This window comes from Sulfitobacter sp. EhC04 (genome assembly GCF_001650875.1).
GTDB lineage: Bacteria > Pseudomonadota > Alphaproteobacteria > Rhodobacterales > Rhodobacteraceae > Sulfitobacter.
The window spans coordinates 1-54869 of the sequence record NZ_LXYI01000008.1 but is presented as its reverse complement, the minus strand read 5'-3'; the positions used below and the strand labels follow the sequence as shown (position 1 = coordinate 54869).

General features: G+C 60.4%; 61 protein-coding genes and 1 pseudogene. 35 read left to right on the top strand and 27 right to left on the bottom strand.

The genetic code is table 11. The annotated features are described in order from the left end of the window. Positions 1-254: 254 nt before the first annotated feature. Genes A8B82_RS03175 through A8B82_RS03160 form a run of 4 tightly spaced genes read right to left on the bottom strand, consistent with a single transcriptional unit; the run spans position 255 to position 3721 of the window. The gene (locus A8B82_RS03175) at positions 255-650 is read right to left on the bottom strand and encodes a rhodanese-like domain-containing protein (protein ID WP_067288077.1); all 396 of its coding nucleotides are present in this window, start codon (positions 648-650) and stop codon (positions 255-257) included. A gap of 18 nt (positions 651-668) precedes the next feature. Further along, the gene (locus A8B82_RS03170) at positions 669-1841 is read right to left on the bottom strand and encodes a lytic murein transglycosylase (RefSeq protein WP_067288076.1); all 1173 of its coding nucleotides are present in this window, start codon (positions 1839-1841) and stop codon (positions 669-671) included. Between the two features lie 9 nt (positions 1842-1850). Continuing rightward, on the bottom strand, positions 1851-2762 hold the full coding sequence (cbiB, locus tag A8B82_RS03165) for an adenosylcobinamide-phosphate synthase CbiB (protein WP_082899110.1): 912 nt from the start codon (positions 2760-2762) through the stop codon (positions 1851-1853). Then, positions 2759-3721 carry a threonine-phosphate decarboxylase gene (locus tag A8B82_RS03160; RefSeq protein ID WP_067288074.1) on the bottom strand — a complete coding sequence of 321 codons (963 nt, stop codon included), beginning with the start codon at positions 3719-3721 and terminating at the stop codon, positions 2759-2761. Before A8B82_RS03160 ends, cbiB begins: the two co-directional genes overlap by 4 nt. Before the next feature lie 171 nt (positions 3722-3892). Between A8B82_RS03160 and A8B82_RS03155 the strand changes: the two genes are divergently transcribed. Next, on the top strand, positions 3893-4264 hold the full coding sequence (locus A8B82_RS03155) for a response regulator (protein WP_067288073.1): 372 nt from the start codon (positions 3893-3895) through the stop codon (positions 4262-4264). A gap of 11 nt (positions 4265-4275) precedes the next feature. Here A8B82_RS03155 and A8B82_RS03150 read toward each other — a convergent pair whose 3' ends face one another. Beyond that, positions 4276-5250, bottom strand: a complete 975-nt coding sequence (locus A8B82_RS03150; RefSeq protein WP_067288071.1) for a glutathione S-transferase family protein — start codon at positions 5248-5250, stop codon at positions 4276-4278. A gap of 174 nt (positions 5251-5424) precedes the next feature. Between A8B82_RS03150 and A8B82_RS03145 the strand changes: the two genes are divergently transcribed. Then, entirely contained in the window at positions 5425-5787 is a 363-nt protein-coding gene (locus tag A8B82_RS03145; RefSeq protein WP_067288069.1) for a hypothetical protein, read from the top strand. Between the two features lie 6 nt (positions 5788-5793). Here the strand turns inward: A8B82_RS03145 and A8B82_RS03140 are convergent, their stop codons facing one another. After that, complete coding sequence (locus A8B82_RS03140) at positions 5794-6963, bottom strand: MalY/PatB family protein (RefSeq protein ID WP_067288068.1); 1170 nt, start codon at positions 6961-6963, stop codon at positions 5794-5796. 97 nt (positions 6964-7060) lie between these two features. On the opposite strand from A8B82_RS03140, the gene def (A8B82_RS03135) reads away from it, so the two are divergent. The 5 genes from def (A8B82_RS03135) to A8B82_RS03115 are packed head-to-tail and all read left to right on the top strand — an operon-like array spanning position 7061 to position 9758. Continuing rightward, entirely contained in the window at positions 7061-7579 is a 519-nt protein-coding gene (gene def, locus A8B82_RS03135; protein WP_067288066.1) for a peptide deformylase, read from the top strand. Further along, complete coding sequence (gene def, locus A8B82_RS03130; protein ID WP_067288065.1) at positions 7576-8073, top strand: peptide deformylase; 498 nt, start codon at positions 7576-7578, stop codon at positions 8071-8073. Before def (A8B82_RS03135) ends, def (A8B82_RS03130) begins: the two co-directional genes overlap by 4 nt. Then, complete coding sequence (def, locus tag A8B82_RS03125; protein ID WP_067288063.1) at positions 8070-8567, top strand: peptide deformylase; 498 nt, start codon at positions 8070-8072, stop codon at positions 8565-8567. The genes def (A8B82_RS03130) and def (A8B82_RS03125) overlap by 4 nt, the downstream gene beginning before the upstream one ends. Positions 8568-8603: 36 nt before the next feature. Further along, on the top strand, positions 8604-9518 hold the full coding sequence (gene fmt / locus A8B82_RS03120) for a methionyl-tRNA formyltransferase (protein ID WP_067288062.1): 915 nt from the start codon (positions 8604-8606) through the stop codon (positions 9516-9518). A gap of 3 nt (positions 9519-9521) precedes the next feature. After that, on the top strand, positions 9522-9758 hold the full coding sequence (locus tag A8B82_RS03115) for a hypothetical protein (RefSeq protein ID WP_067288060.1): 237 nt from the start codon (positions 9522-9524) through the stop codon (positions 9756-9758). A 163-nt stretch (positions 9759-9921) separates the two neighbouring features. On the opposite strand, the gene A8B82_RS03110 is transcribed toward A8B82_RS03115, so the two are convergent. The 7 genes from A8B82_RS03110 to A8B82_RS03080 all read right to left on the bottom strand — a co-directional run bounded on the left by A8B82_RS03110 (position 9922) and on the right by A8B82_RS03080 (position 14736). Next, on the bottom strand, positions 9922-10545 hold the full coding sequence (locus A8B82_RS03110) for a trimeric intracellular cation channel family protein (protein WP_067288058.1): 624 nt from the start codon (positions 10543-10545) through the stop codon (positions 9922-9924). Next, positions 10542-10994: a ribonuclease HI gene (gene rnhA / locus A8B82_RS03105; RefSeq protein ID WP_067288057.1), complete on the bottom strand. Its 453-nt coding sequence runs from the start codon at positions 10992-10994 to the stop codon at positions 10542-10544. The genes A8B82_RS03110 and rnhA overlap by 4 nt, the downstream gene beginning before the upstream one ends. Beyond that, positions 10987-11580: a class I SAM-dependent methyltransferase gene (locus A8B82_RS03100; RefSeq protein WP_067288053.1), complete on the bottom strand. Its 594-nt coding sequence runs from the start codon at positions 11578-11580 to the stop codon at positions 10987-10989. The genes rnhA and A8B82_RS03100 overlap by 8 nt, the downstream gene beginning before the upstream one ends. Next, complete coding sequence (locus A8B82_RS03095; RefSeq protein WP_067288052.1) at positions 11577-12029, bottom strand: DUF3429 domain-containing protein; 453 nt, start codon at positions 12027-12029, stop codon at positions 11577-11579. Before A8B82_RS03095 ends, A8B82_RS03100 begins: the two co-directional genes overlap by 4 nt. A gap of 102 nt (positions 12030-12131) precedes the next feature. Beyond that, complete coding sequence (gene ispH, locus A8B82_RS03090) at positions 12132-13082, bottom strand: 4-hydroxy-3-methylbut-2-enyl diphosphate reductase (RefSeq protein ID WP_067288653.1); 951 nt, start codon at positions 13080-13082, stop codon at positions 12132-12134. Positions 13083-13148: 66 nt separating this feature from the next. Next, the gene (locus A8B82_RS03085; RefSeq protein WP_067288050.1) at positions 13149-13916 is read right to left on the bottom strand and encodes a helix-turn-helix transcriptional regulator; all 768 of its coding nucleotides are present in this window, start codon (positions 13914-13916) and stop codon (positions 13149-13151) included. 274 nt (positions 13917-14190) lie between these two features. Further along, positions 14191-14736: a LabA-like NYN domain-containing protein gene (locus A8B82_RS03080; RefSeq protein ID WP_067288048.1), complete on the bottom strand. Its 546-nt coding sequence runs from the start codon at positions 14734-14736 to the stop codon at positions 14191-14193. Positions 14737-14865: 129 nt separating this feature from the next. Here A8B82_RS03080 and folK point away from each other — a divergent pair, with 129 nt between their 5' ends. From folK to recO, 11 genes are all read left to right on the top strand, one after another. Then, positions 14866-15477 (top strand): 2-amino-4-hydroxy-6-hydroxymethyldihydropteridine diphosphokinase, encoded by a 612-nt coding sequence (gene folK, locus A8B82_RS03075; protein WP_082899109.1) that lies wholly within the window; start codon positions 14866-14868, stop codon positions 15475-15477. A 72-nt stretch (positions 15478-15549) separates the two neighbouring features. After that, positions 15550-15903 carry a DNA-directed RNA polymerase subunit omega gene (gene rpoZ / locus A8B82_RS03070; RefSeq protein WP_067288047.1) on the top strand — a complete coding sequence of 118 codons (354 nt, stop codon included), beginning with the start codon at positions 15550-15552 and terminating at the stop codon, positions 15901-15903. A 30-nt stretch (positions 15904-15933) separates the two neighbouring features. Further along, the gene (locus A8B82_RS03065; protein ID WP_067288045.1) at positions 15934-18105 is read left to right on the top strand and encodes a RelA/SpoT family protein; all 2172 of its coding nucleotides are present in this window, start codon (positions 15934-15936) and stop codon (positions 18103-18105) included. Positions 18106-18133: 28 nt separating this feature from the next. Next, positions 18134-18790, top strand: a complete 657-nt coding sequence (locus A8B82_RS03060) for a DUF2062 domain-containing protein (RefSeq protein WP_067288044.1) — start codon at positions 18134-18136, stop codon at positions 18788-18790. A 226-nt stretch (positions 18791-19016) separates the two neighbouring features. Continuing rightward, positions 19017-19766 (top strand): pyridoxine 5'-phosphate synthase, encoded by a 750-nt coding sequence (locus tag A8B82_RS03055; protein ID WP_067288042.1) that lies wholly within the window; start codon positions 19017-19019, stop codon positions 19764-19766. 36 nt (positions 19767-19802) lie between these two features. Further along, positions 19803-20216, top strand: coding sequence for a holo-ACP synthase (gene acpS, locus A8B82_RS03050; protein ID WP_067288041.1), 414 nt, complete (start codon positions 19803-19805; stop codon positions 20214-20216). A gap of 116 nt (positions 20217-20332) precedes the next feature. Then, positions 20333-21169: a signal peptidase I gene (lepB, locus tag A8B82_RS03045; protein ID WP_067288039.1), complete on the top strand. Its 837-nt coding sequence runs from the start codon at positions 20333-20335 to the stop codon at positions 21167-21169. Beyond that, positions 21166-21852, top strand: coding sequence for a ribonuclease III (gene rnc, locus A8B82_RS03040; RefSeq protein ID WP_067288038.1), 687 nt, complete (start codon positions 21166-21168; stop codon positions 21850-21852). The genes lepB and rnc overlap by 4 nt, the downstream gene beginning before the upstream one ends. Continuing rightward, the gene (era, locus tag A8B82_RS03035) at positions 21849-22757 is read left to right on the top strand and encodes a GTPase Era (protein WP_067288036.1); all 909 of its coding nucleotides are present in this window, start codon (positions 21849-21851) and stop codon (positions 22755-22757) included. The genes rnc and era overlap by 4 nt, the downstream gene beginning before the upstream one ends. A gap of 60 nt (positions 22758-22817) precedes the next feature. After that, positions 22818-23147 carry a DUF1491 family protein gene (locus tag A8B82_RS03030; RefSeq protein ID WP_067288644.1) on the top strand — a complete coding sequence of 110 codons (330 nt, stop codon included), beginning with the start codon at positions 22818-22820 and terminating at the stop codon, positions 23145-23147. Continuing rightward, on the top strand, positions 23147-23872 hold the full coding sequence (gene recO / locus A8B82_RS03025; protein WP_067288034.1) for a DNA repair protein RecO: 726 nt from the start codon (positions 23147-23149) through the stop codon (positions 23870-23872). The genes A8B82_RS03030 and recO overlap by 1 nt, the downstream gene beginning before the upstream one ends. Here the strand turns inward: recO and A8B82_RS03020 are convergent. Both A8B82_RS03020 and A8B82_RS03015 read right to left on the bottom strand, forming a co-directional pair. Next, positions 23856-24251 carry an META domain-containing protein gene (locus A8B82_RS03020; protein ID WP_235604608.1) on the bottom strand — a complete coding sequence of 132 codons (396 nt, stop codon included), beginning with the start codon at positions 24249-24251 and terminating at the stop codon, positions 23856-23858. The genes recO and A8B82_RS03020 overlap by 17 nt on opposite strands. Further along, entirely contained in the window at positions 24248-24775 is a 528-nt protein-coding gene (locus A8B82_RS03015) for a TetR/AcrR family transcriptional regulator (protein WP_067288032.1), read from the bottom strand. Before A8B82_RS03015 ends, A8B82_RS03020 begins: the two co-directional genes overlap by 4 nt. A gap of 121 nt (positions 24776-24896) precedes the next feature. On the opposite strand from A8B82_RS03015, the gene A8B82_RS03010 reads away from it, so the two are divergent. Next, positions 24897-26111, top strand: coding sequence for an MFS transporter (locus A8B82_RS03010; RefSeq protein ID WP_067288031.1), 1215 nt, complete (start codon positions 24897-24899; stop codon positions 26109-26111). 98 nt (positions 26112-26209) lie between these two features. On the opposite strand, the gene A8B82_RS03005 is transcribed toward A8B82_RS03010, so the two are convergent. Beyond that, entirely contained in the window at positions 26210-27898 is a 1689-nt protein-coding gene (locus A8B82_RS03005) for an acyl-CoA dehydrogenase family protein (RefSeq protein WP_067288029.1), read from the bottom strand. A 340-nt stretch (positions 27899-28238) separates the two neighbouring features. Then, entirely contained in the window at positions 28239-28598 is a 360-nt protein-coding gene (locus tag A8B82_RS03000) for a helix-turn-helix domain-containing protein (protein ID WP_067288641.1), read from the bottom strand. A gap of 126 nt (positions 28599-28724) precedes the next feature. Here A8B82_RS03000 and A8B82_RS02995 point away from each other — a divergent pair, with 126 nt between their 5' ends. Together A8B82_RS02995 and A8B82_RS02990 are read left to right on the top strand one after the other, a co-directional pair. Beyond that, positions 28725-29687, top strand: coding sequence for a helix-turn-helix domain-containing protein (locus A8B82_RS02995; RefSeq protein WP_201120732.1), 963 nt, complete (start codon positions 28725-28727; stop codon positions 29685-29687). Positions 29688-29788: 101 nt separating this feature from the next. Next, entirely contained in the window at positions 29789-30496 is a 708-nt protein-coding gene (locus A8B82_RS02990; protein WP_067288027.1) for a hypothetical protein, read from the top strand. Positions 30497-30670: 174 nt separating this feature from the next. Here the strand turns inward: A8B82_RS02990 and A8B82_RS02985 are convergent, their stop codons facing one another. Beyond that, the gene (locus A8B82_RS02985) at positions 30671-32269 is read right to left on the bottom strand and encodes a phosphoenolpyruvate carboxykinase (RefSeq protein WP_067288026.1); all 1599 of its coding nucleotides are present in this window, start codon (positions 32267-32269) and stop codon (positions 30671-30673) included. Positions 32270-32654: 385 nt separating this feature from the next. Here A8B82_RS02985 and A8B82_RS02980 point away from each other — a divergent pair, with 385 nt between their 5' ends. The 7 genes from A8B82_RS02980 to A8B82_RS02950 are packed head-to-tail and all read left to right on the top strand — an operon-like array spanning position 32655 to position 38022. Beyond that, a complete protein-coding gene (locus tag A8B82_RS02980) occupies positions 32655-33356 on the top strand; it encodes a response regulator transcription factor (protein WP_067288024.1) in 702 nt (233 codons plus the stop codon). Between the two features lie 42 nt (positions 33357-33398). After that, a complete protein-coding gene (locus tag A8B82_RS02975) occupies positions 33399-35072 on the top strand; it encodes a sensor histidine kinase (protein ID WP_201120731.1) in 1674 nt (557 codons plus the stop codon). Then, positions 35048-35500 (top strand): HPr kinase/phosphorylase, encoded by a 453-nt coding sequence (locus A8B82_RS02970; protein ID WP_328586491.1) that lies wholly within the window; start codon positions 35048-35050, stop codon positions 35498-35500. The genes A8B82_RS02975 and A8B82_RS02970 overlap by 25 nt, the downstream gene beginning before the upstream one ends. Further along, positions 35497-36414: an RNase adapter RapZ gene (gene rapZ / locus A8B82_RS02965; RefSeq protein WP_067288021.1), complete on the top strand. Its 918-nt coding sequence runs from the start codon at positions 35497-35499 to the stop codon at positions 36412-36414. Before A8B82_RS02970 ends, rapZ begins: the two co-directional genes overlap by 4 nt. Further along, positions 36411-36803 (top strand): PTS sugar transporter subunit IIA, encoded by a 393-nt coding sequence (locus A8B82_RS02960; protein ID WP_067288019.1) that lies wholly within the window; start codon positions 36411-36413, stop codon positions 36801-36803. Before rapZ ends, A8B82_RS02960 begins: the two co-directional genes overlap by 4 nt. A 17-nt stretch (positions 36804-36820) precedes the next feature. Further along, positions 36821-37090: an HPr family phosphocarrier protein gene (locus A8B82_RS02955; RefSeq protein WP_067288018.1), complete on the top strand. Its 270-nt coding sequence runs from the start codon at positions 36821-36823 to the stop codon at positions 37088-37090. A gap of 56 nt (positions 37091-37146) precedes the next feature. Further along, positions 37147-38022 (top strand): lysophospholipid acyltransferase family protein, encoded by an 876-nt coding sequence (locus tag A8B82_RS02950; protein WP_067288017.1) that lies wholly within the window; start codon positions 37147-37149, stop codon positions 38020-38022. Between the two features lie 509 nt (positions 38023-38531). On the opposite strand, the gene A8B82_RS02945 is transcribed toward A8B82_RS02950, so the two are convergent. Next, entirely contained in the window at positions 38532-39407 is an 876-nt protein-coding gene (locus tag A8B82_RS02945) for a 3-hydroxybutyryl-CoA dehydrogenase (protein ID WP_067288015.1), read from the bottom strand. Between the two features lie 158 nt (positions 39408-39565). Here A8B82_RS02945 and A8B82_RS02940 point away from each other — a divergent pair, with 158 nt between their 5' ends. Continuing rightward, positions 39566-40414: a DUF6473 family protein gene (locus A8B82_RS02940; RefSeq protein ID WP_067288013.1), complete on the top strand. Its 849-nt coding sequence runs from the start codon at positions 39566-39568 to the stop codon at positions 40412-40414. Positions 40415-40463: 49 nt separating this feature from the next. Here the strand turns inward: A8B82_RS02940 and A8B82_RS02935 are convergent, their stop codons facing one another. The 6 genes from A8B82_RS02935 to A8B82_RS02910 form a co-directional block, all read right to left on the bottom strand. Continuing rightward, positions 40464-41390, bottom strand: coding sequence for an electron transfer flavoprotein subunit alpha/FixB family protein (locus tag A8B82_RS02935; protein ID WP_067288012.1), 927 nt, complete (start codon positions 41388-41390; stop codon positions 40464-40466). Then, complete coding sequence (locus tag A8B82_RS02930; protein WP_067288010.1) at positions 41390-42148, bottom strand: electron transfer flavoprotein subunit beta/FixA family protein; 759 nt, start codon at positions 42146-42148, stop codon at positions 41390-41392. The genes A8B82_RS02935 and A8B82_RS02930 overlap by 1 nt, the downstream gene beginning before the upstream one ends. 167 nt (positions 42149-42315) lie before the next feature. After that, positions 42316-42891, bottom strand: coding sequence for a cob(I)yrinic acid a,c-diamide adenosyltransferase (locus A8B82_RS02925; RefSeq protein ID WP_067288008.1), 576 nt, complete (start codon positions 42889-42891; stop codon positions 42316-42318). Further along, positions 42891-43097: a twin transmembrane helix small protein gene (locus tag A8B82_RS02920; RefSeq protein WP_067288006.1), complete on the bottom strand. Its 207-nt coding sequence runs from the start codon at positions 43095-43097 to the stop codon at positions 42891-42893. Before A8B82_RS02920 ends, A8B82_RS02925 begins: the two co-directional genes overlap by 1 nt. A 55-nt stretch (positions 43098-43152) precedes the next feature. Continuing rightward, positions 43153-43983 (bottom strand): SDR family oxidoreductase, encoded by an 831-nt coding sequence (locus A8B82_RS02915; RefSeq protein ID WP_067288005.1) that lies wholly within the window; start codon positions 43981-43983, stop codon positions 43153-43155. Between the two features lie 62 nt (positions 43984-44045). After that, positions 44046-44681, bottom strand: coding sequence for an SH3 domain-containing protein (locus tag A8B82_RS02910; RefSeq protein WP_067288003.1), 636 nt, complete (start codon positions 44679-44681; stop codon positions 44046-44048). A gap of 193 nt (positions 44682-44874) precedes the next feature. On the opposite strand from A8B82_RS02910, the gene parC reads away from it, so the two are divergent. From parC to A8B82_RS02895, 3 genes are all read left to right on the top strand, one after another. Continuing rightward, positions 44875-47193 carry a DNA topoisomerase IV subunit A gene (parC, locus tag A8B82_RS02905; RefSeq protein ID WP_067288001.1) on the top strand — a complete coding sequence of 773 codons (2319 nt, stop codon included), beginning with the start codon at positions 44875-44877 and terminating at the stop codon, positions 47191-47193. Positions 47194-47286: 93 nt separating this feature from the next. Beyond that, on the top strand, positions 47287-48555 hold the full coding sequence (locus tag A8B82_RS02900) for a DUF898 family protein (RefSeq protein WP_067288633.1): 1269 nt from the start codon (positions 47287-47289) through the stop codon (positions 48553-48555). Then, positions 48552-49646 carry a M48 family metallopeptidase gene (locus A8B82_RS02895; RefSeq protein WP_067288000.1) on the top strand — a complete coding sequence of 365 codons (1095 nt, stop codon included), beginning with the start codon at positions 48552-48554 and terminating at the stop codon, positions 49644-49646. The genes A8B82_RS02900 and A8B82_RS02895 overlap by 4 nt, the downstream gene beginning before the upstream one ends. 6 nt (positions 49647-49652) lie before the next feature. Here A8B82_RS02895 and A8B82_RS02890 read toward each other — a convergent pair whose 3' ends face one another. Both A8B82_RS02890 and A8B82_RS02885 read right to left on the bottom strand, forming a co-directional pair. Next, positions 49653-52160 (bottom strand): toll/interleukin-1 receptor domain-containing protein, encoded by a 2508-nt coding sequence (locus tag A8B82_RS02890; RefSeq protein ID WP_067287998.1) that lies wholly within the window; start codon positions 52158-52160, stop codon positions 49653-49655. A gap of 81 nt (positions 52161-52241) precedes the next feature. After that, positions 52242-53609, bottom strand: coding sequence for a cytochrome P450 (locus A8B82_RS02885; RefSeq protein ID WP_067287996.1), 1368 nt, complete (start codon positions 53607-53609; stop codon positions 52242-52244). Between the two features lie 131 nt (positions 53610-53740). Here A8B82_RS02885 and A8B82_RS02880 point away from each other — a divergent pair, with 131 nt between their 5' ends. The 3 genes and pseudogenes from A8B82_RS02880 to A8B82_RS24455 form a co-directional block, all read left to right on the top strand. Beyond that, complete coding sequence (locus A8B82_RS02880; RefSeq protein WP_235604606.1) at positions 53741-54322, top strand: hypothetical protein; 582 nt, start codon at positions 53741-53743, stop codon at positions 54320-54322. 118 nt (positions 54323-54440) lie between these two features. Continuing rightward, positions 54441-54604, top strand: a pseudogene (locus A8B82_RS24460) (GTP-binding protein); the annotation flags it as partial. 2 nt (positions 54605-54606) lie between these two features. After that, positions 54607-54869, top strand: a 263-nt coding sequence (locus tag A8B82_RS24455; protein WP_235604605.1) for a GTP-binding protein, incomplete at both ends; no start/stop codon positions are given.

Sequence of the window (54869 nt, the reverse complement as noted above, 5' to 3'; positions counted from 1 at the left end):
GAAGAGCATTCGTTTCGAAAATGGATGGTCCTGATTGGTGTGGCAACGCTGATCGTCGCGATCATCCGACTCTGGCTCGGGGTTTGATACCCTGAAAAAGAGTGACCCCGCAGAGTTGACGCTCTGCGAGGTCTGTAGTTCAGGTGAAGAAGCTGGACTACAACTTCGTTTCGATCATCAGAATATAAGTCAAACCTAAACAAAAAACAAACAGGCGTCTTGTCTGGCGGTATCCGCTCAGGCTCTGATCACGATCAACGGTCGCCCTTCTTTTCAACAGGGCCACCGGCCTTTTCCCAACCGCCGAAACCGTCCCGCAGGTGGGCTGCATCAAAACCCATCTCTTGCAAGGTGGCGACGGATATGGCGGATCGCCAGCCCGAGGCGCAATGGAAGACGAACTTCTTGTCCTGCGCAAAGACCTCCTTGAAATAGGGGCTGTCGGGATCGACCCAGAATTCCAGCATACCGCGCGGGCAATGAAATGCGCCGGGGATGAAACCGCTGCGGTCGCGTTCGCGCGGGTCGCGCAGATCGACGAATTGGACATCAGGGTCTTTCAGCATGGCGATTGCCGCCTCGCTGTCGATTTCCTCGATCTTCGCGCGGGCATCGGCAACCATCTGGGCGGAGGTTTTCTTGAGAGGCATGTGGATTCTCCTTTGGGGTCAAAGCTGCGACAGCAATTCGGGGGTCGGCCAACCGTCGACTGTCAGACCCAACCGCGTCTGTTCGGCGCGCACGGCGGCGCGCGTGGCGGCGCCAAGGATGCCGTCAATGCCGCCGACATCATGACCGCGAGCTTCCAGTTTGGTTTGCAGGGCCTTCATCTGGGTGCCGTCCAGCCCGGTCCGGGGGGCTCCTGCGTCAAAGACCTGTGCGCCTTGCAGTCTTGTGGCGAAATAGGCAGCGGTCATCACGTAGGTAAAGCTTTGGTTCCAGTCGAAATAGACCCGGAAATTCGGATAGGCCAGGAAGGCCGGCCCGTCCTTGCCCTGTGGCAGCAGGACCGATCCCGTCAGCCCATCGGCCAGCGGGCCGTTGCGAGGTTTTACGCCCAGCGACAGCCACTCGGACACGGGTTTTGTCGTCTCCAGACCGGTCTGGGACCAGTCGAAATCAGATGGCATGGTGACTTCGGCAAGCCAGGGTTCGCCCGCGCGCCAGCCGAGATCTTGGAGCATCTTGGCCCCGGACAGCAGCGCATCGGGGGCGGATGTCTTGAGCGAGACGACACCGTCGCCGTCACCGTCCACGCCGTTTTCCAGGATATCGCGGGGCAACATCTGGACCATGCCGATCTCTCCGGCCCATGCGCCTGTGGTCCGGCGTGGATCGAACCCGCCCTGGGCAAAAAGCGTCACGGCGGCAAGCGCCTGGGGGCGGAACAATTCAGGGCGGCGGCAATCATGTGCCAGGGTGACCAGCGCATCGGCGGTGTTGAAATCCCCCTGGAATGCGCCGTAATCAGTTTCGAACGCCCAGAAAGCCAGCAACACACCGCGATCAACGCCATAATCGGTCTCCACCCTGTCAAAGACCGCATCGTATTTCTGGGCGTTGGCACGGCCCCGGCGAAGGCGATCTTCGGAAATCAGGCGGCGGGCGAAATCCACGAAAGGGATCTGAAAGACGCCCTGCTTGCGGTCCGCGGCCAGAACCGCCGGATCCTGCCGGATGCCGTCAAAGAAGGCGTCAGCCGTCGCGGGTTCTATGCCATTTGAAATGGCCTCGGTCTTCAGGTCTGAAACGAAACTTGAGAAATTTCCGCCGCAGGACGTGTCTGCAAGGCCAGTCTGGGCCAGACATGTCAGGGCAAGTGTACAAAGAAGCTGGCGCATGAATATCCTTCAGGACGAAATCAGTATCACTATCGCACACAGGCCCAGCATTACGCCCCAGGCGTGCCACAACCGGCGGATCGCCGCGTCCACGTCAGCGGCAGCCAGGGTGCGCCGTCCGGCGGGATGGACCCATGCAAAGTTCTGCATCGCGCCATCATATGCCCGTGGCCCGGCCAATGCCACACCAAGCGCGCGGGCCATGGCAGCTTCCGGCCAGCCGGCATTCGGGGACCGGTGCAGGCGGGCATCGCTGGCGATTGCGTGCCAGTCCGTGATCACGCCGGAGGGCAGGGCGATCAGCAATGCGGTCAGGCGCGCCGGGATCAGGTTCAGCAGGTCGTCAAGCCGTGCAGAGGCCCAGCCAAACTGTTCATGGCGTGGGGTGCGATAGCCGATCATGCTGTCAGCGGTGTTGACCACTTTGTAGACCAGGATGCCCGGAAGCCCGCCGATCAGAAACCAGAAGGCCGGGGCAATGACCCCGTCGCTGAGGTTTTCGGAGGCGCTTTCGATGGCGGAGCGGGCCACGGCGGAAGGGGACATATCGGCGGTATCGCGGCTGACGATCATCGCAACCGCGCGTCGGCCTGCGGGCAGGGACAGCCGCAAGCCGTCGGCAACCGCGCCCGTGTGCGCGACAAGCGAGCGTTGCGCCAGCAGGATCGCTGCCACCAGCACCTCGATAACCGGTCCCAACTGGCTGAGGATCAGACCCGCTACTGCCGCTGCGACCACAAGCCCGGCGATGGCTGCCAGGCCTTTTGCCCGGCGCATCTGGCCATGATTCAGCCTGTTGTCGCACCATCCGATTGCGCGACCCATCAAGACAGCGGGATGCGGCAAACGCCGCCAGAGCCATTCAGGCTCCCCCAAGGCTGCGTCCAGAAGCATCGCAAGGCAAAGCAGAAGGGCGGTCATGACAGCGCCTGCTCAAGCCGATGCCAGCCATCCGGCGCGGGCAGACCCAGCCGGAGCCAGCGGGCGTTGTAAGGGAATACCCGGCTCCAAATTTGATGGCCCGCCAGCCGGGTCTGCCAGTCGGCGGCACTGGCCACATCGTAAAGCCGGAACAGCGTGGTGCCGCCGATGGCATCTGCCCCGGCGTCGATCATCAGGTGATCCAGCCGTGCCGCATCTACTTGCAACCGGGTGCGTGTTTCGTCGGCCCAGGCTTGGTCCTCAAGGGCAAGCGCGCCGATCCGCAGCGCCGGACCTGATACCGCCCAGGGCCCAAGCCCGGCAGATAAGTGTCGAATAAGTGCGGGATCGCCAATGACAAAGCCCAGTCGCAGACCTGCCAGCCCCCAAAATTTGCCAAAGCTCTTGAGGATCAGCGTGCCGGGCCGGGTTGCCTGATCCATCAGCGTTGCCTCTGGTGTGACGTCACAAAAGCTTTCGTCGATGATGCGCAATTCGCCGTCCAGGTCGCCAGCCTGCCAGATGCGCCCGTCGGGGTTGTTTGGATTGACCAGCACACAGGCGCTGCCGGCCTGCGCGCCCACTTGCCAGCCTGCGGCGGCGAAACCGGCGGCATGTTCATTGTAGGTGGGTTCGGGGATGCGGACCCGGTTCGCTGCTGCAAGCAGGGGAATGCGTGCGATGGCTGCCGACGCACCTGGAACTGCGCAGACCGCTGCATCCTTCGGCACCTTCCAAAAGCGCCGGGCCGCGGTCTCTAGCCGGAGGCGGGCGTTTTCGTCTGGCAGGTCGGTCCAGGCCGAGGCGGGCAAATCCGGCACATCATAGGGCAGGGGGTTGATCCCGGTTGACAGGTCCAGCCAACTGTCGCGCGCCCCGCCAAAACGCCGGGCGGCCGCGTCCACGCCGCCACCATGATCACGCTTTGCGGATTTTGGCGCTACTTGATCTACTGACATTTTGGCCTAAACTTTCCCCACTCTGCGTTGTCAAAGCCGAAAAAATCGCGATCTTCAAGGACAGTCTGAATCGTTAATCAATTTCTCCGCGTATTAACCATTTATTAACTTATAGGGCAGACCACCGTCACAACGATCAAGGTGCGCCCGGCTGCCGGACAAGGAAACCAGATGAAAGTGCTGATCGTCGAAAGCTGTACGAAGCTGGGTCAGCTTTGGAAGCGGCATCTTGAACGGCATGGTATGGACGTGGTTCTGCACCATACGCAGGACGATGCGGTCAGCTATCTGTCAGAGAATGAGCCCCAGATCATCATCCTGAACCTTGTGCTGACGGACGGAGGTGCGCTGGCGGTCGCTGATTTCGCGAACTACAGGATGCCGAAAGCACAGGTGATTTTTGTCTCCAACACCTCGTTCTTTTCGGATGGGTCGATTTTTGCCCATGTCGCAAATGCGCGCGCCCTTATCCCCATGGGCACGGAGCCGGAAGACCTTGCCGCAATGGTGCAGCATTACGGCAGCGAAGTAGACAGCGCCTGACCCGCCCCTGATCAGCCGCGTCCGTGTGGCGCGTCAAAGTCCGGCTGCGGGTTGATCGGGATGATCCGGTAGGGATTTATCGTTTCATGGCTGTAGTGATAGTGGCGCACGATGTGATCGAAGTTCACCGTATCCGCCACGCCGGGCCATTGATACAACTCGCGGGTGTAGGCCCAGAGGTTCGGATAATCGACGACGCGCCTGCGGTTGCACTTGAAATGTGTGTGGTAAACCTTGTCAAAACGCAGCAGCGTCGGCAGCAGACGCCAGTCTGCCTCTGTCACCTGACCCCCTGTCAGATAGCGGTGCGTCGACAGGATATCCTCTAGCCAGTCCAGGGTGTCGAACAGGGGATACACCGCCTCTTCATAGGCATCCTGAGTGGTGGCGAAACCTGACCTGTAAACGCCATTGTTGAAGGTGTCATAGATACGGGCGTTCAGGTCCCCGATCCTGTCTTGCAGCGGCTTGGGGTAATAATCGTCGGTATTGCCGGTGATCCCGTTGAAGGCGCTGTTGAACATGCGGATGATCTCTGCGCTTTCGTTGGAGACAATTGTGCCTTGGGATTTGTCCCACAGGATCGGCACTGTCACGCGGCCACTGAATTTCGGGTCGGCACGAAGATAGATGTCACGCGCGTAGGGCAGATCGAACAGCGTATCGCCTGTTGCATCGGGAAAACCGGTATCGAAAGTCCAGCCCTCGCCCAGCATATCGGGGTGAACGACGGAAATGCCGATGTGATCTGCCAGGCCCTTGATCTGGCGAAAGATCAAGGTGCGGTGCGCCCAGGGGCAGGCAAAGCTGACATAGAGGTGATAACGCCCCGATTCGGCTGCAAAGCCGCCGTCGCCGGATGGTCCAGGGGTGCCGTCAGGTGTGATCCAATTGCGAAACTGCGCGGCGGAGCGTTCGAATTTTCCGCCTGTCTTGCTGGTGTCATATCCTTTGTCGTGCCAAACGCCGTCAACCAGAAGGCCCATGTTGTTCTCCTCTTATCATTCCAGACCATATTTAGAGCGGTTGGACCTATCCGCACAGGAAACTTCCCGCGCAGCGCCTCTGCGGTTCCGCACAGATGACCCGTGTAATGAAATATTCACTTGATTTTGTTTGGCTTTCGCCCAGTTTGACTGATCAATAGGGTGGGGGATTTAATGGAAACGGTCTTTTCGAAAGAGGTTCAAGCGGGGCTTGATGCGGCCCGAATGGCTGGCCTGAAACGCGCCTCCCGGTTGCGGATCGACGTGGGCGGCGTGACCTATCCGGTTTTGCGGATGTGGAAGTCCGGTTTTGCCGTGGACGCGCAGGATGCGCCAAAGCTGCGCGGGCTGGTCGATATTTTCGACGGGGCCAAGCATTTGTTCCAATGCCTGATTGTCGCCACGGACGAGGTTGTTCCGGGCGAGATGCGGTATGAGTTCAAGCGCGCCACTCCTGTGGCGGATCATGCCGCGCTCGACTTTGAAAGGGCGGAAAACGCGCCCGCCGGGCTGATTGCCGACAGGCGCAGGGGCTGAACGCCGCTATTGCAGGTCGCTGAAGGCCTCCGTCAGGCGGTTGCAGGCTTCCTCTACGCGGGCGCGGGGTGTGGCGATGTTGAACCGCATGAATGTCTCGCCCCCTTTGCCGAATGTCTCGCCGTGGTTCACCGCGATGCCGGCATCTTCCTGAACCCGTTTGATTGCTTCGCCTATCGGCATTCCGGTGTCTTCGAAATTCACCCAGGACAGATAGGTTGCTTCCAGCTTCATCGACGACAGGCCGGGAATGGCGTCAATCGCCGCGTCGAACACCTGGCGGTTGCCCTCCAGATAGGTGACCAGCTCATCCACCCAGGCGGCCCCTTCGGGTGAATATGCGGCTGTGGCCATGAACAGACCGAATGAGTTGGGGGACAGACCCATTGCCATCATCCGCGCGCCGAATTTTGCGCGCAGCTTGTCGTCTTCGATAATCACATTGCCGACATGTGCCCCCGCAATGCTGAATGTCTTGGTGGAGGCGGTCATCATGATCAGCCGGTCGCTGATCCCCTCAATCAGCGCCATCGGCGTGTGGGTGTTGCCGGGCATCACAAGGTCGTGGTGAATTTCGTCCGAGACGATGATCAGGTCGTGCCGTTTCGCGAAATCGGCGACACCTTGAAGTTCCGCACGGGTCCAGACGCGCCCGCCGGGGTTGTGCGGTGAACACAGGACCAGCATCTTTTCGTTGCCGGTCATTTGCGCATCCCAGCGGTCGAAATCCATCTCGTAGCGGCCAGCGTTGTTGGTCATCTCGCATTCGACCACCTCGCGCCCCGCCGCGCTGATCACACGCGCAAAGGCATGATAGACTGGCGTAAACAGGATGACGCCCTCGCCCGGCGCGGTAAAGGCATCGACACACATTGCGGTGCCGTTCACCAGACCATGGGTGGTGAATATCCATGACGGATCGACCGTCCAGCCGTGGCGATTTTCCATCCACCACTGAATCGCCGCGAGGTATTTGCTGTCATCGCCGAAATAACCGAAAAAGCCGTGATCGACCTGCGCCTGCAGGGCATCGCGCACCACCTGGGGCGGCTGGAAATCCATATCGGCAACCCACATGGCGATCCCGGTGTCGCGCGGCACGCCATAAATGGCTTCCATCTTGTCCCATTTGGCGCAATGGGTGCCACGGCGGTCGATGATCTCGTCAAAACTCATGAAGCGCTCCTTTAAACTTGGAGTGCAAGCTATCCTCAAATCCCGCGGCTGCAAGCCCCCGGTTGCAGAGGTGCAGGTGTTGCCCTAAATCGTGGCCATGAAACGCACAATCCTTTTGCACCCCGACCCGCGCCTGAAAAAGGCCGCAGCGCCCGTGGACGACCTGTCCGACGAACTGCGCGCGCTGGCCGATGACATGCTGAAAACCATGTACGACGCACCGGGCATCGGCCTTGCAGCACCGCAGATCGGCGTGTCTAGCCGGTTGATCGTGCTGGATTGCGTCAAGGAGGAAGGTGAACCGCCCCGCCCGCTGGTCATGTTCAACCCTGAAGTCATCGCCTCCTCTGACCGGCTGAACACCTATGAAGAAGGATGTCTGTCGATTCCGGATCAATTTGCCGACGTGACCCGCCCGGCCGAGGTGGAGGTGCGCTGGATCGACCGGGACGGGAACGAGCGGACAGAAACCTTTGACAAGCTGTGGGCGACCTGCGTGCAGCACGAAATCGACCATCTGGATGGCAAGCTGTTCATCGACTACCTCAAGCCGCTGAAACGACAGATGATCACGCGCAAGATGGTCAAGCTGAAGCGCGAACTGGCGCGGACATGAGCATCCTGCCGATCCTGAAGTGGCCCGACGCCCGCCTGACAGAGACCTGCGCGCCGGTTGCCGGGATCACGCCGGAGATCGAGATGCTGGCCGCCGACATGCTGGAAACAATGTATGCCGCACCGGGCCGGGGATTGGCCGGGCCGCAGGTGGGGGCGATGCTGCGCCTCTTCGTGATGGATGTCGGCTGGAAAGAGGGCAAGCCCGACCCGCTGGTCTGCATCAACCCGATGTTGCAGGAAGTCGGAGAGGACCGCGCCGACAATGAGGAGGGCTGTCTGAGCATTCCCGGCGTGACTGCGATTGTGAACCGCCCCAGCCGCGTTCAGATGGTCTGGACCGGGCTGAACGGGGGCCGGTTTGTCCAGAGTTTTGAAGGCTTCGCCGCCGTCTGCGCGCAGCATGAACTGGATCATCTGGACGGCGTGGTGACCTTTGATCATCTGGACCACGATACAAGGGCGGCGCTTTTGGCCGAATATGAGGGCCTATGACGCTGCGCAAATGCATTCCATGGCCGGACAAGCGCCTGCGCATCCCTGCGGAACAGGTTCCCGAAATCACGGATGAGATCCGCGCGATCTGGGACGACATGATCGAGACGATGGATGCCATGCCCGGTGTCGGTCTGGCCGCGCCACAGATTGGCGTGATGTTGCAGCTTGCCGTGGTCGATGCCTCCAGCGACCGCAAGAAACGCATTCGAATGGCCAATCCACAGGTGCTGGAAGCCTCGGTGAAGATGAACGCGCACGAGGAAGCCTCGCCCAACCTGCCTGGGGTCTCTGCCAAGATCAGCCGCCCGCGTGCGGTCAGCGTGCGCTATATGGACGAGACCGGTGTGATCAAGCGTGGCGAGTTCGTTGGGCTTGAGGCGACATCGGTTCAACACCAGATCGACCACCTGGCCGGGCGGATGTATTTCGACAACCTGAGCAAGGTCAAACGCGATATGCTGCTGCGGCGCGCGAAGAAACTGAACAGCTAGGGGGGGGCCATTCGCGCCCCCCGTCGGGAGACATTGATGCGTATCGTTTTCATGGGCACACCCGAATTCTCCGTCCCGGTGCTGGAAAGCCTGGTGGCCGCCGGGCATGATATCGTCGCCGTCTATTGCCAGCCGCCCCGACCTGCCGGGCGCGGCAAGAAGGACAGGCCGACGCCGGTCCATCAGCGGGCGGAGGCCATGGGCCTGCAGGTTCGGCACCCGGTTTCGCTGAAATCCGAGGCGGCGCAGGCCGCGTTCGCTGACCTGAACGCGGATGTGGCGGTGGTGGTGGCTTATGGTCTGATCCTGCCGCAGGCGATCCTGGATGCACCCGCCCAGGGCTGCCTGAACATTCACGCCAGTCTCTTGCCCCGTTGGCGGGGTGCGGCTCCGATTCACCGGGCGATCATTGCGGGAGACGCGCAGACCGGCGTCTGCATCATGCAGATGGAGGCCGGACTGGACACCGGGCCGGTGTTGCTGCGCCGGGCCGTGGATATTGCGGCGGAGGAAACCACTGCGGAACTGCATGATCGGCTGAGCGATCTGGGCGCGCATGCGGTTGTCGAGGCGTTGGCACGTCTGGATACCCTGGTGCCAGAACCACAGCCGGAGGCAGGCGTGACCTATGCCGCCAAGATCGACAAGGCCGAGGCGCGAATCGACTGGACCCGGCCAGCGGTCGAGGTCGACCGCCTGATCCGGGGGCTGTCGCCCTTTCCGGGTGCGTGGTTTGAATACGAAGGCACGCGCATCAAGGTGCTGGGGTCGCGGCTGGCGGATGGAAGCGGGCAACCGGGAACCATCTTGACCAACAGTCTGCATATCGCCTGCGGGTCAGGGGCGGTTGCATTGACGCGTCTGCAAAAGGCGGGCAAGGCTGCACAGAACGCGGATGTGTTTCAAAGCGGCGCACAGATTGCGCCCGGCACCCTGTTGGGGGAAGGTTGAGCGATGTTTCTGGCACTTTTCGGCACCGTGGTGATTGCAGGGATCGTCGGCTATGTCTCTGAAAAATCGGGATGGACCCACAACGGCATATTGCAGAGCATCATCATCTGCATCGGTGGCGCCTTCCTGTTCTATTTTGTGCGGATCATGTTTGGAGTCGGGTTTGCCAGTCCGGGCATGAATGCGATCGTCTCGTCGATCGGGGCGCTGATCATCGTGCCGTTTCACTGGCGCAGGTAGCTGGATGGCCCTGCGGGCCATTGCCTCCGGCGGGGAATATTTACAGCGTCCCGCCTTTAACATGATACACTCCGTATCGCCGATGTCCCGAGAGCGCGAAGCGCGGCAGGGTATCGGCGATTCAAGTTTAAGGCGGGGCGCTTTAAGGCCAAAAAGAGCAGGGTCAGGACTTTGGCGGGGTGCTCTTGTAGACAGGCAGGTGCCAGCCGAAGGCAAGGGAGCCGGCGCGCAGGACCCAGGTGATCACGGCGCAGGCCAGCAGTGTGATCAGCAGGTCGTACCCGTAGTGACGCGACAGTGCTGCGGCTGCGGAGCCGGCAAAGGCGGCGGTCACGTAGAGCTCTCCCTGTTTCAGGACCACAGGCACATCGCCCACAACCACATCGCGCATCAGCCCGCCCATGCAGCCGGTAATCATGCCCATCAGCACCACGATGACGGCGGATTGATCCAGCGCCAGCGCCACCCCCGCGCCAGCAGCGACAGCAATGGCCAGTGCGACACTGTCGAGCCAGATCAGCGCGCGCCTCCGGCTTTCCAGCAGGTGCGCCGTGAAAAAGACCACCAGCGCCGCGCCTGAGGCCACCGCGAGATAGGTGGGATTTCCGATCCAGAAGATCGGGTTGCGGTCCAGCAACAGGTCGCGAATGGTGCCGCCGCCCAGGGCCGTCAGACAGGCGATGAAGGCAAAGCCCACCAGGTCCAGTTGGGCGCGGCTGGCCACCAGCGCACCGGTGATCGCAAAGACCAGGACCGATCCGTAATCCAGAACCGCGAGCAGGGTCATTTCTTGAACGGGGCCATGCCCGCACGCGCCAGCGCATCTGCGCGCTCGTTCTCGGGGTGGCCGGCATGGCCCTTGACCCATTCCCAGGTCACCCGGTGGCGGGCATTGGCGGCGTCCAGACGTTGCCAGAGTTCGGCGTTCTTGACAGGTTTCCTGGCGGCGTTCTTCCAGCCGTTCTTTTTCCAGCCGTGGATCCAGCCGGTGATGCCGTTCTTGACGTAGTTGCTGTCGGTGACGATGGTGATTTCAGTGTCCCGCTCCAGCGCCTCCAGCGCGTGGATCGCGGCCAGCAGTTCCATGCGGTTGTTGGTGGTGGCCGCTTCGCCGCCTTTGAGTTCGCGTTCCTTGATCACCTGATCGCCGTCGCGCGCCTGCATCAGCGCACCCCATCCGCCGGGACCGGGATTTCCCGAACAGGCACCATCGGTATATGCAAAAAGTTTAGCCATTTGTGTGGATCACGATCCAGCCGTCATACTGCCCGGACAGGCCCTTGCCATAGCCGGTCCAGTGCTGTTCCGGTGAGAACCCAGCAGTTTGGAGCAGTTTTTCCAGTTCTTCGCGGCTGTAGTATTCATAATGTCTCCCAAGGTCGTCACGCCCGCCGCCGGTGCCGGTCTTCATGCCGATGAAAAACGTTCCGCCGGGCTTGAGCGCATCGCGCAGGCGGGTCAGGTGGCCCGGCAGCGCATCGCGCGGGGCGTGGAGCAGGGAAAAGCTGGCCCAGATGCCGTCGTAGGCATCCTGTTCGGTCACGTCCTCAAAGAACCCGTGGCGCGCGGTCACCCCCGCGATCAGGCCAGCGCGGCGCGCCATTTCCGGGCTGGCATCGAGCGCTGTCACCCGCAGGCCTTCGCCAGCCAGCAGACGCGCGTAATTGCCAGGGCCGCAGCCCAGATCCAGCACTACGCCGCCTTTCGGGCATGCCGCCACGAAGGAGCGCCAAATCGGATCGGCAGCAGCTTCGTTATGCATCATGCGCTCATAATCGTCTGCCTGAGCGTCGTACACAGCGAGGGTTTGAGGATCGCTCATGCCCAGATTCCGATGGCGATGCAGATCAGGACCACGACAGTCAACTGGATGCGCAGGGCCAGCCACCAGGGTGGCGTCAATTCCCACCGGTCAAAGGCGATTTCGATCAGGAGCAGCGCCGCAAGGCCGATGGCGAGGTTGATCAGCGCGGTTTCGGCCGTGGTGCCAGGCATGAAGAACCACCACAACGCAGGCAAGACGGAGGCAACATAGGCGGCGAAAGCCTGCATGCCTTGCGCCCCCGCGGCAAAGGCCCAGAGCGTGCCTGCCATGAAGGGCAGGATGATCCCGCCGTAGCGGACCATCAGCAGGCGGCCATCCCCGGCCAGTACGGCAGGCAGGTTCCAGTCAGCCGCCGAGGTCAGCCCCAGGGACAGCAGGGCCGCCCAGAGGAATGGGATCAGACCTGCGAGGGCCAGCAACAGGGCAGGGGCGGGTATGCGGTTCATCAGGTTTCAGATCCCGTTTCAGGCGGTTCGAGAGCAAGGCGTCCTTAGCAATCCGATGGCCGGTGCGCCAGTGCTGGCTGACGAAACCGTAAGAGCAACCTGTCAACTTGCTTGGCGCAATATCCGGGGAACCTTGAATTCCACGTTTTCCTGCGCTGTCTCGACCAGCGTTTGAGTGACGTCAAAACGGGCGCTGAAGGCGTCTACCACTTCGTTGATCAGCACTTCGGGCGCGGAAGCCCCGGCAGTTATGCCGATGCTGGTGATCCCCTCAAGCGCGCGCCAGTCGATGTCATCGGCGCGCTGGACCAGTTGGGCATAGGTGCAACCGGCGCGCGCGCCGACCTCCACCAGCCGCTTTGAGTTGGACGAGTTCGGAGCGCCGACAACAAGGATGGCGTCGCATTTCGGGGCCATCGCCTTGACCGCTTCCTGGCGGTTGGTTGTGGCGTAACAGATGTCTTCCTTGTGCGGCCCGACGATGGCAGGAAAGCGGGCCTTCAGCGCGGCGACGATATCTGCGGTGTCATCTACGCTGAGCGTGGTCTGGGTGACATAGGCCAGACGATCTGCATCCCGGACTTCAATCGTCGCGACATCGTCCGGTGTTTCCACCAGCAGGACCTCGCCTTCGGGCAACTGACCCATTGTGCCCACCGTCTCCGGATGGCCCGCGTGGCCGATCATGATCATCTGCAATCCGTTGTCGGCATGGCGCTGCGCCTCGATATGGACCTTGCTGACCAGGGGGCAGGTGGCATCGACATAGATCATGTTGCGGGCCTGGGCAGCACTGGGCACGGATTTCGGCACGCCATGGGCCGAAAAGATCACCGGGCGGTCATCGGGGCATTCGGCCAGTTCCTCGACAAAGACCGCGCCCTTGTCGCGCAGGCCGTCAACGACGAATTTGTTATGCACGATTTCGTGACGCACGAAGACGGGCGCACCCCATTTCTCCAGCGCCATTTCGACGATCTTGATTGCACGGTCCACGCCTGCGCAAAAACCGCGCGGGGCGGCAAGGTAGAGCGTGAGGGCGGGTTTTGTCATCGGGGTCTCCTGCGGCATGGGTCAGACTTAGGCATTCATGCGCCGCAGGTCCAGAGACCTGCCGGGTCAGGGGGCGGTATCGCCCTGGTAAATCAGCGCCGCAACCTGCGCCCGGTTGTTGACGCCCAGCTTGCGATAAGCGGATTTTGCGTAATCCGACACGGTATGCACGGAGATGGTGCAGAGTTCTGCAGCTTCCTGTCTGCTGCGGCCCTGCGCCAGAAGGTAGACAATTTCCCGCTCGCGGGGGCTGAGCATTTCGAAGGTTTCCGGGAGTTCGGGCGCGATCATCCGCTTTGAAAACGCCCCGTTTGGCAGAACCGAAGACACAGGCGTGATGTTCTGGGTCGTCAATTCTTCGAGCCTGCGGTGGACCAGCAGACAGAACAACCTGATTTCCTCGGCACGAGGAAACACTTTTTCCATGAAGCTGGTCTTGTCCCGGCCCGTGCCGACGATGAAACCACCAAAGCGGTCAGACCCCCTGAGCCGCATGGGTATCCCCAGACAGGACCGCATCCCGGCCTCTGCCGCGCTTTTGATAAAGCTGCGCTCGGCCTCCGTTACGTAAGGATGGGCGTCAATGAATTCCGAGCCAAGCGGAAGGATGTGATATGAGTCGCAAGCATAACGCAAGAAGGGGTCTTTTTCCGGCGGGCGCTGGGCGTAGACTTCGGGGGCGGTGCATCGCAGGAAAGGTGCCGTAAAATCGGATGCGACGGTAAGGTAGATCGCGTGATCGAAACCGGCGCTCGCCAATGTTGCGACTGCCGCGTCCCAAAGGGTGTCGGCATCGTCAATCCGTTCAAGCGTCGCCGCTCTGTTCACCAACATGGTTACCTCCCCCCCTTTTCGGGGGATCGCACTTATTTCTCAGTAGTGTAGGAAGACGGAGGGGGGCACGGAAGCCCGTGATGTATAGTATCCCTGCAAAATTTAAGAATTTTTGCACGCCGGAGGCTTTCAAAGTCTTCGGCGTGCTATTGCGGGTTGAATTCTGCAGGGCTTAGAGCGTCCGGCCTTGAACATGAATCACTGGTTCGCTGCCTTCGCCTGCGGCTCAACGCGAAAAGTGATGTGCGATGCCTCAGGTTAGGGGCCGGACGCTTTAGTCTGGAGAGTTGTCGCGGGGCGGGCGACCGATGACATCGCGCAAATCTTCCAATTCGATGAAATTGTCGGCCTGACGGCGCAGGTCGTCAGAGATCATCGGCGGTTGACTGCGGATGGTGGAGACGACCGAGACCCGGACCCCCTGCCGCTGCAGGCTTTCGACCAATGGCCGGAAATCGCCGTCACCGGAAAAGATGACGATGTGGTCCACACGCGGTGCAAGCTCCATCGCATCCACGGCCAGTTCGATGTCCATGTTGCCCTTCACCTTCCGGCGGCCCATGCTGTCGGTGTATTCCTTGGCCGGTTTGGTGACCATCGAAAAGCCGTTGTAGTTCAGCCAGTCGACCAGCGGACGGATCGGCGAGTATTCGTCGTTCTCCAGAAGCGCCGTATAATAGAATGCACGCAGCAGTTTGCCGCGCCTCATGAACTCGGCTCTCAGCAGCTTGTAGTCGATGTCAAAGCCGAGTGTTTTTGCCGCCGCGTAGAGGTTCGAACCATCTATGAACAGCGCAAGACGCTCATCCTTGTAAAACATTCTGGTTTCCTTTCGGCGAGGTAGTCGCCATGCAATCAAATTTGGTCTAACGTGCTTTGTGGCTCAAAATTCAACTATGACCAGAAAATCGCGCGATTAGATAACGCGCATAACTAAGGATTTTTGGCCATGCTTCAAGCCACGAGTAAAGGGGAAAAAGGCGGTCGTCCGCTCATTCCTGGTCAAATCGCATTGCTGGCCCTGGGAGCAAACCTCAAGTCAGCCGTCGGTTCACCCGAACAAACACTCTTGGCGGCGGTTGCCGCACTTGAATCACAGGGCGTAGTGATTCGCCTCGTCTCTGCATTTTACCTTACCCCGGCATTTCCTGCCGGGGCAGGCCCCGATTACGTGAATGCGGCTGCACAGGTCGAATTTGAGGGGAAAGCAGAAGACTTTCTTGACCTGCTGCACAAAATCGAGGCTGCGATGGGCCGAAAGCGTGAGGCGCGATGGGGGCAAAGGACGCTGGATATTGATCTGCTGGCCGTCGGCGACCAGGTGCTGCCGGATCAGGCGACCTACCTCCGCTGGCGCACGTTGCCCCTTGATCAACAGGCACAGCAGGCCCCTGACCAACTGGTCCTGCCGCACCCCCGCCTGCAAGATCGGGCTTTTGTTCTGGTCCCGCTTGCGGAAATTGCGCCGGACTGGATTCATCCGGTGCTTCAGAAATCCGTAAAAGACCTGTTGGCGGACCTGTTCCAGGCAGATGTCGCCGCGGTCAAACGAATCGAATAGCCGCTTGTAAATCAGCGCGAACAGGCCTAGGTAAGCCTCTTCTTACCGCCTCTTTCAGATGGGAGCACCTCAATGGCCCGCGTTACCGTAGAAGATTGTGTCGACAAGGTTCCGAATCGTTTTGAACTTGTCATGCTTGCCGCCCACCGTGCGCGCGAAATCTCTGCTGGTTCCGCCGTTACTGTGGACCGCGACAATGACAAGAACCCGGTCGTATCCCTGCGCGAAATCGCCGAGGAAACCCAGGGTGCTGATGATCTGCGCGAGCGTCTGATCGAAAGCAACCAGAACCAGATCGAAGTCGACGAGCCCGAGGATGACGCAATGGCGCTTCTGATGGGGCAGGAGCAGGACAAGCCCGAAGAAGACAGCATGTCCGAAGAAATGCTGCTGCGTCAGCTGATGGCGGCACAGGGGCAGGGGTAACCCCGGCAACGGGCGCATGGGGCGGATGGCATGGACAGCGCCGAAACAACTGCCGATGATCTGATTCGCCTGGCCAAAGCCTACAACCCAAAATCGAACGAGAATCTGATCCGCGCCGCGTTTGAGTTTGGCGCGGAAATGCACGAGGGGCAGTTCCGCCACTCGGGGCAGCCGTATTTCACGCATCCGGTCGCGGTCGCGGCCATTCTGACCGAACAGCGGCTTGACGATGCAACGCTGATCACGGCACTTCTGCACGACACGATCGAGGACACCAAGGCATCCTATGCCGATGTCGAAAAGCGGTTCGGCCGGGAAGTGGCGGAACTGGTCGATGGCGTGACCAAGCTGACCAACCTGCAGCTGAACTCCTCCGAAACCAAGCAGGCCGAAAACTTTCGCAAGCTCTTCATGGCAATGTCGAAAGACTTGCGTGTCATCCTCGTCAAACTGGCCGACCGCCTGCACAACATGCGCACGATCAAGGCGATGCGTTCTGACAAGCAGGGGCAGAAGGCGCGCGAAACCATGGATATCTACGCACCGCTCGCGGGCCGTATGGGTATGCAGTGGATGCGCGAAGAGCTGGAGGATCTGGCCTTCCGGGTGCTCAACCCCGAAGGGCGCGCAAGCATCATTCGCCGCTTTATCACTCTGCAGCGTGAGACCGGCGATGTAATCCAGCGGATCACCGGCGACATGCGGACCGAACTGGCCAAAGCCAAGATCGAGGCAGAAGTTTTTGGCCGCGCCAAGAAGCCCTATTCCGTCTGGCGCAAGATGGAAGAGAAAGAGCAGAGCTTTGGCCGGCTGTCCGACATCTACGGATTCCGGGTGATCGTGGAAAATGAAGAGGATTGTTATCGTGCGCTGGGCGCGATCCACCAGCGCTGGCGCGCGGTGCCGGGGCGGTTCAAGGACTACATCAGCCAACCGAAGTCCAACGGATACCGCAGCATCCACACCACCGTTTCCGGTCGTGACGGCAAACGGGTTGAGGTCCAGATCAGAACCGACCAGATGCACGACGTGGCTGAAACAGGCGTGGCGGCGCATTGGTCCTACCGCGACGGGGTGCGGTCGAGAAACCCTTTTGCTGTGGACCCGGCCAAGTGGATTTCGCAACTGACAGAGCAGTTCGACGCAGAGGAAAATCACGAGGATTTCCTCGAAGCGGTCAAGCTGGAGATGTATGCGGACAAGGTGTTCTGCTTTACCCCGAAGGGGGACGTGGTGAAGTTGCCGCGTGGGGCCACGCCGATTGATTTCGCCTATGCAATCCACACAAGGATCGGCAATGCCGTCGTCGGGGCCAAGGTGGATCACATGCGCGTGCCGCTCTGGACCCGGATCAAGAACGGGCAATCGGTCGAGATCATCACCGCGCAAGGCCAGACCCCGCAGGTGACATGGCTGGACATCGCTACCACTGGCAAGGCCAAGACGGCCATCCGGCGCTCGCTGAGGGAAGTCGACCGCGAAAGGTTCATCAAACTGGGCCAGGAACTGGCGCGCTCTGCCTTTGCCCATGTGGGCAAGCGGGTGACCGAGAAAGTGCTGCGCACAGCGGCAAAGAACATGCGCCTCGACAGCGCCGAAGAAGTCCTGGCGCGGCTGGGCAGTTCAGAGCTGTCGGGCCGCGAAGTTGTGCGTGCGGTTTACGCCGATCTTGCCCCGCGCGAGGGCGATCACATCGACAAGGCCCGCGCGGTGGTCGGTCTGGAACCGGGACAATCCTTTGACCGTGCCCCGTGCTGCAACCCGCTCCCCGGTGAGCGGATCATCGGCATCATGTTCCGTGGCCGGGGCGTTACGGTCCATGCGATTGATTGCGACCGCCTGCCAGCCTACGAGGACCAGCCGGACAGATGGCTGGATCTGCGCTGGCACGACGGCAACCACCCGGCGGTCTACGAAGCGGTGCTGGATGTCACTCTGGGCAATGGCGCGGGGGCGTTGGGCCGCATATGTACATTGATCGGTGAAGCCGCCGCCAATATTTCCGACCTGACATTTCTTGAGCGCAGACCTGACTTTTATCGTTTGTTGATCTATGTGGAATTAAGAGACATCGCGCATCTGCATTCACTGATGCTGACGCTGGAGGCGGAAAGCGAAGTAGCGCAAATCAGCCGCTACAGGAACAAGAATCTGCCCGAAAAAGCGGATACGCATGCATCGCTCAAACGCCCGGACAATTGAGCGGTCACAAAGAAACTGGAAACTGGATTTGATTTTCAAACGCCGTGATCCGAAGCCCACATTGCGCGCGATGGCCGAATTCCTTTGGCCTCGCGGTGGATGGACGCGCGCGTTTCACTACGTCAAGCACCGCATGAAACGGCTGCCGGACAGTCCGGAACGTATCGCCCGCGGAATTTGGGCGGGCGTCTTTACGGCTTTCACACCGTTCTATGGCCTGCATTTCCTGATCGCCGCGCTGCTGGCAAAACTGATGAAGGGCAATGTGCTGGCCGCCCTGATGGGTACGTTCTTTGGCAATCCGCTGACCTATGTCCCGATCGGTGTGATGGCACTGCAAACCGGGCATTTCGTTCTGGGATCACATTTGCCCGAAGGCGACCATCGGTCCTTTGGCGGCAAGTTCGCGGATGCCGGGGCAGATCTTTGGTGGAACCTGCGGGCAATGTTCACGGATACCAACATGGATTGGTCGGGCATCGTGGTGTTTGTCCAACAGATTTTCTATCCCTACCTGATCGGGGGCATCCTGCCCGGCATTTTCTTTGCGACCCTGTCCTATTACCTCATGGTTCCGCTGCTGCGCGCCTATCAGAAACGGCGCAAGGGGATGATCAAGGCAAAGTTCGAAGCGCTGAAGCAAAAAACGGCACTTAAGGCTGACGCAAAGCGCAAAATGGATTAGGGCCTGTGGACGTTCATCTTCGACCACCCGCGCGAGACGAATTTTGCCGCTGCCATCCCGGAGGGGTTTCGCCAAAATTGCCCATTTCTGCACTAAGAGAGCTTGAAATAGCGGGCTATTCCTGCGCTCTCTTGCCTGGAACTGAGAAATTTTGGACTGAAACGGGTGGTGGAAGATGAACGTCCACGGGCCCTGGCGTGCAGGCGGATAAATGAGGGGGCTGGAAATGGCCGAACAACAAAAGCTCAGACTGGGCGTGAATATCGACCATGTGGCGACCGTCCGGAACGCCAGGGGGGGCCAATACCCCGATCCGCTGCGCGCGGCAAAGATTGCTGAAAAGGCAGGTGCCGACGGCATTACCGCGCATCTTCGCGAAGACCGGCGCCACATCTCTGATGTTGATATCGAAGGGCTGATGGATGTGCTGTCGGTGCCGCTGAACTTTGAGATGGCAGCGACCGACGAGATGCAGAAAATTGCCCTGCGCCACCTGCCACACGCGGTTTGCATCGTGCCCGAAAAACGCGAGGAACGCACCACCGAAGGTGGCCTTGAAGTGGCGCGCGAGGAAAACAAGCTGGCCCATTTCATTGCTCCGCTGCGGGATGCGGGGTGCCGGGTATCCATTTTTATCGCCGCCGACCAACGCCAGATCGAGGCTGCCAGCCGGATCGGTGCGGAAGTGATCGAACTGCATACTGGCGCCTATTGCGATGCCTATGCAGAGGGGCGGTTCAAGGAGGCGCAGGAGGAATTGCGCCGCTTGCAAGAGATGGCGACCATGGCGCATGGCATGGGGCTGGAAGTGCATGCCGGTCACGGGCTGACCTATGACACGGTGTCGCCTGTTGCCGCCTTTCCCGAAGTGCGCGAGCTCAACATCGGCCACTTCCTGATCGGGGAAGCGATTTTCCTGGGGCTGGAGCCTGCGATCACGGAAATGCGCCGCCTGATGGATGAAGCACGGTCATGAACACAGTGGCATGACCCCAGTGCGAAAGGTTAATTGATGATCCTGGGCATCGGCACTGATCTGGCCAATATCGAACGCATTCAGGGCACGCTTGACCGGTTTGGCGACAGGTTCAGGGACCGGGTCTTTACCGAAGTCGAGCAACGCAAGGCCGAGCGCCGCAAGGATGTCGCGGGAACCTACGCCAAGCGCTGGGCCGCGAAGGAGGCTTGCTCCAAGGCGCTTGGCACAGGCCTGCGCATGGGGATCAGCTGGCGCGACATGGCCGTCAGCAACCTTGCAACCGGCCAGCCGGTGATGTCAGTGACCGGCTGGGCCGCGGAACGATTGCGCGATATGACACCGCCGGGGCATGAATCCATCATCCATGTCACCCTGACAGATGATCACCCCTGGGCGCAGGCCTTTGTCGTGATCGAGGCGCGCCCGGTCATCGGATCAGCCGGGTGATCCGGCAGCGAATGCGCGAAACAGGCCTCAGGGGGCAGGGCCCGCGCGCCTTCCCTTGACAGTAGCGTCGTGCCTGCGCATGTAGCCCCAAGTCCGAGCATAAAGGAAAGCGCCGAATGGCCGAGAAGGAAAAGACAGGCAATGCCTTTGTCGAAACCGTCAAAACAATTGTCTATGCACTGCTGATTGCAGGCGTGTTCCGCACATTGTTCTTTCAACCGTTCTGGATTCCGTCCGGGTCGATGAAGGAAACGCTGCTGATCGGCGATTTTCTTTTCGTGAACAAGATGGCCTATGGCTATTCCTATGCCTCCTGTCCCAGCCTGATGTTGCCCCGTTTTGGCATCGAGGTGGATGCCAAGGACATCTGCGGAGTCTTTGACGGCGAAAACACCCGCCTGTTTGGCAGCGAGCCCGAGCGCGGTGATGTGGTCGTCTTTCGCCACCCGGTTTCGGGCCGCGACTACATCAAGCGGTTGATCGGGCTTCCTGGTGACACGGTTCAGGTCAAGGCGGGCGTGTTGCAGATCAACGGCGAAGCCGTGGCGCTGAAAGACGCAGGTGTCTTTGAGGAAGAGATGACGGCCCAGGGCCCTCAGGGATTGCGCCCCAGATGCGAGAATGGACCGGTCGGAGAGGGTGGCACCTGCCAGAAGAGCCGCAAGATCGAGACGCTGCCGAACGGTGTATCCCATGCGATCCTGAATATCGGTGATCAGCAGTCGGACCACACTGGCGTGTATACCGTGCCCGAAGGGAATTATTTCTTCATGGGCGACAACCGCGACAACTCTGCCGACAGCCGCCTGGCACAGCAGGCGGGTGGCGTTGGGTTCGTGCCCTTCGAAAACCTGATCGGCCGGGCTGATCGTATCATGTTCAGTTCCGCCGGCCGGTCGATGCTGTTTTTCTGGACCTGGCGCGGCGACCGGTTCTTCAAAGCGGTGAAATGAAACTGAGCGGGGACCTCAAGGCCTTTGAAGAGCGCATCGGCCACCGGTTCGCCGATCCTGCCCTGCTGGTCCGTGCGGTGACCCATGCCTCGATGTCTTCGGCCAACCGGGACGACAACCAGCGGCTGGAGTTCCTGGGGGACCGGGTGCTGGGGTTGGTTATGGCGGAGGCGCTGTTGGCGCTGGATACCGGCGCGACGGAGGGACAATTGGCCCCCCGTTTCAATGCCTTGGTTCGCAAGGAAACCTGTGCGGATGTGGCGCGCGAGATTGATCTGGGCAAGGTTCTGAAGCTGGGTCGGTCCGAAATGATTTCAGGCGGGCGGCGCAAGCTGGCGCTTTTGGGCGACGGGATCGAGGCGGTGATTGCCGCCGTCTATCTTGATGGTGGATTTGACGTGGCAAAGGAGCTGGTGTTGCGGCTTTGGGGCGCGCGGATCGACACCGTCGAGGACGATGCCCGCGATGCCAAGACAGCCTTGCAGGAATGGGCGCAAGCGCGCAAGCTGGCACCACCTCAATATGTCCAGACCGCCCGCAGCGGTCCGGACCACGCCCCGGTCTTTACCATCGAGGCGCGGTTGGAAAACGGCAAAAAGGCACGGGCGACTGCCCCGTCGAAACGCGCGGCCGAACAGGAAGCTGCAAGCACGCTGCTCAGGCAGCTGGAGAACAACACATGACCACCCGTGCCGGATTTGTTGCCCTGATCGGAGAGCCCAACGCGGGTAAATCCACCCTGCTCAACCGCATGGTTGGGGCGAAAGTCTCGATCGTGACCCATAAGGTGCAGACGACCCGTGCCCGAATCCGGGGCGTGGCGATGGAAGGGGAGGCCCAGATCGTCTTTGTGGATACGCCGGGGCTGTTCCAGCCGCGCCGCCGGCTGGACCGTGCGATGGTGGCCGCCGCATGGGGCGGGGCCGCGGATGCCGATGTGGTTGTCCTGCTTGTCGAGGCCCATCGCGGTGTCACCGAAGGGGTTGAACGCATTCTTGAGGGGCTGGTCGATATCGGACAAGGCCGCAAGGTTGCCTTGGCGATCAACAAGATCGACCGGGTGGAGGCGCCGGTCCTGCTGGGTCTCAGCAAGGACCTGAACGCCCGGTACGAATTCGCGGAGACTTTCATGATTTCCGCCGAGCGCGGACATGGCGTGGACGCCCTGCGGCAGTGGCTTGCGGGGGAGGTTCCGGAGGGTCCGTGGCTTTATCCGGAGGATCAGATCGCGGACCTGCCGTTGCGCATGATCGCCGCAGAGATGACCCGCGAGAAACTGACCCTGCGGCTGCACCAGGAATTGCCTTACCAACTGACGGTCGAGACGGAGAACTGGGAAGAGCGTAAAGATGGCTCCGCCCGGATTGATCAGCTGATTTATGTCATTCGCGATGGCCACAAGGGCATCGTTCTTGGCAACAAGGGCGAGACCATCAAACAGGTCAGCAAGGCCGCGCGGGAAGAGCTGGAGGAGTTTCTGGGCAGGCGCATTCACCTGTTCCTGCAGGTCAAGGTTCGGGCGAACTGGCTGGACGAGGCGGAGCGCTATACCGAAATGGGTCTGGATTTCAAAGATGGCAACGGGTGAACCCGGCCGCGATGTTGCGCCGGAAGAGTGTATTTTTGGAACAATGAAGCGGGGGATGGCGTGCCCCGTCTGACCGCACGATTCTGGGTCGACGCCTATCTGGCGCGGTTGCGGCTGAGCGATATCCCTGCCTTTGTGGTGGCGCATGGGGATGATACTGGCGGCGCGGTATTGGTCAAACTGGCAACGCTGGATGGCAATGCGGTGTTGTTCCAGCGGTCGTTCGACCTGATGACCGGGGACCGTCGCTGGGTCGAATTGAGCAGCGGTGTAGAACGTGAGGTCGATGACATCGTGGCGCGGCAGCGGGGTTTTGACCCCGATCTATGGGTGATAGAGGTCGAGGACCGTCAGGGGCGGCACCTGCTGGATCAGGACGGGCTGACCTGATGGAATGGCGCGGTCAGGGCATATTGCTTGGGGTGCGCCGCCACGGGGAAACATCCGCAATCATCGAAATGTTCACCGCGGCGCAGGGGCGTCATCTGGGGGTAGTGCGTGGCGGGACCAGTCGCAAGATTGCGCCGCACCTGCAGCCGGGTGCGCAGCTTGACGTGGCCTGGCGGGCGCGGCTGGAAGACCACATCGGGGCCTTTACCGTCGAGCCGCTGCGCAGTCGGGCTGCACTGGTGATGTCGGACCGGCTGGCACTGGCCGGGTTGAACGCGGTCACAGCGATCCTGTCCTTTTGCCTGCCGGAGCGTGAGGCGCATCCCGGCCTCTATCGTCGGACGGAAAGGCTGCTTGATCTGCTTGGGCAGAACGAAGTTTGGCCGCTGGCCTATCTTCAGTGGGAATTGGGGCTGCTCGAAGAGATGGGATATGGGCTTGACCTGTCGTCCTGCGCGGTGACGGGGACCACCGAGAAACTGTTGTATGTTTCGCCCAAATCCGGGCGGGCGGTGTCGGCGAAAGGCGCAGGCGATTGGGCCGACCGGCTGTTGCCGTTGCCGGATGTGCTGCGCGGGCAGGGTGAGGCGGAGGACGCCGAGATCGCCAGTGCCTTTCGCACCACGGGGTATTTCCTGGAGGCACATCTGGCACGGGATCTGGGGGACAAGCCCCTGCCCGAAGCGCGCGCGCGTTTCGTCGAAGCCTTCAGTCGTCGGCTTTGAACGTCAGCAGCACACCGCTGTCGTCCGACAGGGTCAGCGTGTTGCCCAGCACCTCTGACAGGGTGGCGGCCTCCAGCAAGGTAAAATAGGCGCTTTCGGCGGCAAGGTCCGGGCAGGCCCGGCGCGTTGCGATGACGGGGCCAGCATCGAACCATGGGTAGGGCACGGTATTGGTTGTCGAAAAGCTGTTGCAGGGCCCCTGACCTGTGACCACGCCCTGTTCAGGGAAAGTGAGGGTGGCTGTCGCCGTAAAGGGTGCGTCCTGCAATTCGACCAGACGCCACTCCTTGTCGGCGGCACCATGGGCGCGCAGGGTTTCGTCGCTGTCGCAGGCCGCGAGGGCAAGCAGCGCCACAAGGGGAAAGTATCGCATCATCATTCGAGCGCCAGTACTGTATCGACAAGGATTTCAAAGGCCGCCGCAGAAGTATCGCCACCGGATGCGGTGACCTGCGGCAGGCCGATCAGGGCCGCCAGCAGCGCGCGGGCAAAGTCTGGGTTGCCCAGGCCGAGCTGGCGCAGCAGATCTTCCAGATGGGACAGCCTTTCCGCATCAATCCGGGCGAGGGCGCGGGCCACGTCGGGCAGGCTTTGTGCCCAGACGCGCAGGGATGGCTCGGTGAGATCGGCCAGCATCCCAAGGCCAAAGTCGCGCAGCCTGCGGTCGGCGGGGCCGTCCTGCTGTCGCATATCGGCCAACTGGGTGAGGGCATCGGTCTGCCAGCGTGCCAGCAATTCCGCGTGATAGGCGGGCACATCCTTGAAATGCCAGTAGAACGACCCCTTGGTGGTTCCCAGCCTGCGTGCCAGGGGTTCGGCGGCAAGCGCCTGCGGGCCTGCCTGCCTCAGGGCGTCAAACCCTGCTGCGATCCACCTGTCCGAATTGAGCCGCGTTGTATTCATGCGCCAGTGGATAGGGCCGGGCCGTAGCCAAGGCAAGCCGTCACCGGAAGCAATGTTTCCGACACGCGAATTGTCGCGTAATGCTGCGACGGGGCGGATGCCATGTGATCAAGAAACAGGCATGATCAGTCCCCGCGCGCCATTGCCGCTTACCCATCTGCACCTTCCACAGGTTCGCGATTTTGCCGTTCTTGCAGGGTTGGAGGCAGGCGTGCGCGGCATGCTGATGTCTGTGATGCCACTGGTGATTTACCGTGCCTACCCTGATGCCAGCCTGGTCAGCTGGATCTATCTTGCCGTTGGGATCGTGTCGTTGCTGTTCGGGCTGATGGTGCCATCGCTGGCGGCGCGCTTGTCGCGACGGTGGATGTATACGGCAGGAACCGTGTTCTATCTGCTGGGTGTTGCCTTGGCCTTGACCCAGATCCCGATATTGAGCGCGCTGGCGCTGGGTGTGCTCAGCCTCGGCACGGTTACCTGCGCGGTTTGTCTGAACGCCTATGTGCTTGATTATGTGGCGCGTACCAACCTGGCGCGGTCTGAATCGATGCGTCTGCTGTTCAGCGGGCCGAGTTGGGTTGTAGGGCCGATCACCGGCGTCTGGTTGCTGAACTGGTGGGCGCCTGCACCCTTCATTGTCGCAGGGCTGTTTGCACTGGTGCAGATGGCGATGTTCTGGCGGCTGCGGATGGGCAACGGCAAACAGATCACCCGCGCGCGATCACAGGCGCCGCAGCCGCTGGCCTACCTCGGGCGTTTCGTACATCAACCCCGGCTTGTGGCAGGCTGGCTGTTTGCGGTGATCCGATCCTGCGGCTGGTGGGTCTATGTCGTTTATCTGCCGATCTTTTGCGTTGAAAACGGGCTGGGCAACGCGGTGGGGGCGGCGGCGCTGTCGGCCTCGAACATGACGTTGTTTGCGGCTCCGCTGCTGATGGTGGTGGTGCGCCGGGTGGGCGTGCGCAACGCCGTCAGCGGGGCCTTTGCCCTGGGCGGTGCATTCTTCATCGGCGGCTGGATGTTGACGGCGTCGCCCTGGATGGTGGTGGCGAGCCTGTATCTTGCATCAGTCCTGCTGATCATGCTGGACGTCTGCGGATCGCTGCCGTTCCTGATGGCGGTGAAACCGTCGGAGCGGACGGAAATGTCGGCAGTCTATTCCAGCTATCGCGATGCCTCGGGCATTGTGACCCCTGCCGTGGCCGGTCTGGTGCTGCTGAGCATGCCGATCGCAGGCCTGTTTGCGGTCTGTGGCGGCGGCATGTTGTGGGCGGCTTGGCTGGCGCGGGGGTTGCACCCGCGCCTGGGAGAGGCAAGGCCGAGGTTTTCTGCCTAGAGCACCGTCCAGTTTACCTGATTCAATCGGGTACTCTATCCCTTTGATATTGCGCGATGTCCGAGTCGGAAATCGTTGCCGATTTCCTCGCCATCGCTCTAGCCCAACAGCCGCCGCGCGATGACCTGCGCCTGAATTTCGGCGGCACCTTCAAAGATGTTCAGGATGCGTGCGTCACACAAGACGCGGCTGATCTTGTATTCCAGCGCAAAGCCGTTGCCGCCGTGGATCTGCAACCCGTTGTCGGCGGCGGCCCAGGCGACCCGTGCGCCCAACAGCTTGGCCATCCCGGCTTCCACGTCGCAGCGGCGCCCCTCGTCCTTTTCAAAGGCCGAGAAATACGTGAGTTGCCGCGCGATCATGATCTCGACCGCCATCATGGCCAGTTTGGATGCCACGCGCGGGAAGTTGATCAACGCCTTGCCGAATTGTTTGCGGTCCTGCGCGTATTGCATCGAGATATCCATCGCCGATTGCGCAACGCCGATGGCGCGGGCCGCTGTCTGGATACGCGCGGATTCAAAGGTCTCCATCAACTGTTTGAAGCCCTTGCCCTCTTCGCCGCCCAGCAGGTTTTCCCCTTTGACGTGGAAGCCGTCAAAGCCCAGCTCGTATTCCTTCATGCCGCGGTAGCCCAAAACCTCAATCTCGCCGCCGGTCATGCCCTCGGTGGGGAAGGGGTTGGCGTCATCGCCGGGGGTCTTTTCGGCCAGGAACATCGACAGGCCGCGATAGTCTGTGGTGTCCGGGTCAGTCCGGGCGAGCAAGGTCATCACATGGGTGCGGGCGGCATGTGTGATCCAGGTCTTGTTGCCGGTGATCTTGTAGTCATCGCCGTCCTTGACAGCGCGCGTGCGCAGGCTGCCGAGGTCGGAACCCGTGTTCGGTTCGGTAAATACCGCTGTGGGCAGCGTTTCGGCAGAGGCGATGCGGGGCAGCCATTTCTCTTTCTGCGCGTCGGTTCCCCCCGCGATGATCAGTTCCGCCGCGATCTCCGACCGGGTGCCAAGGGAGCCGACACCGATATATCCGCGCGAAAGTTCTTCCGAGACCACGCACATCGAGGCCTTGGACAGGCCGAAGCCGCCGTATTCCTCGGGGATGGTCAGGCCAAAGACACCCATTTCGGCCAGTTCGGTGATCACCTCCATCGGGATCAGCTCGTCCTTGAGGTGCCAGTCGTGTGCAAATGGTTCGACCTTTTCCACCGCATAGCGGCGGAATTGCTCGCGAATCATCTCAAGTTCTTCGTCGAGGCCCGTGGCCCCCATGGTGATGTTTGCAGATTGCTCCTGCATGAGGTCGACAAGACGAATCCGTGCGGCCTGCGTGTTGCCGCCCTGGGTCAGCGTCACGATCGCGGGTTCCATCAGGCCCCGCATATCGTTCTGGGACAGGCCGAGGTCCTGCAAGCGCAGAATCTCGCCCTGGTTCATCTGAATGCCGCCGTAGATCTGCCAGAGATATTCGCCAAAGGCGATCTGGTGGATCAGCTGCTCGATCTCGCCGAATTTGCCGTTCGATTCCAGCGCTTGGGCCCATTTCTGCATCTGACGGAGGGATTGGGCATAGGTGGCAAGCCACGCAAGGCCATGGGCAGCGGTCTGATGCTGCTCGATCAGACTGGCCGAGACCCGGCCATCGGTGCTGACCATTGCGCGGACGCTGTCCTTGGCCTTTTCAAGGATGCTGTCGACCGGGCCAACCGATGCTGCGGTAAGTTCCAGCAGGTTATCAAGTATCACAGGTGCGTTCAGTGTCGTCAGGTCCTGACCATCATGTGCCATGTCTATCATCCCTTTTCTGCTGGCTAGCCACTTAGCCTCTTCGCAGTCGCAGCACAACAAAGATACGTTTCGCTGCGGCAATTTGTTCTAAAATTGCGCAGCCAGTGATATTGACCTGCATGGCAACATGCAAAGACTGGGCTGACACGCAGGTGCCCTATCTTTGGCCGTCATGGCAGCCAAATCAATGCTGAGACAGGATTTCGCCGACGGGCCGTCGCCCTGCTGTTTTCAGAGCGACAGGGCGTCGAAACAACGGGCGATTGGTAAAGAGTGATGCCCAAATGGGCTTATCATGTAGTGAAATACCGCGACGGCAGCAGGGAGACCTGCAACCATCTTACCCTTGACGTGCGACAGTGACGCCGGAAATGTCTTCGATAAACGTGACGATCCGCGTTTTTACAGCATCGTCCTTGATAGATGCCAGGGCGGAGACAATTTCCATGCTCGGGTCGGCATTGGGGGCTGTGTTGGCATTGTCGTGCAGCCCGTCAAAGAAGTAGGACGGCGGAACATCAAGGATTTGCGCCAATTCGAAAAGACGGCTGGCGGCAACCCGGTTTGAACCGATCTCATACTTCTGAATTTGCTGAAACGACAGGTGGAGCTTTCGCGCTACATCTGTCTGCGAAAGGCGGCGCAGCGTGCGAATTTGCTTAAGTTTTTTTCCGACGTGGGCGTCTACTGGATGGGGCATGACTTGGAACCTCTGGTTGAACATACACTTTAATCGCGAGTTTCCCCATTCCATTCAATTGCGTAGATTCTGTTATTTTCTGTTCACGAATGTGATGGGGATGGGTGATAATTGTTGCATTAATGGGTGATTGGTTTACGATTTTTGTTGATGAATAAACCTATGATCAAAATTGACGCAACGCTGAGCGATATCGAAAGCGCCCCGCCCGCGCTGCTTTTCGAGATGATACGGTCGTTCGTCACGCTTGCCCGGACCCTGAACCTGAGCCATGCGGTTAAGGAATTGGGCAGTACCAGGCAGACATTGCGCCGACACATTGCATCACTTGAGGCAGAGCTGGGCGCGCCATTGTTTATCGTGGATGACCGGCGTTACCAGCTGAGCGAGAAAGGCGAGGCAAGCCTTGCTGGCGCAAAAGATATCCTCGCGCGGGGTAAGACATGGCTGCGTGGCGCGTCGTCGTCGCACGGGAACCTCCAGTCTCTGCAGGCGCATGTCGGCGACTGGGATTTCTATCAGGAGCAGAAGCCAATCGGTTTGATATGGGAGGACTCGTCCCTCCTGTTGCGTGAGACCTTTCGTGCCTGGTCCATGTCCTGCGGTCAGATCGAGAGCAAGAGCCTGGCCCATGTCCGGCCCTATCTTCTCGTATACCGCGAATCAGGCACAGAGTGGCTTTGTGTCGAATTTGGCGAGCGCTCGGCCTATGTGGGGTGGTTCGGGCTGGATTATGCCCGTTCGAGCATCGGCAGACCCATTGCCCTACTACCTGCGGGCGAAGAATTTGGGCACATGCTCAATCAGGCATTCCACGATGTGCAGGCTACACAGCTTGCCCGACTGGACCACGTCTTTACCCGCATGCCCCGGCCAGACGGTGCAGGCTGGGACCCAATCGCATATCAACGCCTTATGATGGCAGGGTTTTTCCCTGACGGATCGCCAGCGGTCATGACCCTTGTTGTGCCGACTCCGGAGGTCCTGATTCGCAACCTGGAGCCTGAAAAACTGGCCGGATTGGTGGATATTGGGATGCAGGAATTCGACAAAAATGAGGCAAAATTCGAGGAGATTTCCATGACTTGAGCGAGTTTCTGCCTTAATTTTGACAAATTCGATTCAATTTACGGGTGTTTTTCTACTTCTTGGCGTAACCTGAGGTCAGGCGGCTAAGGAGACCAAGAGTCATGACTGTTCAATTTCCAAGCAATGCAGCGCCCTTCATTGCGACAAGCGGAAATATTCTGGGGGCCAACAAGATAGAGATCACGGTCGGCAGCGACTTTGAAATCTATAGAACCGTAGTTGAAGAAGAGCGTCCAGCGCAAAAGCTTGGCGATCCATTCAACCCTGAATACCATGATCTCAGGAAAGAAACCGGTTTCTGGCTGATCGGTCGCAACCAATTTGGCGATCTCATCCATACCCAGGCGTTCAAGACAATCAGTCTTCAGGATGTGGCGCTCAGCACCTACCTGATGCGGAATTATCAGAAATTCCCGCCGCCTATTCCCGGTGTCGATCTGGGGCGGTCGCGGTATCGGGCGTCACCCGGCGCGCACCGTATCAACGGTGATGCTGTTTACCATGGTGAGGTCTGGATGGCCCCGGACGAAGGACAGTACCGTGGCACCGGCCTGTCCAGTGTGCTGACGCGCGCGGGCATCCTCGAAGCGGTCAATCGCTGGGACCCGGACTGGATATTCGGCTTCATGTTGCGTGCCGTGGCATTCAAAGGGTTCTCCGAGCGCGTGGGCTATATGCATACCGAGCCCGGTGCGCTGAAATGGGCTGTCCATGGCCGGGAACAGCTGTTGGAGGCCTTCATGGTTTATCTCAGCCGCGAGGATGCCCGCTTTATGCTGGATATCCCGGTCGAAGAACTGGTGGCCTGAACCAGACAGACGCGCCATCGGCAAGCCATGGTCCTTGCATGAACCGTCGGTGCCGAAACAAAAACGCCCTCGCAGCTGCTGCGAGGGCGATTTTTTTGGTCATTCGCTTTATATTCCCGACGTTGGTTCCGCGTCGCCCAAGGGCCGGGCTGATACGAAACCAGGGCGCGGAACTTAACCGATGGCGGCTGCTTTTACGTCGTCATCAATATGCGCCATATACTGGCCGAAGTTTTCCGAGAACATCGTTACAAGCTTGACCGCCTGACGGTCATAGCTCTCCGGGTTGTCCCAGGTGCGACGCGGGTCCAGCAGGATGTCAGGCACACCGTCAACCGATACCGGGACCTCAAACCCAAAGTTGGGGTCCTTGCGATACTTCACGTCTGCAAGCGCACCTTCCAGTGCGGCCGTCAGGAGGTTCCGGGTGGCCTTGATCGGCATCCGGCTGCCGGTGCCATAGGCTCCGCCGGTCCAGCCGGTGTTCACCAGCCAGCAGGTCGCGCCGTGCTGGGCGATTTTCTCGCGCAGCAGGTTGCCATAGACTTCGGGGCGTCGCGGCATGAAAGGCGCGCCGAAGCAGGTGGAGAACGTGGGCTCCGGCTCGGTCACGCCACGTTCTGTGCCGGCGACCTTGGAGGTGAAGCCGGACAGGAAGTGGTACATCGCCTGTGCGGGGGTCAGCCGTGCGATGGGAGGCAGGACCCCAAAGGCATCGCAGGTCAGCATGATGATGTTTTTCGGATGGCCGCCCAGGGCCTTCTTGCTGGCATTGGATATATAGTGCAGCGGATAGGCGCAGCGCATGTTGGCTGTCAGGCTGTCGTCCTCGAAGTCCAGTTCCTTGGTCTCTTTGTCAAAGACCATGTTTTCGATCACTGTGCCGAACTTGGTTGTGGTGGCGTAAATTTCCGGTTCCGCCTCGGCAGACAGGTTGATTGTCTTGGCATAGCAGCCCCCTTCGAAGTTGAAGGTGCCGTTGTCTGACCAGCCGTGCTCGTCATCGCCGATCAGTGTGCGCTGGGGATCGGCTGACAGTGTCGTCTTGCCGGTGCCGGACAGGCCAAAGAAAACAGCGGTGTCCACCGGGTTGCCTGTCGCGTGATTGGCCGAACAATGCATCGGCATGATGTTCTTTTCCGGCAGCAGATAGTTCAGCAGGGTAAAGACCGATTTCTTGTTCTCGCCGGCGTATTCGGTGCCGCCGATCAGGATGAGCTTGCGGTCAAAGTTCATTGCGATCACGGTTTCGGAGCGGCAATTGTGTTTCTTTGGGTCCGCCTGGAAAGTCGGGCAGTTGATCACCGTGAAATCAGCGGTGAAATGGTCAAGGTCTGCGCGGTCCGGACGCCGCAGCATGGTGCGTATGAACAGGCCATGCCACGCCAGTTCGGTCACCATTCGGACGTTGATCGCATGGCGGGGATCGGCACCGCCGACCAGATCCTGAACAAAGTAGTCCTTGCCCTGCATATGGGCGATCATGTCGTCATAAAGCGCATCGAACCCTTCTGGCGACATCTTTGCATTGTTTTCCCACCAGATCGTGTCAGCGACACTGTCGGTCATGACTACATGCTTGTCCTTGGGGGACCGGCCCGTGAACTTTCCGGTGGTCACCAGGAACGAGCCGCCGTTGCCAAGCGTGCCTTCACCACGTTTCACGGCGGCCTCGACCAGAGCCGGTTCCATCAGGTTGTAATAGACATTGCCCAGCCCCGCGATCTTTTGATCTTCAAGGCGGAACTGCGGGTTTACCCGTCCAAATGTCATGTATTTTCTCCTGCAGGCGCGCGGAAATTGCGCAAATCAAGGTTGCTCAGGCAGTCTGCCTGCGACCATCTAGGGCCATGCAGCGCCTCTTAACACGAGGTTTCAAGATATGAACAGGCAGGTTTGTCGCAGTTAGCGCCATCATGGCAAACTTTGGCGGAAAGGGGGGTGAAAGAGGCTCCGACCAAGCGATGTCCGGGACGCGCAGCACGGCTGATGTCCATGAAAAAGTGCGGCAATTTAGCCATTCCTAACCAAATTGTGGCCGAATTATGGGTGGAAGCACGGTGATTCGTAGTTAGAGATTGATTCGATGGCCACATTCGGGGTTCTATAAATCAAAAATCAAAAACGAATATTGAGCAGCATAAGAAGGAAGCGGGCAATGTCTAAAATTGCATTGGTTGACGACGACAGGAACATCCTGACGTCCGTCTCGATGACTCTGGAAGCCGAAGGTTTCGAGGTGGAAACCTATAATGACGGGCAGGCGGCACTTGACGCCTTTAACAAGAAACTGCCGGATATGGCGGTGCTCGACATCAAGATGCCACGCATGGACGGCATGGACCTGCTGCAGCGGCTGCGGCAGAAAACCGCAATGCCGGTCATTTTCCTCACCTCCAAGGATGATGAGATCGACGAGGTTCTCGGCCTTCGTATGGGCGCGGACGACTACGTCAAGAAACCCTTTTCGCAACGCCTTCTGGTGGAGCGCATTCGCGCCCTCCTGCGCCGTCAGGATGCGGTAGAGACCGGCGAGGTCGGCGATACCGAAGAGACAAAAGTGATGGAGCGCGGCGACCTGCGCATGGACCCCCTGCGGCACGCGGTCAGCTGGAAGGGCAAGGATGTGTCCCTGACCGTGACCGAATTCCTGCTGTTGCAGGCACTGGCCCAACGCCCCGGTTTCGTGAAATCCCGCGATCAGCTGATGGATGTGGCCTATGACGATCAGGTCTATGTCGATGACCGGACCATCGACAGCCATATCAAGCGCCTGCGCAAGAAGATGCGGACCGCCGACGATGAATTCTCGGCGATTGAGACGCTTTATGGGATCGGCTACAGATATAACGAAGAATAGAGCAGGCCCTTGGCAATTGCCGAAAGGAACTTTGTGCGCGACATGAGCACACCTTCAAGGGATGGCGATATTGTTCTGGGCGACGACTGGATCGCACCGGACAACGACGCACCGGACGAAATGCGCGCCCGCCGGGAACGGCGCAGCCTGCTTTCATTGCGCTCGTCGCCGCTGACCCGCAAGATCATCACATTCAACCTGATTGCGTTGAATGTGCTGGTCGCGGGCATCCTCTATCTGAATTCATCCAGGGACAGCCTGGCGGTTCAGCGTGCGTCGGCGCTTGTTTCTGAAAGCGAACTGATCGCGGATGTATTCGAAGCGCAATTGCCCAGCAACGCACCTGTGAACCTCGCAACGGGCGATGGTGTGGATGTCGCTGCCACGCTGTCCGCGCTCGACCTGCGCAGCGGCGTCGAGGTCTATGTATATGACACCGCCGAGACGCTGATTTCCCAGACCGAAGGCGGGAAGGGCGGCCCGGCGGAAGACCCTGAGCGAACGCTGCTGACAGATGGCCTGAACTGGTTGTGGGGCAAGTTGTCGGCCCCTTTCGGTGGCCCGGATGATGCTGAAGTTCCCATTGAGGACAGGTTGAAATCAATGATCCCCGGTGCAGCTGCAGGCGGCACCCAGATCGAGAACAACTTTGACGCTGACGGTGGTACTTTGTTCACGGTGATGACGCCGATCCTGCAAAACGGTCAGGCCGTCGGCTTTGTCGCGATCGCTTCGGCAGCAGGGGAGATTGACCGCCTGGTCCGGGGCGAACGCGAGCGTGTGTTGCAGATGTTCGTCATCGCCACGCTGGTGTCCATCGGGTTGAGCCTTGTTCTGGCATCGACCATTGCCAACCCTCTCGCGGACCTGTCCGCAGCGGCGGAGCTGGGACGTGACAAAAACGCCCGCAAAGTAAACCCCGGACGGATCCGCATTCCGGACCTGACAGCGCGACCTGATGAGATCGGCCGCCTTTCCGGGGCGCTGCGCGGCATGGTTTCGGCGCTTTACAACCGGATCGACAGCAACGAACAATTCGCCGCTGACGTGGCACATGAAATCAAGAACCCGCTGGCCTCTTTGCGGTCTGCCGTTGGGACGCTGCGGATGGTCAAACGTGACGATCAGCGCGAAAAACTGCTGGATGTGATCGACCACGATGTGCGGCGCCTGGACCGCCTGGTCAGCGACATTTCCAATGCCTCCCGGCTGGATTCGGAGCTGGTCAAGGAAGAGGAAGAACAGTTCAACCTGCTCAAGATGATCGGAAACCTCAGCGAATTCCTAGGCGAGGAAGCCAAGGGCAAGGGGATCGACTTTATCACCGATCTGCCCCCTGACCCGATCCTTGTGCACGGGCTGGAGGCGCGGCTGGCGCAGGTGTTTGTCAACCTGATCACCAATGCGATTTCGTTCTGCGAAGACGGCGATGCAATCCGGGTCTGGGCACGGAAACGGGAGAACCGGGTTCTGGTGGTGGTCGAAGATACGGGCCCCGGAATCCCTGAACAGGCGCTTTCCAAGATCTTTACCCGGTTCTATTCGCAACGCCCCGAAGAGCATTTTGGCAATAACTCGGGCCTCGGGCTGGCGATTTCCAAGCAGATCGTCGAAGCGCACGGCGGTGTAATCTGGGCCGAGAATATTCGCCCGACAGAGGCTGATATCACCTCTGATCCGCTGGGTGCGCGATTTGTTGTAGGTTTGCCGACCTGAGCGGAGAAACCGATATCCTGCATGCCAGCACGGTCCGGATCGCAGAGCGGGGCGTGTTGATCATCGGGCCTTCGGGGGCTGGAAAATCCGCCTTGGCACTGCAATTGATTGCGCTTGGCGCGACGCTGGTTGCCGATGACAGGACGCGGGTTTCCCGGCACGGTGACGATGTGATCGCGGATGTGCCCGAGAGCATCGCAGGGCTGATCGAAGCCCGTGGCCTGGGCATCCTGCGGGTGCCGCATGTCGGCCCGACGCCACTGGCGCTGGTGGTCGATTTGTCCCAGGCAGAGCAGGATCGGTTGCCACCGCCCCGCTCGCATCGGGTTCTGGGATTGGATATTCCCTGCCTGCACCGGGTCGATGGCCCGCATTTCGCCTCTGCCATCTTGCTTTATCTGCGGTGCAGCATAAGTTCTGAGCAATGAACGATAGTGATTCAGCCGGGTCTGCCGACCGCCGCGCCACGCGTCCGCATATCGTGCTGGTCACGGGGCAAGCTGGTGCGGGGCGATCGACCGCGCTGAATGTGCTGGAGGACGCGGGCTTCGAGGCGATAGACAACCTGCCTTTGCGCCTGATGCCTGCCTTGCTGGCCGCGCCCGCGCGGGCAAGTCCCATGGCGCTGGGCATTGATCCGCGCAACAGGGATTTTTCACTGGATGCGATGATGGACCTGCTGCGCCAGCTGGCCGCAGCCCCTGATCTGACGTCAGAGCTGCTCTATCTCGATTGTTCGACCGAAGTGCTTTTGCAGCGCTTTTCCGAAACCCGCCGCCGGCATCCGCTGGCCCCGGTGGACCAGCCTGAGGAAGGCATACGCCGCGAGCGCGATCTGCTGGCCCCGATCCGTAACCGCGCGGATGTGCTGATTGATACGACGTCCTACAGTGTGCATCGCCTGCGTGAGGATATCGAAAAGTGGTTTGTCCCTGGCGGCAAGCACCACCTTGCGGTTTCGGTGCAGTCCTTCTCGTACAAGCGCGGCGTGCCACGCGGGGTCGATATTGTCTATGACTGCCGTTTCCTGCGGAATCCTCATTATGAAAAGGCGCTCAAGGCGCTGAACGGGACGAACGCCGCCGTTGCCGATTATGTCAAGCAGGACGCCCGGTTCGATACATTTGCGCAGAAGGTACTTGAACTGAGTGTTTACCTGCTGCCCGCCTACCGCGAAGAGGGAAAATCCCATATCGCCATCGCCTTTGGCTGCACGGGCGGGCAACACCGTTCTGTGACCATGGCCGAAGATCACGCTTTGCGTCTTGCAGAGGCGGGGTGGCCGGTGTCAATAAGGCATCGCGAACTGGATCGCCAACGAATAGCAGAGGCACCATCTTGATCGGCATCGTGATTGTAGCGCATGGAGGATTGGCACAGGAATACCTGTCGGCGATCGAGCATGTCGTTGGGTCACAAAACGGCGTGCGTGCCATTGCCATCCACGTCGATCATGACCGCGATGCCAAACAGGAAGAGATTTGCGATGCGGCCGACGAGGTCGACCAGGGCGCCGGTGTGGTTGTCGTGACCGATCTGTTCGGCGGCTCGCCCTCCAACCTGTCGTTGCTCGCCTGCAAGCAGGCCAATCGGCGGATCATCTATGGCGCGAACTTGCCCATGTTGATCAAGCTGGCCAAATCCCGCCAGATGGATGTACCGGATGCCGTGCGCGCGGCGCTTGAAGCTGGTAAGAAGTACATCGACAGCCAGAATGTGAGCGCGCAGTAGAAAGCCCAATTCCTGAAATGACAGATATTTCCCTCAAGATTGTTAACGTAAAGGGGCTTCATGCACGTGCCTCCGCAAAGCTGGTGGAAGTTGTTGAAGCATTCGACGCCCGCGCCGAAGTCAGCAAGGACGGGATGTCCGCGTCTGGTGACAGCATCATGGGTCTTTTGATGTTGGCTGCATCCCGTGGTACCACTATTGACATCCAGACCTCCGGCCCCGATGCAGATGCATTGGCCGAGGCGCTGACCGCATTGGTTGCGGATAAGTTCGGGGAAGGCTACTGACACCGCTGATGCGCGTATGACAAAGGTGATGTTGCTTGGTGGATGAGTCACAACCATTGATAAATCGGAACACGAGCGCGAAAAGCGCCCGTGCAGAAACCGTTTCGTTCAACAAGTATGACCGGCGCAGCCTTTCCTATGCGTCGACCTTCGACGATCCCTGGAAGTCCCGCTTTATCAGCGTGATGGAGATGTTTACCGGTAAACTCTCTATCCTGCGCATGATCCGCCAGTTCGAAAAACGCGGTGCCCCGTCGGGGCAGGCATTCTGGCGCGCGGCCCTTGATACGATGCGGATCGACTTGACAACGCCTCAGGAACAATTGGACCGCATCCCGGCGAAAGGTCCTGTTGTGGTGGTGGCGAACCATCCCCATGGCATGGTCGACGGCATGATCTTTGCCGATCTGATCGGGCGGGTCCGCTCCGACTACCGCATCCTGACACGGTCGCTGCTGACGTCGATCGACGAGGTGGCAGGCAGCTTCATGATACCGGTGCCATTCCCGCATGACCCTGACGCGCAGCGCAAGGGGGTCGAAATGCGGGCCAAGGCGATGGCCCATCTCAAGGATGGTGGCGTTGTGGCGCTGTTCCCATCCGGCGTCGTTGCCTCGTCCGAGACCTGGTGGGGCCCGGCGGTCGAGGCGGAATGGAACGTATTCACGGCCAAGATGATCCGCCGTTCCGGTGCTGCTGTCGTCCCGATGAAGTTTCCCGGCCAGAACAGCCGCGCCTATCAGATTGCCAACCAGATCAGCCCGATGCTGCGTCAGGGCCTTTTGCTGCACGAGATCGTCCACTCCTGCAACAAGCCACAGGGGCCTATCGTCGGCCATCCGATTGATCAGGCTGAAATCGACAGATATGCCGATGATCCGCGTGGATTCATGGCTTGGCTGCGGGCGCATACGCTGGCCCTGACGGGCTGATCAGGCCATTGTGGCCGCAGATCTACGGTGCCCCGCCTTCACCCTGAGGCAGATTACATTGCCAGTAGCCCGAGCGCGCGCAACGCGTCGGCCTCGCACCGGAGTTTTCAAAAACTCCGGGCCAAACTTTTCGAAAAGTTTGGTCGGGCAAACCGCGACCGCGTGGTTGCGGGGGGTGGACTGCAAGGCTTCCGGGCCAAAAACGCCCCGCCTCCAACCTCACGCACATCACATCGCCAATCTCCCGAGAGCGCAGCGCGGCAGGGTATGAGTGTTTCAATTTTGACGCGAAGTGCCATGGCGGCTCCGGTCTTTTGCCTGCCCCATCCTCGGACACCGTGCAAATGAAGACATGTCATATTTGACATGTCTTCATTCGAGGATCAGAGGAGAGAGCATTCCCCGTCAGAGCAACGCGCCCAGAAGTGGGAATCGGTTGTGAGGCCTTCGGACAAGTAAAATCAACGGGTTGGGGCGCGTCCCGTGACTGTAAAAGAACCCGACGCGCTCTAGCGGGTCGGCACAGGCTCATCGCCGCGATAATCGTAGAAACCCCGCTGGGTCTTGCGGCCCAGCCAGCCCGCTTCGACATATTTCGTCAGCAGCGGGCAGGGCCGGTATTTCGTATCCGCCAGCCCGTCATGCAACACGTTCATGATTGCAAGGCAGGTGTCCAGACCGATGAAATCGGCCAGTTCCAGCGGCCCCATCGGATGGTTGGCCCCCAGTTTCATCGAACTGTCGATGGATTTCACCGACCCAACACCTTCATAAAGCGTATAGACCGCTTCGTTGATCATTGGCATCAGGATCCGGTTGACGATGAAGGCCGGAAAATCCTCTGCCGAAGCCGCGGTCTTGTTCAGCTTTTCCACAACGTCGGCGCAGGCCTTGAATGTTTCTTCGTCCGTCGCGATGCCACGGATCAACTCTACCAGTTGCATCACCGGCACAGGGTTCATGAAGTGAAAGCCCATGAACTTTTCCGGCCTGTCCGTGCGGCTGGCCAACCGGGTGATCGAAATCGAAGAGGTGTTCGAGGTCAGGATCGTCTCGGGCTTCAGATGCGGAATCAGATCCTCGAAAATCGCCTGTTTCACGGTTTCGCGTTCTGTCGCGGCCTCGATGATCAGGTCGCTCTTGCCAAGGTCGGTCAAGGTGGTGGTGGTCTGGATACGTGCCATCGCCGCCGCCTTGTCCCCGGCCGAGATCTTCTCGCGGTTGACCTGCCGTTCGAGGTTTCCGTCGATGATCTCAATCGCCGCGCGCAGGGCGTCTTCGGAGACATCCGTGAGTTTGACGTCATAGCCGGCGAGCGCCATCACATGGGCAATCCCATTGCCCATCTGCCCCGCGCCCACGATACCGATTGTCTGGATGTCCATGGCCCGTCCTTTGTCTGAGTTCAGCACACATTAGTGCGCGTGGGGCCGCAGCCGCAAGTGCTGCAACTGTCTAAAAGGTTCGGCAAATTCTTCCATTTACAGAATCGCAAGCCGGTGTGGCGCATGGTGCGGATGGGTGAGTTAAAAGAGGTGGGTTTATGACCTATGACGTGCTGGGGCCGGGTGCCCTTGATTATCAGCCGTGTCGGTATGCCAATTCGAAACTGATGTTCCGGGGGCCGCAACGCAATCTGCAGGAGCCGTACATTGCCTTTCTCGGTGGGACAAAGACATATGGAAGGTTCATTGAGCGACCCTTTCCTGTCTTGGTAGAGGAATGTCTGGGTACGCCCTGCGTGAACTTCGGTCTGCCCAATGCCGGCATTGATGCGTTCACGCTTGATCGGTTTGTCATGGATGCGGCGGCACGGGCGGACGCCGTCGTGTTGCAGATCACCGGAGCCCAGAACATGTCAAACCGATTCTACACGGTCCATCCGCGCCGGAACGATCGGTTCGTGGCACCGTCGACCCTGTTGCAATCAATCTATCCAGAAGTGGATTTTGCGGACTTCCATTTTACCCGGCATTTGCTGGGGCATCTGCAAAAGGTGTCGCCGGACCGGTTTGCGGCAGTGCGCAGGGAGTTGCAGCGCGCCTGGGTTGCACGGATGAAACTGCTGTTGGGGCAGACTTCAAGGAAGTGCATTCTCCTTTGGTTCTCTGACCGTGCGCCTGAGCAGAACGATGGCGACAGCGCGCAGATGTGCGGTGTCGGCCCCTTGTTCGTCACCCGTGCCATGCTGGATCAGGTCGCGCTGGATGCGGCCAGTCTGGTCGAGGTCGTTGCCTCTGCCGCTGCGATACAGAAGGGGACCAAAGGCATGATTTTCAGCCCGTTTGAAGAGATGGCTGCGGCTCAGATGTTGGGCCCTTTTGCGCACGAGGAATGTGCCGCCAGACTGATCGGGGAAATCGCTTCTCTTGATGCAAAAAGGCCCGCCTGAGGCGGGCCTTTGAGCGTTCTGTAACGGCCAGTCAGGCTGGCCGGTCACATCACAGCTTCCCCAACAGTTCCGGCACGGCCTCGAAGAGGTCGGCAACCAGACCGTAATCGGCCACCTGAAAGATCGGGGCTTCCTCGTCCTTGTTGATGGCGACGATGATTTTCGAATCTTTCATGCCCGCAAGGTGCTGAATCGCACCCGAGATGCCGACGGCCACGTAAAGCTCGGGCGCGACCACCTTGCCGGTCTGGCCCACCTGCCAGTCGTTCGGGGCATAGCCGCTGTCCACAGCCGCACGCGATGCGCCAACGGCGGCACCCAGCTTGTCGGCCAGTTGTTCGATCAGCTTGAAGTCTTCCTCCGAGCCGACACCACGGCCACCCGACACAACGACACCCGCCGATGTCAGTTCAGGACGGTCGCTGGCGGCAACCTTGTCCTCGACCCAGGACGACAGGCCCGGATCCGACGCCGCACCCACAGTCTCGACCGAGGCAGAGCCACCGTCGCCTGCCGCATCGAAGGTCGATGTGCGGAAGGTGATGACTTTCTTGGCATCTTTCGACTTCACGGTCTGGACCGCGTTGCCAGCATAGATAGGGCGTTCGAAGGTGTCGCCATCCACAACGCCGGAAGCGTCCGAGATGATCATCACATCCAACAGCGCCGCAACGCGGGGCATCACGTTTTTCGCGTCGGTGGTGGCCGGGGCAACGATGTGTTCATAGTCACCGGCCAGCGACACGATCAGCGCCGCTGTGGATTCCGCCAGACGGTGGCCCAGCGTTGCGTCCTCGGCAACCAGCACCTTGGCCACGCCGTCGATTTTCGCAGCAGCCTCGCCCGCTGACGCGGCAGAACCGCCCGCGCACAGAACGGTTACGTCACCAAGAGACTTGGCAGCGGTCACGGCCTTGGCGGTGGCGTCCATCGCCAGTTCGCCATTGTTGACTTCAGCAAGAAGCAGAACAGCCATTACACAACTCCCTTTTCTTTGAGTTTCGCCACCAATGTGTCGACATCGGGCACGATTTCCCCCGCTGCGCGGGCCTCGGGCTCTTCCGTCTTCAGAATTTCAAGCCGGTTGGCAACTTCCACCCCGTAGTCGGCAGGCGTCTTTTCATCCAGCGGCTTTTTCTTGGCCTTCATGATGTTGGGCAGCGAGGCATAGCGCGGCTCATTCAGGCGCAGATCAACTGTTACCACGGTGGGCATGGTCACCTTGATGGTCTGCAGCCCGCCGTCCACTTCACGCGTCACAACCGCATGGTCGCCGTCAATCGAGACGTCGGACGCAAAGCTGGCCTGCGACCAGCCCAGAAGCGCCGACAGCATCTGGCCAGTGGCGTTCATGTCGTTGTCGATGGCTTGCTTGCCACACAGCACAAGGCCGGGCTGCTCTTCGTCAACGATCGCCTTGAGGATCTTGGCAACGGTCAGCGGTTCGATGTCCTGATGCACGTCGTCGGTCGCAACCACCAGGATCGCCCGGTCCGCGCCCATTGCCAGCGCCGTGCGCAGGGTTTCCTGCGCCTGTTTCACACCGATGGAAACCACGACGATCTCTTCCGCCTGACCTGCTTCTTTCAGGCGGATCGCCTGTTCGACCGAAATCTCGTCAAACGGGTTCATCGACATTTTCACGTTGGCAAGATCAACACCGCTGCCATCCGATTTTACCCGGACTTTCACATTATAGTCGATCACGCGTTTGACAGGCACCAATACCTTCATGTGCGTTCTTCTCCTTGGTTGATGCACACCCATTTAGGGCGGGCGATGGAATTGTCTTGTGCTGGTTTAGCGAAACCTCAAGGCGCGAAACAGGGAAAAATCGGCATAATCCACCGTGAAGACGCCGCGTTCTGACGTGTTAGCGCTGGCATTTGGTCATCCAGGCCTCAGTCCCGGTTGGCACCCGGCACCCAGAGCACATCATCCTTGCCACCGTTGTTCGCCATGCGCGCGGCGACAAAGAACCAGTCACTGAGTCGGTTGAGGTATTTTACAGCCGCGCCGTTCACCTCCTCCTGCTCTGCCAGCAGAACAGTCAGACGTTCCGCCCGGCGGGCAACGGTACGGCAAACGTGCAATTGCGCGGCCAGCGCGCTGCCGCCCGGCAGGACAAAGCTGCGCAGTGGTTTCAGTTCGGCGTTCATCACGTCGATTTCCTGTTCCAGCCGGTCCACCTGGGCCGGGGTCATCCGCAGGGGCGGGTATTCGGCCTTGTCGTCCGATGCCATGTCCGGTCGGCACAGGTCGGCACCCAGATCGAACAGGTCATTCTGAATACGGCCGAGCGCCTTGTCGGTTTGGCCTTTCGCTTCCAGCCGTGCCACGCCGACAAAGCAGTTCAATTCGTCGCAGGTGCCATAGGATTCCACCCGCGCGCTGTGTTTGGTCACACGGTCGCCATTGCCCAGTGCGGTCGTCCCGGCATCGCCGGTACGGGTATATATCTTGTTGAGTACAACCATCAGCCTGCTCCTCCACGTAGCCAAATGAACCCCAGGATCAGCAGAACCGCGATGAACTGTGCGAGGATTCGCAGGCGCATCAGCTTGTTCGAATTGCGCTTGTTGAATTCGCCGCCACCGGCAAAGCCACCGAGGCCGATCAACAAGATGACCGCAACGGCCACGACGGCCAGAAGCACAACGATGAACAGAGGGTCTTCAAACATGATCTTTCCCTTTCGTTGGGTCGGGATGTAGCGGCAGAGGCCCTGAACGCAACCTTTATCCTGCCCCCATGACCCGGTCCAGCAGGGCTGTGGGCAACAGGCGGCGCAGCATGCCCGCGAAATAGGTTGGTGTCGTGACATAGTATCGCGGCCGCGGGCGGGCGGCCTCACAGGCATGAACAAGGCGCTTCAAAACCGCTTCAGGACCCAGCTCAAACCGATCCGGCCCGGACGATTCGTAGAGCCGTTTCAGCAGGCTTCCACGGTACTGTGCCGCGCGAGGCGAGGCTTCCCAATTGATCCAGCGTTCGAAATGCGGGATCGAATTGACCCTGATCCTTGAGGTCACCGGCCCCGGCTCGATCAGGCAGATGTGCAGTCCGGTGCCGTGCATTTCGAGGCGCAGTGTATCGGTCAGCCCTTCCAGCGCGAATTTCGTCGCACTATAGGCCCCTCGCCAGGGAATCGTGACCACGCCCAGCACGGAAGAGCATTGCACGATCCTGCCATGACCCTGCGCCCGCATCACCGGGATGACCGCACGGGTCAGGCTGTGCCAGCCAAAGAAATTGGTCTCGAAGATGCTGCGCAACCCGTCTGTCGGCAGGTCCTCCACCGCGCCGGGCAGGGCGAATGCCCCGTTGTTGAAAAGCGCATCCAGCGTGCCACCCGTTGCGGCAAGTACTTCGCCCAGTGCTTGCCGGATGCTGTCCTCATCCGCGTAGTCGAGGCGCGGCGCCTCGAACCCCTCGGCGATCAGGCGGTCGCAATCTGCCTGTTTGCGGCAACTGGCGAACACCCGCCAGCCCCGCGCGCGCATGCCATGGGCGCAGGCCGCGCCGATGCCGGTGGAACAGCCGGTGATCAGGATGGAACGTGCCGACATGAAAAAGGCCCCCGTGGTGGAGGCCCTTCTTTGCGCGCGGCGGATGCTTTGGCAAGCCGGGGTCAGCCCCCGGTCAGCAGGAAATCCGCCATCCAGCCTTCGGGGCTGCCATCGAGCGGCTGCATTTTGACCCAGCCGTCGCCGTTGTCCAGAACGACGCGCACAGCGTCACCTTCGGCAAGTTTGGTCACAACGCCAAAATCGGTGCCGGGACCGCCGCGCACGTTCACACGGTTGCCGGAGACAATGCGAATATCCCCTTCTGCGGTCGAATAGGCTGCGGTGCTCAACCCATCGTTGGGGTTGATCAGGCTGGGAATGATCGCAGGTGTATCGGCGCTGGATGTCAGACTGCCGACGTTCTGCGGCACACCGCTATCGTTGACAGAGTCGACCGCAGCGGCGACTTCGGGGGCGACAGTGTCGCTGTCGTCCAGAATATCACTGATGGCGGTCAAATTCAGCGAAACCCGCGTCACGCTGTCATCGGGGTCGTTCAGTGGCGGATCAGTGTCAACGAAAGCGGTCTTGGTGCTTCGCTGTTCTGCGGCATCGGTGATCGCCGTCTGCTCCTGAACCTGCGGTGCCGGGTTCATGCGCGCAATCTGAACGCTGCGCGGTTCAAAGTCCGCACCGCCGCTCATCTCGTAGAAAGCCCAACCCAAAAACCCGAAACTCAGTAAAATAAATCGCTTCATGACACTCCCCAATGTACACGCGTTACAACACTAACACATAAGTCAGGCATTTGGGTTCCCTACTTGAAAATTAATCCGGGCGTACCGGGGAAAAAGCAAATTCCGGTCCCCCGTGACGCATCTGCCGCAATGTGGCGCAATGCAGGCATTCCAGCGCTTGCCGCCCAAGCCACCCTTGGATAGAAAGCCCTCCATGTCAGATGTAACCGACCCCCCTCAGGCGGACCCGAACAATGTGTCCGAACCGCTGCGCCGCGCGCTGGGCGACAGGTATCTGACCTATGCTCTCAGCACGATCATGCACCGTGCGCTGCCCGATGCGCGGGACGGGCTGAAGCCGGTTCACCGCCGCATCCTTTTTGCAATGCGCGAATTGCGGCTGGCATCGACCGGTGGATTCCGTAAATCGGCCAAGATTTCGGGCGATGTGATGGGCAACTATCACCCGCATGGGGACGCCGCGATCTATGACGCGATGGCGCGTCTGGCGCAGGATTTCAACGTGCGTTATCCGCTGGTCGACGGCCAGGGCAACTTTGGCAATATCGACGGCGATAATCCCGCCGCCAGCCGCTATACCGAGGCGCGGATGACCGCCGTTGCCGAGGCGATGCTGGAAGGGTTGAACGAGAACGCTGTCGATTTCCGCGAGAATTATGACGGCACCCTGACCGAACCGGCGGTGCTGCCCGCGCAGTTCCCGAACCTGCTGGCCAACGGGTCGTCGGGCATTGCCGTGGGGATGGCCACCAACATTCCGCCGCATAACATCGCCGAACTTTGCGATGCCTGCATGCACATGATCAAAGTGCCCGATTGCCGGGATGATACCCTGCTCAACTTTGTGCCCGGCCCCGATTTCCCCACCGGGGGCATCATCGTGGAACCGCCCGAGAACATCGCGCAGGCCTACCGCACCGGCAAGGGCGGCTTTCGCCTGCGCTGCCGCTGGGAGGTGGAGGACCTTGGCCGGGGTCAACGGCAGATCGTGGTCACCGAAATCCCCTATCAGGTACAGAAATCCAAGCTGATCGAAAAGATCGCTGAGCTGATCCAGACCAAGAAGATCCCGATTCTGGGCGATGTGCGTGACGAATCCGCAGAAGACGTCCGTATGATCATCGAACCGCGCTCGCGATCCGTGGACCCGGATGTGTTGATGGGAATGCTGTTTCGCAATTCCGATCTGGAAGTGCGGTTTTCGCTGAACATGAACGTGCTGATCGACGGCGTGACGCCAAAGGTCTGCAGCATGAAGGAAGTGCTGCGCGCCTTCCTCGATCATCGCCGGGAGGTGCTTCAGCGTCGGTCCACCCACCGGATGGAAAAGATCGACCATCGGCTTGAGGTGCTGGAAGGTTTCATCGTTGCCTTCCTGAACCTTGACCGCGTGATCGACATCATCCGCTATGACGAGGATCCCAAGGCGGCGCTCATGCGCGAGGACTGGGGCAAGACCCACGTCCGCGCGATGGATGAAAAGGACTATGTCAGCCCCGCGCCCGGCGAGGGCGAATTGTCAGAGGTGCAGGTCGATGCGATCCTGAACATGCGCCTGCGCTCCCTGCGGCGTCTGGAAGAGCTGGAGCTGCTGCGCGAGCAATCCGAATTGATGGAAGAGCGCGCAGGGCTGGAGGATTTGCTGGAAAGCGAAGACCTGCAATGGGACAGCATCACCGAACAGCTGCGGGCCACCAAAAAGCAATTCGGCAAGGACTGGATCATCGACGGCGTCGATTGCGGCAAGCGGCGCACGGACTTTGCCGAGGCCGGTGTGGTGGAGGACGTGCCGATCGAGGCGATGATCGACCGCGAGCCGATCACGGTTGTCTGTTCCGAAATGGGCTGGATCAGGGCCATGACCGGCCATATCGACCTGACCCGCGAGCTGAAATTCAAGGATGGCGATGGTCCGCGTTTCATCTTCCATGCGGAAACCACGGACAGGCTGCTGGTCTTTGGCTCAAACGGGCGGTTCTACACGGTTTCGGCGGCCAGCCTGCCCGGCGGGCGCGGCATGGGCGAACCCCTGCGTTTGATGGTGGACCTGCCAAACGAGGTGCGCATCGTTGATCTGTTCATTCACCAGCCCGACCGCAAGCTGCTGGTCGCCTCAACCGCTGGTGACGGGTTTGTCGTGCCGGAGGTGGATGTGGTGGCCCAGACCCGGAGCGGCAAGCAGGTGCTGAACGTGCGGGGCGATGTGAAGGCATTGGTGTGCAGGCCCGTGACCGGGGACCGCGTGGCAGTGGTGGGCGAGAACCGCAAGGTGCTTGTTTTCGGTCTGGACGAGCTGCCTGTAATGGGCCGGGGCAAGGGCGTGCGCCTGCAAAAGTACAAGGACGGCGGCCTGTCGGACGCCACCACCTTTGACAGTGTCAGCGGCTTGACCTGGCTTGACCCCGCGGGCCGCACCCGGACAGAGATCGCATTGACCGAGTGGACCGGCAAACGCGCCTCCGCCGGTCGGATGGCCCCGCGCGGCTTCCCCCGTGACAACAAGTTCACCTGATCCGGGCCGCCTGGCATGAGCGATACCGCTGTGCCAGACAGCCCTTGGGCCGCCGCTCCGCAGGCGGCACCGGCGAAGCCCCCGGCAGGTGGCATGCAGGTTGAATTCGTTGGCCGCCGCTGGTCGCTGTTCTGGCTTGCGCTCAAGACCGGTTTTTTCACCATCCTGACCCTGGGATTCTATCGCTTCTGGATGAAAACGCGTTTGCGGCGCTGGTACTGGTCCGCAATGCGGCCCGGCGGGCATCCGTTGGAATATGTCGGCGACCCGCTGGAAAAGCTGCTGGGCTTCTTCATCGCGGTCGTGGTGCTGACCTTTTACATCGGCATCGTGAACCTGCTGCTGATGTTCGTCAGCTTTTCGGTCTTCAATTCCTCCTGGGTTGGATACATTGCCAGCTTTGGCGGCGTTATCCCGATCTGGTTTTATGCCCGATACCGCGCCCGGCGCTATGTGCTGGCCCGGACCCGCTGGCGTGGCGTGCGATTTGGCCTCGAAAAAGGCGCATGGGGCTATGCCGTGCGGGCGCTGGTGCACTGGGCGGTGACGATCCTGACGCTGGGCGTCCTCTGGCCCCGAATGACATTCCTGCTGGAAAAGTACCGCACGGACAGGACATTTTTCGGCTCTTCGCGACTGGTGCAGGGCGGGCGATGGCCGATGCTTTATCGTGCGGCGGTGCCGCTTGTCACGGTGGTGGTTGGCGGCGTGGCACTGGCCCTGTGGATATTGGTGATAGACCCGATCAGCCCGGATCTGCTGGCCAATCCGGGCGCCATGCCGTCGCGGTTCGTGACAGCGCTGCAACTTGGCCGCTGGCCGCTCGCCTGGCAGAACCCGGAGCGGCTGTGGGCGATCCCGGTCATTCTGGCGGGGCTCGTCTATGGCGCGATCCATTACCGTTGGGTGGCCAAGCGCATCATGGCCAACCACAAGGCCGCCTATGGCGTGACCTTTGCCTCGCGCCTGCAGGGGCCGCGCATCGCGATGATCTATACTTTCGGTATGTTCATTTCCTATGCGGTGCTGGTGATTGGTATCAGTATTCTGGTGTTGTTGAGCATTTCCATGTACGGCCCGCTTGCTTGGCTGGAAGCGACCAATTCCGCTGGGCTTGGCGGTTTCGGCGACCTGCCGCGCTGGCTGTCCTTCGGCATCCTCGGGGTGATCTACCTGTCCGTCTTTCTGCTGTGGGGCGTGCTGCATAACACCTTTGTCACCTTCCCGATCATGCGCCACATGGCGCGCACCACGACCCTGCCGACCACGGCGGGTCTGCATGCGATCAGCCAGCGCGACCGCGACGCCTTTGCCGAGGCCGAAGGCTTTGCCGAAGCGCTCGACCTGGGGGCGGCGATATGAGTATCGGGTTTGACGCCATGGGGGCTGCATTTTTCGAAGGCGACAAGCCGGTGGCAGAGGAGATCAGCCTGCACATCGCCTCGGGGGTTCTCCAGATCGGGTTGGACGATGGCCGCATCCTGCGCTGGCCCGTGACCGACGTGCGGCAACTGCCCGATACCGCCGGAAAGAAGGGCGCAGTGCTGCGGCTGAAGGATGATCCCCTTGCGCGCCTGTTCGTGACGGACACCAGCCTGCTGACACATCTGCCGCACCGGTTTCGCCGAACGCCGCCGAAGGGGCGCGGCAGGCTTCTGGCCTGGGCCGTGGCGGCGGTTGCGGCGGTGGCGTTGCAGATTGGTGTCCTGATCCCGCTGCTGGCCGACAACATGGCAACCTACATTCCGTCCGCAGGTGAACGGGCGCTGGGCGAGGCAACCTTTGGCCATATCCGCGAGGCACTGGATGATACCGGCCTGAACCCGGTGCCGCTTTGCGAGGCACCCGATGGGGTGGCTGCGCTGGAAAGGCTGGTGGCTCGCCTGGACGCGCCGACGGATGGTGTGGCGCAGGTCAATGTCGCGGTGCTGGATCATCCGATGGTCAATGCCTTTGCGCTGCCGGGCGGCTTTGTCGTGTTGTTTCGCGGGTTGATCGAGGCGGCAGAAAGCCCCGATGAGGTCGCGGCGGTGCTGGCCCATGAGATCGGCCATGTGGTCAGCCGTGACCCCACGCGCCATGCCTTGCGGTCTGCCGGGTCCATCGGTGTGCTGGGATTGTTGTTTGGCGATTTTGCAGGCGGTGCGGCGGTATTGTTCCTGACAGAACGGCTGATCGCTGCGCAATATTCTCAGGAGGCCGAGGCCGGGGCGGACAGGTTCGCCCATGACGTTCTGGCGCGCGCCGGGGTCAGCCCCGCCGCGCTGGGTGACATGTTCGAGAGCTTTCGCCGCAAGTACGGTGATCGCGATGGCGTGGCAGCGCATTTCCTGAGCCATCCGGCCCTGGGCACCCGCATCGAAGCGGCGCGGGCGGCAGTTGAAGCCGGGGCTGAGTATAACCCGGCGCTGAGCGCGGAAGATTGGTCCGCCCTGCGCGGGATCTGCGACTGACTCGTCTCAGAAGGCCGCCTCTACCTCGCCCATCAGGGGGTGGGTCAGCCCGATCTTGCGAAATGTCTCAAAGTCCTGCTGTACGACCATTTCCCATGGGTCACCGTCGATCTCTGTGCCCCGTTCGGCAAGAAAGATCTCTTTCGCGGCGTCTGTCTTGTCCTGAAACATCAGCGCATAGGCCAGATGGGCCGCAACCCGGCGGTTGTCGGGGGCTGCCTCCAGCGCCTCGCGCGCAAGGGTTTCGGCCTTGTCCAGTCGTGAGAACAGCACATCCCCGAAAGAGACAATCGCCGCCTGTTTGGCGAAAAGATCACCGGCCACCCGCAGGTCATCGGCAAGATCGCTGTCTTGCGGAAATGCCGTCACCACGGTGCGCGCATGGCTCAGCATCTCGCGATAGCCTTGCAGGGCGGCGTCGTAGTCTTTCCTTTCCTCCTGAAGAGCGGCGATTTCATAGAGACTTCCCGTGACGGCGCGCTGGGAACCGGGATCGTGGGGCAGCAGCTCTGCCGCGCGCCTGCGCCAGTCCAGCGCCTTTGCATGATGTTGCGCGGCACTTCCCGGATCATCTGTCTGATGGGCGTGGGTTCCAAGGCCGGAAAACACCATTCCAAGATCGCTTGCATAGGTCGGATTGTCAGGCTGTTCCGCCGCCAAATTGCCGAAAATCTCACCCGCCGCCTCAAAATGCGTTTTTGCGGCTTCCGGGTTGTCCATGAGTTCGGCAAGCTGCGCCAACCGCATTTCGACCTTGCCCAGATCGTATTGCCACCGCAACTCGGTGGGTGAGATCAGAACGAGACGTTGGATGATGTCGCGTCCCTGTTCGAAATACGTCTTTGCCGCCTCATAGTCGCCGGCGTTCTGGTCCGCTGTTCCGATATTGTTCAGGCTGACCGCCAGATCGCGCTGCCAGGCACCGTTCTGAGGGTCTATTTGTACCATGGCCCGTGCCAGGTCGAGGCCCCTGTCGAGATACGCCCGGCTTAGATCAGTATCGCCCAGTTCGCGCGCAATATCTGCCAGTGCGTCCAGCAAGACAGCGGCATCGTGTTTGAATGTGACGTTATCGGGGGCCAGCGCGACAAGGCGCTCGCGAATTTCGAGCGCCTGTTGCAGCAGATCCCGGGCAATTGAGGGTGTATCGCGTGCCTGTGAGAGACCGGCCAGCGACCCCAGGCTGGCGGCATATTCGTTCTGCCAGTCCGGGTTCGCCGGATCCCGCTTTATCAGTGCAGCCCGCAATTCGTGGGCTTGCGTGAACAGGTCCTCAGCCCTGGTCAGGTCATTCTCGCCCAATGCGATACGGCCCAACTTGTCCAGAATGCCTGCGGTGCCAGCCCCATGACGGCCCAGCGACGGGTCCACGTCATCCAGCACCAGGGACAGATCAAGTGCCGCCGTGTAATGCTTCCGCGCCTCGGCAGGATTTCCTTCGGCAATCGCAAGATCGCCGAGCCGCGCTGACGTGACCCCAAGGGCATGTTGGCGCCCCGTGTGATCCGGCGTTTCCGCAAGCAGTGCCATCTGCTTGTTCCGTGCCTCCTGATACGCCTTGCGCGCCGATTTGAGGTTGCCTGAAAGGTAGAGGGCATCGCCAACCTGTGCTTGCGCCATGGCGTCGTTGTCCCGCAAGAGGCGATCATGGGGAAAGTTCTGTATCAGGTTGGCGTGCAGGTCCTGGGCCTGCCCCAATATCTTGCGCATCGTCTCTGCGGGGACTGGGACAGACGAGAATTCTTGCGCGAGGTCTGACAACAGAGCGCCAGAGGCCTCTGTCGCGGTGCGCAGGGCAGCTTCGGCATTGCGTTCGCCTTCTCGTGCCGCGTTGCGCTGGGTCCAGCCGAGGACGCCCAGAACGCCGACAACAATCAGGGCCGCGACCGCGCCAGAGGCTGTGCTGCGCTGACGCCGGGCCGCAGCCCTTTGGCTATCCAGGATAAATCGACGCTGTTCGGCTGTAGGCTGCGGCGTGTCTTTTGGTTGCCCTGCCAGCCAATTCTGGGCGGCTTGCAGTTCGGCCCCGCGCAGGGCCTGCGCGCGTGGCCGCGCCGCCGCACTCCAACTGTGGGCCAATGCGGCAAGGCGCGTGTGTTCCCTGATCCAGTCGATATCGCTGCCGATTGCCGACCTTATGCTGTCTATCGCGGTGGTAAGATCATCGTGGTCGGTTGCATAGATGTGGTTCAGTCCTGCCAGAGCTGGCGGCAGCTTGCCGTCCACGTGATCCACAACCACGGGGATGATGCGCTTGTTCAGGCCGTCGGCGAGCCCTAGCTGCCAAGCACAGTCCTGCGATTCCGCCGATCGGGGGCTGAGGGCAAACAGGATCATATCGCTTTCGCGGATCAACTTTTCCAGTCGGGGTCGCGATTCCTGCTTGGGCAAGTCGTCTTCCGTATCCAGAAAGACCGTGAGGCCGGGTTCATCCGCGAGGGAGCGGCACAGTGTTGCGACCTTTTCCTGGTCCTTGGGGGAATAGGAAATGAAAATTCTTGTCTCTTCCGACATTTTGCCTGCACCCGTTTGCCCAGCCGCATCTTGCGACGGGGCCCCAACGAAAGCCAGCGATGATCCTGACGGTCGGGCCGATCAGGTCACTGCCTGGGTGCCCAGCGGTTTCGCCGTCATCCAGACACCGCCCTCGGGGCGAAGGGTCAGGATCATCACCGGTTTCGGTTCCTTGCCCGCGACGGGACTGAATTCGAATCGCGACAGCAGGGTCGCCAGAACGATCACCGCCTCTTGCAGGGCAAAGGATGCGCCGATGCAGATGCGCGGCCCGTCACCGAAGGGCAGATAGGCGTAGCGGTCGATGGCCTTGCGGTCGGCAAAGCGTTCCGGGTCGAAGCGGTCGGGATCATCCCACAGCAGCTCGTTGCGCCCCAGGGCATATATCGGGATCATCACCGTATCGCCCGGACGAATTTCCCGACCGCAGAGTGTATCGCTTTTCTGTGCGGTGCGCGAAATGATCCCGGCGGCGGGGTAAAGGCGCAGGGTTTCGTCGATGATCATGCGGATGTATGGCAGGTTTTCGACATCGTCGCCGGTGCAGGCGCGGCCCTGCAACACCTCCTGCACCTCTTGGCGGGCGCGTTCCTGCACCTGCGGGTCAAAACCCATCAGATACATCGCCCATGACAGGGTCAGGGCCGTTGTTTCATGCCCGGCCACGATGAAGGTCAGCAGGTTGTCGCGCAGTTCCGAGGTGGACATCTGCCGCTTCGTCTTGGGGTCGACGCCCTCCAGCAGCAGGTCGAGCAGGTCCGGTACGCCCTCATGGCCGCGTTTCGCGCGGGCCTCGATGGCGCTGTCGGCCATGGATTTCATTTCTTTGAGTGCCGCACCCGACATGAGGCGGCCAGGGCGCGGCACCCAGTCGGGAAAGCCCAATACGTCGAACAGGCTGATCTTGCCCGCCTCGGCGATGTAATCGTCAATCGCGCCATGCACCTTGTCGCGGTCAAAGGTGTCGCCGCCCGAAAAGGTCACATCACCGATCACGTCGAATGTCGTTGTGACCATTTCGTCCAGCATGTTGACCGCGCGGGGGCCTGCGCCCTCGATCCGGGCCACCGTGCGTTCAGCGGCGGCGGTCATGATCGGCGACAGGTTCATCACGTTGCGATGGGAAAACACCGGCGCGGCCGCGCGCCGCTGCCAGCGCCAATGCGCACCTTCGGCGATGAACAGGCTTTCGCCAATGGCGGGTTTCAGCAGGTTCTTGGTCACCAATGACTTGGGGTAATCCTCCAGCCGGTCCAGCAGCACTTCGCGGATTGCACCGGGGTCCATCACCATGTGCCAGCGCTTGCCTGTCTTGCCCGAGACCATGGGCTGTCGCGTCGCGATGTCCGGGATAATGCTGAGCACGTTGCGTCGCGCCTCTGCGAGGCTCTTGAAGATGCCCCAGGGTTCGGTGACCAGCGGCACGCGGACGGGCAGGGTGGTGGACATGGGGAACCTCCTTGGACCTGTTGGGTGATAGATAGGGGGTGCGGCACCATTCGCCAACGTGGCAATTGATTGCACCGGCGGCAACCATCGGGTATCGCCTGTGAAAGCACGGTGCTGGAAGAGGTAAACAGATGATCCGCGTACTTGCCCTATTGATGTCCGTGGCATTTCTGGCCGCCTGCAATGGCGCGGCTGACCTGAACAAGGCACCGGTGCCACTGGGGGATTTCAGCCTCCTGCACAATATCGCAGTTGCCCCGAAGGCCGTGAAAGGCCCCCTGAGCCGGGAAGTCAGCAAGGAACAGCTGACCAAGGCCCTCACCGATGCCACCGCAGAACGCTTTGGCCGGTACAACGGCAGCCGCGACTATCATTTCGGGATGAGCATCGAGGGATATGTGCTGGCGCAGCCCGGTATCCCGCTGGTGTTCGCGCCCAAGTCGATCCTGATCGTGAACCTCACGGTCTGGGACGATGCGAAAAACCTCAAGCTGACCGAGAAGCCGCATCAGATCACGGTTTTCGAATCCTTCGATCAGGGGCCGGTTGTGGGGTCGGGCTATACCAAGTCCGCCGAAGAACAGCTCAAGAACCTCAGTCAGAATGCGGCGAAGTCGATTGAAAGCTACCTCGTGAAGCAGAACCGGGAAAAGGGTTGGTTCAGCGCAGGCCCCGGTACGGGCGCTCCTGTCGCCGAAGAAGTCGGCGGCTAGGGCAGGGCCGCAAGTCGGTGCGAAGTCGCGCTTGATTTTACTGGCAAGACCCAATACATCGCCCGCCAGATAGGACCGGGCCGATGCGGCCCCTCAATTCAAAAAGGGTGCTACCACCATGGCAAAGGCAAAGTTTGAACGTAACAAGCCGCACGTTAACATCGGCACGATTGGTCACGTTGACCACGGCAAGACGACCCTGACAGCGGCGATCACGAAGTATTTCGGTGACTTCCGTGCGTATGACCAGATCGACGGCGCGCCCGAAGAGAAGGCCCGCGGNNCAGGTGGGCATCCCCACGATGGTTGTCTACATGAACAAGGTCGATCAGGTGGACGACGAGGAGCTGCTGGAGCTGGTGGAGATGGAGATCCGCGAGCTGCTGTCCTCCTACGAGTATCCCGGCGACGACATGCCCGTGATCCCCGGTTCCGCGCTTGCCGCCATGGAAGGCCGCGACCCCGAGATCGGCGAAAACTCGATCCGCGCGCTGATGAAGGCCGTTGACGAGTTCATCCCGACGCCTGCGCGCGCCGTGGACCAGCC

Coding starts and splice junctions, on each gene's coding strand:
- A8B82_RS03175 (WP_067288077.1), bottom strand. CDS start 650: ATGCCTCTCAAGAAAACCTCCGCCCAGATGGTTGCCGATGCCCGCGCG.
- A8B82_RS03170 (WP_067288076.1), bottom strand. CDS start 1,841: ATGCGCCAGCTTCTTTGTACACTTGCCCTGACATGTCTGGCCCAGACT.
- cbiB (WP_082899110.1), bottom strand. CDS start 2,762: ATGACCGCCCTTCTGCTTTGCCTTGCGATGCTTCTGGACGCAGCCTTG.
- A8B82_RS03160 (WP_067288074.1), bottom strand. CDS start 3,721: ATGTCAGTAGATCAAGTAGCGCCAAAATCCGCAAAGCGTGATCATGGT.
- A8B82_RS03155 (WP_067288073.1), top strand. CDS start 3,893: ATGAAAGTGCTGATCGTCGAAAGCTGTACGAAGCTGGGTCAGCTTTGG.
- A8B82_RS03150 (WP_067288071.1), bottom strand. CDS start 5,250: ATGGGCCTTCTGGTTGACGGCGTTTGGCACGACAAAGGATATGACACC.
- A8B82_RS03145 (WP_067288069.1), top strand. CDS start 5,425: ATGGAAACGGTCTTTTCGAAAGAGGTTCAAGCGGGGCTTGATGCGGCC.
- A8B82_RS03140 (WP_067288068.1), bottom strand. CDS start 6,963: ATGAGTTTTGACGAGATCATCGACCGCCGTGGCACCCATTGCGCCAAA.
- def (WP_067288066.1), top strand. CDS start 7,061: ATGAAACGCACAATCCTTTTGCACCCCGACCCGCGCCTGAAAAAGGCC.
- def (WP_067288065.1), top strand. CDS start 7,576: ATGAGCATCCTGCCGATCCTGAAGTGGCCCGACGCCCGCCTGACAGAG.
- def (WP_067288063.1), top strand. CDS start 8,070: ATGACGCTGCGCAAATGCATTCCATGGCCGGACAAGCGCCTGCGCATC.
- fmt (WP_067288062.1), top strand. CDS start 8,604: ATGCGTATCGTTTTCATGGGCACACCCGAATTCTCCGTCCCGGTGCTG.
- A8B82_RS03115 (WP_067288060.1), top strand. CDS start 9,522: ATGTTTCTGGCACTTTTCGGCACCGTGGTGATTGCAGGGATCGTCGGC.
- A8B82_RS03110 (WP_067288058.1), bottom strand. CDS start 10,545: ATGACCCTGCTCGCGGTTCTGGATTACGGATCGGTCCTGGTCTTTGCG.
- rnhA (WP_067288057.1), bottom strand. CDS start 10,994: ATGGCTAAACTTTTTGCATATACCGATGGTGCCTGTTCGGGAAATCCC.
- A8B82_RS03100 (WP_067288053.1), bottom strand. CDS start 11,580: ATGAGCGATCCTCAAACCCTCGCTGTGTACGACGCTCAGGCAGACGAT.
- A8B82_RS03095 (WP_067288052.1), bottom strand. CDS start 12,029: ATGAACCGCATACCCGCCCCTGCCCTGTTGCTGGCCCTCGCAGGTCTG.
- ispH (WP_067288653.1), bottom strand. CDS start 13,082: ATGACAAAACCCGCCCTCACGCTCTACCTTGCCGCCCCGCGCGGTTTT.
- A8B82_RS03085 (WP_067288050.1), bottom strand. CDS start 13,916: ATGTTGGTGAACAGAGCGGCGACGCTTGAACGGATTGACGATGCCGAC.
- A8B82_RS03080 (WP_067288048.1), bottom strand. CDS start 14,736: ATGTTTTACAAGGATGAGCGTCTTGCGCTGTTCATAGATGGTTCGAAC.
- folK (WP_082899109.1), top strand. CDS start 14,866: ATGCTTCAAGCCACGAGTAAAGGGGAAAAAGGCGGTCGTCCGCTCATT.
- rpoZ (WP_067288047.1), top strand. CDS start 15,550: ATGGCCCGCGTTACCGTAGAAGATTGTGTCGACAAGGTTCCGAATCGT.
- A8B82_RS03065 (WP_067288045.1), top strand. CDS start 15,934: ATGGACAGCGCCGAAACAACTGCCGATGATCTGATTCGCCTGGCCAAA.
- A8B82_RS03055 (WP_067288042.1), top strand. CDS start 19,017: ATGGCCGAACAACAAAAGCTCAGACTGGGCGTGAATATCGACCATGTG.
- acpS (WP_067288041.1), top strand. CDS start 19,803: ATGATCCTGGGCATCGGCACTGATCTGGCCAATATCGAACGCATTCAG.
- lepB (WP_067288039.1), top strand. CDS start 20,333: ATGGCCGAGAAGGAAAAGACAGGCAATGCCTTTGTCGAAACCGTCAAA.
- rnc (WP_067288038.1), top strand. CDS start 21,166: ATGAAACTGAGCGGGGACCTCAAGGCCTTTGAAGAGCGCATCGGCCAC.
- era (WP_067288036.1), top strand. CDS start 21,849: ATGACCACCCGTGCCGGATTTGTTGCCCTGATCGGAGAGCCCAACGCG.
- recO (WP_067288034.1), top strand. CDS start 23,147: ATGGAATGGCGCGGTCAGGGCATATTGCTTGGGGTGCGCCGCCACGGG.
- A8B82_RS03020 (WP_235604608.1), bottom strand. CDS start 24,251: ATGATGATGCGATACTTTCCCCTTGTGGCGCTGCTTGCCCTCGCGGCC.
- A8B82_RS03015 (WP_067288032.1), bottom strand. CDS start 24,775: ATGAATACAACGCGGCTCAATTCGGACAGGTGGATCGCAGCAGGGTTT.
- A8B82_RS03010 (WP_067288031.1), top strand. CDS start 24,897: ATGATCAGTCCCCGCGCGCCATTGCCGCTTACCCATCTGCACCTTCCA.
- A8B82_RS03005 (WP_067288029.1), bottom strand. CDS start 27,898: ATGGCACATGATGGTCAGGACCTGACGACACTGAACGCACCTGTGATA.
- A8B82_RS03000 (WP_067288641.1), bottom strand. CDS start 28,598: ATGCCCCATCCAGTAGACGCCCACGTCGGAAAAAAACTTAAGCAAATT.
- A8B82_RS02990 (WP_067288027.1), top strand. CDS start 29,789: ATGACTGTTCAATTTCCAAGCAATGCAGCGCCCTTCATTGCGACAAGC.
- A8B82_RS02985 (WP_067288026.1), bottom strand. CDS start 32,269: ATGACATTTGGACGGGTAAACCCGCAGTTCCGCCTTGAAGATCAAAAG.
- A8B82_RS02980 (WP_067288024.1), top strand. CDS start 32,655: ATGTCTAAAATTGCATTGGTTGACGACGACAGGAACATCCTGACGTCC.
- A8B82_RS02975 (WP_201120731.1), top strand. CDS start 33,399: ATGAGCACACCTTCAAGGGATGGCGATATTGTTCTGGGCGACGACTGG.
- rapZ (WP_067288021.1), top strand. CDS start 35,497: ATGAACGATAGTGATTCAGCCGGGTCTGCCGACCGCCGCGCCACGCGT.
- A8B82_RS02955 (WP_067288018.1), top strand. CDS start 36,821: ATGACAGATATTTCCCTCAAGATTGTTAACGTAAAGGGGCTTCATGCA.
- A8B82_RS02945 (WP_067288015.1), bottom strand. CDS start 39,407: ATGGACATCCAGACAATCGGTATCGTGGGCGCGGGGCAGATGGGCAAT.
- A8B82_RS02940 (WP_067288013.1), top strand. CDS start 39,566: ATGACCTATGACGTGCTGGGGCCGGGTGCCCTTGATTATCAGCCGTGT.
- A8B82_RS02935 (WP_067288012.1), bottom strand. CDS start 41,390: ATGGCTGTTCTGCTTCTTGCTGAAGTCAACAATGGCGAACTGGCGATG.
- A8B82_RS02930 (WP_067288010.1), bottom strand. CDS start 42,148: ATGAAGGTATTGGTGCCTGTCAAACGCGTGATCGACTATAATGTGAAA.
- A8B82_RS02925 (WP_067288008.1), bottom strand. CDS start 42,891: ATGGTTGTACTCAACAAGATATATACCCGTACCGGCGATGCCGGGACG.
- A8B82_RS02920 (WP_067288006.1), bottom strand. CDS start 43,097: ATGTTTGAAGACCCTCTGTTCATCGTTGTGCTTCTGGCCGTCGTGGCC.
- A8B82_RS02915 (WP_067288005.1), bottom strand. CDS start 43,983: ATGTCGGCACGTTCCATCCTGATCACCGGCTGTTCCACCGGCATCGGC.
- A8B82_RS02910 (WP_067288003.1), bottom strand. CDS start 44,681: ATGAAGCGATTTATTTTACTGAGTTTCGGGTTTTTGGGTTGGGCTTTC.
- parC (WP_067288001.1), top strand. CDS start 44,875: ATGTCAGATGTAACCGACCCCCCTCAGGCGGACCCGAACAATGTGTCC.
- A8B82_RS02900 (WP_067288633.1), top strand. CDS start 47,287: ATGCAGGTTGAATTCGTTGGCCGCCGCTGGTCGCTGTTCTGGCTTGCG.
- A8B82_RS02895 (WP_067288000.1), top strand. CDS start 48,552: ATGAGTATCGGGTTTGACGCCATGGGGGCTGCATTTTTCGAAGGCGAC.
- A8B82_RS02890 (WP_067287998.1), bottom strand. CDS start 52,160: ATGTCGGAAGAGACAAGAATTTTCATTTCCTATTCCCCCAAGGACCAG.
- A8B82_RS02885 (WP_067287996.1), bottom strand. CDS start 53,609: ATGTCCACCACCCTGCCCGTCCGCGTGCCGCTGGTCACCGAACCCTGG.
- A8B82_RS02880 (WP_235604606.1), top strand. CDS start 53,741: ATGATCCGCGTACTTGCCCTATTGATGTCCGTGGCATTTCTGGCCGCC.